At 59.7% G+C, this 57,671-nt stretch carries 44 protein-coding genes (1 of these 44 running past the window's edge); 19 read left to right on the top strand and 25 right to left on the bottom strand.

The genetic code is table 11. The features are described 5' to 3' along the window. On the bottom strand, positions 1 to 366 hold the 5' portion of the coding sequence (locus tag U9R61_RS18600) for a hypothetical protein (RefSeq protein ID WP_322490311.1). It extends 351 nt beyond the left edge of the window; only the first 366 of its 717 coding nucleotides appear in the window; its start codon is at positions 364 to 366; its stop codon lies off the left edge, out of view. 644 nt (positions 367 to 1,010) lie between these two features. On the opposite strand from U9R61_RS18600, the gene U9R61_RS18595 reads away from it, so the two are divergent. Further along, on the top strand, positions 1,011 to 4,160 hold the full coding sequence (locus tag U9R61_RS18595; protein ID WP_322490310.1) for a S8 family peptidase: 3,150 nt from the start codon (positions 1,011 to 1,013) through the stop codon (positions 4,158 to 4,160). Positions 4,161 to 4,295: 135 nt separating this feature from the next. On the opposite strand, the gene U9R61_RS18590 is transcribed toward U9R61_RS18595, so the two are convergent. The 5 genes from U9R61_RS18590 to U9R61_RS18570 all read right to left on the bottom strand — a co-directional run bounded on the left by U9R61_RS18590 (position 4,296) and on the right by U9R61_RS18570 (position 8,409). Continuing rightward, positions 4,296 to 4,436 carry a hypothetical protein gene (locus U9R61_RS18590; protein ID WP_322490309.1) on the bottom strand — a complete coding sequence of 47 codons (141 nt, stop codon included), beginning with the start codon at positions 4,434 to 4,436 and terminating at the stop codon, positions 4,296 to 4,298. Between the two features lie 227 nt (positions 4,437 to 4,663). Continuing rightward, positions 4,664 to 5,044, bottom strand: coding sequence for a hypothetical protein (locus U9R61_RS18585; RefSeq protein WP_322490308.1), 381 nt, complete (start codon positions 5,042 to 5,044; stop codon positions 4,664 to 4,666). After that, positions 5,028 to 5,384 carry a hypothetical protein gene (locus tag U9R61_RS18580; RefSeq protein ID WP_322490307.1) on the bottom strand — a complete coding sequence of 119 codons (357 nt, stop codon included), beginning with the start codon at positions 5,382 to 5,384 and terminating at the stop codon, positions 5,028 to 5,030. The genes U9R61_RS18585 and U9R61_RS18580 overlap by 17 nt, the downstream gene beginning before the upstream one ends. A 79-nt stretch (positions 5,385 to 5,463) precedes the next feature. Continuing rightward, positions 5,464 to 5,814: a PIN domain-containing protein gene (locus tag U9R61_RS18575; RefSeq protein ID WP_322490306.1), complete on the bottom strand. Its 351-nt coding sequence runs from the start codon at positions 5,812 to 5,814 to the stop codon at positions 5,464 to 5,466. Positions 5,815 to 5,988: 174 nt separating this feature from the next. Further along, positions 5,989 to 8,409: a hypothetical protein gene (locus U9R61_RS18570; protein ID WP_322490305.1), complete on the bottom strand. Its 2,421-nt coding sequence runs from the start codon at positions 8,407 to 8,409 to the stop codon at positions 5,989 to 5,991. Between the two features lie 60 nt (positions 8,410 to 8,469). Between U9R61_RS18570 and U9R61_RS18565 the strand changes: the two genes are divergently transcribed. The 3 genes from U9R61_RS18565 to U9R61_RS18555 are packed head-to-tail and all read left to right on the top strand — an operon-like array spanning position 8,470 to position 12,076. After that, complete coding sequence (locus tag U9R61_RS18565) at positions 8,470 to 9,630, top strand: aminotransferase class I/II-fold pyridoxal phosphate-dependent enzyme (protein ID WP_322490304.1); 1,161 nt, start codon at positions 8,470 to 8,472, stop codon at positions 9,628 to 9,630. A gap of 56 nt (positions 9,631 to 9,686) precedes the next feature. Further along, positions 9,687 to 10,004, top strand: coding sequence for a hypothetical protein (locus U9R61_RS18560; protein ID WP_322490303.1), 318 nt, complete (start codon positions 9,687 to 9,689; stop codon positions 10,002 to 10,004). Then, on the top strand, positions 10,001 to 12,076 hold the full coding sequence (locus U9R61_RS18555) for a hypothetical protein (protein ID WP_322490302.1): 2,076 nt from the start codon (positions 10,001 to 10,003) through the stop codon (positions 12,074 to 12,076). The genes U9R61_RS18560 and U9R61_RS18555 overlap by 4 nt, the downstream gene beginning before the upstream one ends. Positions 12,077 to 12,101: 25 nt before the next feature. Here U9R61_RS18555 and U9R61_RS18550 read toward each other — a convergent pair whose 3' ends face one another. Beyond that, entirely contained in the window at positions 12,102 to 13,001 is a 900-nt protein-coding gene (locus U9R61_RS18550; protein ID WP_322490301.1) for a hypothetical protein, read from the bottom strand. Next, positions 12,998 to 15,283: a hypothetical protein gene (locus U9R61_RS18545; RefSeq protein WP_322490300.1), complete on the bottom strand. Its 2,286-nt coding sequence runs from the start codon at positions 15,281 to 15,283 to the stop codon at positions 12,998 to 13,000. Before U9R61_RS18545 ends, U9R61_RS18550 begins: the two co-directional genes overlap by 4 nt. Before the next feature lie 176 nt (positions 15,284 to 15,459). Between U9R61_RS18545 and U9R61_RS18540 the strand changes: the two genes are divergently transcribed. After that, complete coding sequence (locus tag U9R61_RS18540; protein WP_322490299.1) at positions 15,460 to 16,935, top strand: LuxR C-terminal-related transcriptional regulator; 1,476 nt, start codon at positions 15,460 to 15,462, stop codon at positions 16,933 to 16,935. Between the two features lie 96 nt (positions 16,936 to 17,031). Here the strand turns inward: U9R61_RS18540 and U9R61_RS18535 are convergent, their stop codons facing one another. The 4 genes from U9R61_RS18535 to U9R61_RS18520 form a co-directional block, all read right to left on the bottom strand. Then, positions 17,032 to 18,225: a glycosyltransferase family 4 protein gene (locus U9R61_RS18535; protein ID WP_322490298.1), complete on the bottom strand. Its 1,194-nt coding sequence runs from the start codon at positions 18,223 to 18,225 to the stop codon at positions 17,032 to 17,034. 1 nt (position 18,226) lies between these two features. Next, on the bottom strand, positions 18,227 to 19,387 hold the full coding sequence (locus tag U9R61_RS18530) for a glycosyltransferase (RefSeq protein WP_322490297.1): 1,161 nt from the start codon (positions 19,385 to 19,387) through the stop codon (positions 18,227 to 18,229). Beyond that, a complete protein-coding gene (locus U9R61_RS18525) occupies positions 19,387 to 21,423 on the bottom strand; it encodes a DUF6541 family protein (protein ID WP_322490296.1) in 2,037 nt (678 codons plus the stop codon). Before U9R61_RS18525 ends, U9R61_RS18530 begins: the two co-directional genes overlap by 1 nt. Positions 21,424 to 21,705: 282 nt before the next feature. Beyond that, on the bottom strand, positions 21,706 to 22,455 hold the full coding sequence (locus tag U9R61_RS18520) for a hypothetical protein (RefSeq protein ID WP_322490295.1): 750 nt from the start codon (positions 22,453 to 22,455) through the stop codon (positions 21,706 to 21,708). Positions 22,456 to 22,619: 164 nt separating this feature from the next. On the opposite strand from U9R61_RS18520, the gene U9R61_RS18515 reads away from it, so the two are divergent. After that, on the top strand, positions 22,620 to 23,675 hold the full coding sequence (locus U9R61_RS18515) for a homoserine dehydrogenase (RefSeq protein ID WP_322490294.1): 1,056 nt from the start codon (positions 22,620 to 22,622) through the stop codon (positions 23,673 to 23,675). Positions 23,676 to 23,756: 81 nt separating this feature from the next. Here U9R61_RS18515 and U9R61_RS18510 read toward each other — a convergent pair whose 3' ends face one another. Then, positions 23,757 to 26,501 carry a LuxR C-terminal-related transcriptional regulator gene (locus tag U9R61_RS18510; RefSeq protein WP_322490293.1) on the bottom strand — a complete coding sequence of 915 codons (2,745 nt, stop codon included), beginning with the start codon at positions 26,499 to 26,501 and terminating at the stop codon, positions 23,757 to 23,759. A 307-nt stretch (positions 26,502 to 26,808) separates the two neighbouring features. Here U9R61_RS18510 and U9R61_RS18505 point away from each other — a divergent pair, with 307 nt between their 5' ends. The 4 genes from U9R61_RS18505 (at position 26,809) to U9R61_RS18490 (ending at position 32,279) form a co-directional block, all read left to right on the top strand. Continuing rightward, a complete protein-coding gene (locus U9R61_RS18505; RefSeq protein WP_322490292.1) occupies positions 26,809 to 27,975 on the top strand; it encodes a sugar-binding protein in 1,167 nt (388 codons plus the stop codon). A gap of 304 nt (positions 27,976 to 28,279) precedes the next feature. Further along, on the top strand, positions 28,280 to 29,803 hold the full coding sequence (locus U9R61_RS18500) for an ATP-binding cassette domain-containing protein (protein ID WP_322490291.1): 1,524 nt from the start codon (positions 28,280 to 28,282) through the stop codon (positions 29,801 to 29,803). A 28-nt stretch (positions 29,804 to 29,831) separates the two neighbouring features. Then, entirely contained in the window at positions 29,832 to 31,031 is a 1,200-nt protein-coding gene (locus U9R61_RS18495; protein ID WP_322490290.1) for a sugar ABC transporter permease, read from the top strand. Positions 31,032 to 31,220: 189 nt separating this feature from the next. Beyond that, complete coding sequence (locus U9R61_RS18490; protein WP_322490289.1) at positions 31,221 to 32,279, top strand: response regulator transcription factor; 1,059 nt, start codon at positions 31,221 to 31,223, stop codon at positions 32,277 to 32,279. Positions 32,280 to 32,422: 143 nt separating this feature from the next. On the opposite strand, the gene U9R61_RS18485 is transcribed toward U9R61_RS18490, so the two are convergent. Further along, complete coding sequence (locus tag U9R61_RS18485; protein ID WP_322490288.1) at positions 32,423 to 34,012, bottom strand: ATP-binding cassette domain-containing protein; 1,590 nt, start codon at positions 34,010 to 34,012, stop codon at positions 32,423 to 32,425. Between the two features lie 94 nt (positions 34,013 to 34,106). On the opposite strand from U9R61_RS18485, the gene U9R61_RS18480 reads away from it, so the two are divergent. Beyond that, positions 34,107 to 34,787: a PIN domain-containing protein gene (locus tag U9R61_RS18480; RefSeq protein ID WP_322490287.1), complete on the top strand. Its 681-nt coding sequence runs from the start codon at positions 34,107 to 34,109 to the stop codon at positions 34,785 to 34,787. Here U9R61_RS18480 and holB read toward each other — a convergent pair whose 3' ends face one another. Continuing rightward, complete coding sequence (holB, locus tag U9R61_RS18475) at positions 34,788 to 35,810, bottom strand: DNA polymerase III subunit delta' (RefSeq protein WP_322490286.1); 1,023 nt, start codon at positions 35,808 to 35,810, stop codon at positions 34,788 to 34,790. A gap of 67 nt (positions 35,811 to 35,877) precedes the next feature. Next, positions 35,878 to 37,293, bottom strand: coding sequence for a beta-ketoacyl-ACP synthase II (fabF, locus tag U9R61_RS18470; protein WP_322490285.1), 1,416 nt, complete (start codon positions 37,291 to 37,293; stop codon positions 35,878 to 35,880). Between the two features lie 115 nt (positions 37,294 to 37,408). Between fabF and hisC the strand changes: the two genes are divergently transcribed. The 5 genes from hisC to U9R61_RS18445 all read left to right on the top strand — a co-directional run bounded on the left by hisC (position 37,409) and on the right by U9R61_RS18445 (position 41,531). Then, on the top strand, positions 37,409 to 38,515 hold the full coding sequence (gene hisC / locus U9R61_RS18465; RefSeq protein ID WP_322490284.1) for a histidinol-phosphate transaminase: 1,107 nt from the start codon (positions 37,409 to 37,411) through the stop codon (positions 38,513 to 38,515). Further along, complete coding sequence (locus tag U9R61_RS18460) at positions 38,512 to 39,297, top strand: inositol monophosphatase family protein (RefSeq protein ID WP_322490283.1); 786 nt, start codon at positions 38,512 to 38,514, stop codon at positions 39,295 to 39,297. The genes hisC and U9R61_RS18460 overlap by 4 nt, the downstream gene beginning before the upstream one ends. Beyond that, positions 39,294 to 39,620, top strand: a complete 327-nt coding sequence (locus tag U9R61_RS18455; RefSeq protein WP_322490282.1) for a nucleoside triphosphate pyrophosphohydrolase family protein — start codon at positions 39,294 to 39,296, stop codon at positions 39,618 to 39,620. The genes U9R61_RS18460 and U9R61_RS18455 overlap by 4 nt, the downstream gene beginning before the upstream one ends. After that, positions 39,592 to 40,209 (top strand): imidazoleglycerol-phosphate dehydratase HisB, encoded by a 618-nt coding sequence (gene hisB / locus U9R61_RS18450; RefSeq protein WP_322490281.1) that lies wholly within the window; start codon positions 39,592 to 39,594, stop codon positions 40,207 to 40,209. Before U9R61_RS18455 ends, hisB begins: the two co-directional genes overlap by 29 nt. Before the next feature lie 335 nt (positions 40,210 to 40,544). Continuing rightward, on the top strand, positions 40,545 to 41,531 hold the full coding sequence (locus U9R61_RS18445; protein ID WP_322490280.1) for a PrsW family intramembrane metalloprotease: 987 nt from the start codon (positions 40,545 to 40,547) through the stop codon (positions 41,529 to 41,531). Between the two features lie 2 nt (positions 41,532 to 41,533). On the opposite strand, the gene U9R61_RS18440 is transcribed toward U9R61_RS18445, so the two are convergent. Then, the gene (locus U9R61_RS18440) at positions 41,534 to 42,100 is read right to left on the bottom strand and encodes a hypothetical protein (RefSeq protein WP_322490279.1); all 567 of its coding nucleotides are present in this window, start codon (positions 42,098 to 42,100) and stop codon (positions 41,534 to 41,536) included. A 235-nt stretch (positions 42,101 to 42,335) separates the two neighbouring features. Here U9R61_RS18440 and U9R61_RS18435 point away from each other — a divergent pair, with 235 nt between their 5' ends. After that, positions 42,336 to 42,788: a zinc-ribbon domain-containing protein gene (locus U9R61_RS18435; RefSeq protein ID WP_322490278.1), complete on the top strand. Its 453-nt coding sequence runs from the start codon at positions 42,336 to 42,338 to the stop codon at positions 42,786 to 42,788. A gap of 653 nt (positions 42,789 to 43,441) precedes the next feature. On the opposite strand, the gene U9R61_RS18430 is transcribed toward U9R61_RS18435, so the two are convergent. The 4 genes from U9R61_RS18430 to U9R61_RS18415 form a co-directional block, all read right to left on the bottom strand. After that, positions 43,442 to 43,888: a hypothetical protein gene (locus tag U9R61_RS18430; protein WP_322490277.1), complete on the bottom strand. Its 447-nt coding sequence runs from the start codon at positions 43,886 to 43,888 to the stop codon at positions 43,442 to 43,444. After that, positions 43,831 to 44,136 carry a hypothetical protein gene (locus U9R61_RS18425; protein WP_322490276.1) on the bottom strand — a complete coding sequence of 102 codons (306 nt, stop codon included), beginning with the start codon at positions 44,134 to 44,136 and terminating at the stop codon, positions 43,831 to 43,833. The genes U9R61_RS18430 and U9R61_RS18425 overlap by 58 nt, the downstream gene beginning before the upstream one ends. Before the next feature lie 229 nt (positions 44,137 to 44,365). Continuing rightward, a complete protein-coding gene (locus tag U9R61_RS18420) occupies positions 44,366 to 44,608 on the bottom strand; it encodes a hypothetical protein (RefSeq protein WP_322490275.1) in 243 nt (80 codons plus the stop codon). Positions 44,609 to 44,873: 265 nt separating this feature from the next. Continuing rightward, positions 44,874 to 45,677 carry a [LysW]-aminoadipate kinase gene (locus U9R61_RS18415; protein ID WP_322490274.1) on the bottom strand — a complete coding sequence of 268 codons (804 nt, stop codon included), beginning with the start codon at positions 45,675 to 45,677 and terminating at the stop codon, positions 44,874 to 44,876. A gap of 121 nt (positions 45,678 to 45,798) precedes the next feature. On the opposite strand from U9R61_RS18415, the gene U9R61_RS18410 reads away from it, so the two are divergent. Beyond that, positions 45,799 to 46,902 (top strand): N-acetylmuramoyl-L-alanine amidase, encoded by a 1,104-nt coding sequence (locus U9R61_RS18410; RefSeq protein WP_322490273.1) that lies wholly within the window; start codon positions 45,799 to 45,801, stop codon positions 46,900 to 46,902. 48 nt (positions 46,903 to 46,950) lie between these two features. On the opposite strand, the gene U9R61_RS18405 is transcribed toward U9R61_RS18410, so the two are convergent. Genes U9R61_RS18405 through U9R61_RS18395 form a run of 3 tightly spaced genes read right to left on the bottom strand, consistent with a single transcriptional unit; the run spans position 46,951 to position 53,347 of the window. Next, complete coding sequence (locus U9R61_RS18405; RefSeq protein WP_322490272.1) at positions 46,951 to 49,596, bottom strand: C25 family cysteine peptidase; 2,646 nt, start codon at positions 49,594 to 49,596, stop codon at positions 46,951 to 46,953. Between the two features lie 13 nt (positions 49,597 to 49,609). Beyond that, entirely contained in the window at positions 49,610 to 50,728 is a 1,119-nt protein-coding gene (locus tag U9R61_RS18400) for a DUF11 domain-containing protein (RefSeq protein ID WP_322490271.1), read from the bottom strand. 15 nt (positions 50,729 to 50,743) lie between these two features. Next, a complete protein-coding gene (locus U9R61_RS18395; protein ID WP_322490270.1) occupies positions 50,744 to 53,347 on the bottom strand; it encodes a hypothetical protein in 2,604 nt (867 codons plus the stop codon). A 242-nt stretch (positions 53,348 to 53,589) separates the two neighbouring features. Here U9R61_RS18395 and U9R61_RS18390 point away from each other — a divergent pair, with 242 nt between their 5' ends. Further along, positions 53,590 to 54,351 carry an alpha/beta hydrolase gene (locus tag U9R61_RS18390; RefSeq protein ID WP_322490269.1) on the top strand — a complete coding sequence of 254 codons (762 nt, stop codon included), beginning with the start codon at positions 53,590 to 53,592 and terminating at the stop codon, positions 54,349 to 54,351. A 106-nt stretch (positions 54,352 to 54,457) separates the two neighbouring features. Here U9R61_RS18390 and U9R61_RS18385 read toward each other — a convergent pair whose 3' ends face one another. Next, complete coding sequence (locus U9R61_RS18385; RefSeq protein ID WP_322490268.1) at positions 54,458 to 57,106, bottom strand: HYR domain-containing protein; 2,649 nt, start codon at positions 57,104 to 57,106, stop codon at positions 54,458 to 54,460. Positions 57,107 to 57,671 lie beyond the last annotated feature (565 nt).

Raw genomic sequence — 57,671 nt, 5'->3', positions numbered from 1 at the left:
TGCCGGTGTGCGCCGGCCTACCAACACATCCTGCCCATGGTACGCAGCCAGCAACCGCTCAATCGCCAAAGCTGACGGCGGCGCCGCAGCGTCGATCGCGAGCACGAGATCACCGCCGATCAAGCCACACGCATCGCGGAGCAGGTATGACGAGCGGCGCGGCTGCATGTGGTATGTGGCATGCACCAGCGGACGGGCCGCGGCAACCCGCGCGGCAGCCGCTGCTGCAGCAGGGCCGGCAGCGATAATAATCTCGTGATCAGTGCTGTAGCGCGCTGCCGCCACGGTAACAGCCGATACCGCCTGTTCGAGCCGGGCGCCATCATCTGCATAAATGACGACTGACAAGATATTGATAACAAACACGGGGAACCTCCGCAACGAAATCATGCTGGTAGCAGTATAGCACAAAGCTTGTACCATAACCGGCGTATGGCAACCTGTTTGCAGCAAGCGGCTTGGCGTTCGCCAACCACCTCAGTAGCTGCCCGGCGCGATTGCCAAGATGAACAAGCTGTCATTTAGTTTGTTGAAAAATGAACGATTTGTAAACAGTCTGCTACGCAAATTCGCTTGACAGATACGTTTAGCAGCTTTAATCTTCTTCTTGCCAACGACTTCATACCTCAGCCCATCAAGCCAGCGTCGTCATTGCTGAGTTTGGCCTAGAGCAATGTCTACTCTTGCTGGTTGGTGTGCGCCATTCTTGCCTTAGCTCCGCCTGCGCCCCACCCATTTGGCCGGCTGCCTTTTTGCACACTGAACGGTGACATGCGATGAAGCACACAGACGTCTGTAGCATCCTCGCATCACTGCGGCTATCGACCCAGCATACTGGCGTAAGGATGGTTGTCAGCGTCTTGCAACATGCCTGACCGTCAGCACTCGTGTCGCTTGCCAGTGCAGCGGTCGAGAAAGGAGGGATGCGTTTGTAGCGATTTCAATGACGAAATGGCCGCACAAACCCCTTTTTGGTTGCGATGTTGTCCTGTTTGCGAACTGAGGAGTTTATGAAACTCATAACCAAACGCCATCTCGTTGCAATCGCCATCAGCGTAGCGTTGACGATTGCGCTGGTTGCACCATCAGCGGCGCAGCCGCCCCGCCCAACTCCTAATCTTGATGTGCTCCGGCTAGAAGAACCGCTTACCATTGATCGCGCACCCACCCCACTCTCACCTAGCCTGATCGGCGCCACCGGACGCCAAGAGGTTGTTATTCGCCTGAGCGAGAACCCCACCGCGCGCGTACCGCAGGGTGCGGCGCAGGCTGCCCAACTCAACCGCATCAACCAGCAACACGAGCGGGTGCTGGCCCGTTTGCGGGCAATTGACCCGACGATGACCGAGCTGGCCCGACTGCGGGTAGCGCTCAACGCGGTAGTCGTCGAGGTCGATGGCGCGGCGTTGCCGGCGCTGGCCCGTGATGTCGAAGTCGTGCGGATTAATCCGGTTGTGAATTACGAGCGCGACACCCAACCACCGATGGAGACGGTGCCCTACATTGGTGCGAGCCCGGCGGTGCAGGCTGCCGGCTACCGCGGCAAAGACGTGCGGGTGGCCGTGCTCGATAGCGGTATCGATTACACCCACGCCGCTTTTGGCGGCCCCGGTACGCTCGCGGCGTATCAGGCTGCGTATGGCACCAGCCCTGCCGATCCGCGCAATACGACGCTGGATGGTCTCTTCCCAACCGATCGGGTCAAGGGTGGCTACGACTTTGTCGGCGAAGTGTGGCCCAACGGTTCGCTCATGCCCGATCCCGACCCGATTGACTGTGGCGTGCTTGGCCTGAGCAGCGGCACCTGCGCCGGCGGTCACGGCACCCACGTTGCTGATATCATCGGCGGCGAGCAGGGTGTAGCGCCGGAAGTCGATCTGTTCGCGGTCAAGGTCTGCTCGGCGGTGTCGTCGTCGTGCAGCGGTGTGGCCATTCTGCAAGGGCTCGACTGGGTGGCTGACCCGAACGGCGATGGCGTCACCGATGACCGCATGCACATCGTGAATATGTCGCTGGGTGCGTCGTATGGCCAGAACTATGACGACGACTCGGCGATCGCGGTTGACAATTTGCAGCCGCTGGGCATTTTGGTGGTGGCTTCGGCTGGCAACAGCGCCGACCGGCCCTACATCACCGGCACCCCTGCCGGCGCGCGCACGGCCCTCTCGGTAGCGCAGACGGCAGTGCCGAGCGATGCGTCGTATCCGATTACCGTGCTGAGTACCACCGTCTTCGGTGTTGCCCAGCCATGGGCGCCGATCCCGAACACGGCGGTCAGCGGCACCTTGGTCTACTTCCCGGCGCCGGGCAATAACCTCGGTTGTACGCCCTACCCACCCGGTTCATTGACCGGCCAAATCCTGCTGGTTGACCGCGGCAGCTGCGCCATCAGCATCAAAGGCTCGAACGGTGCGGACGCCGGCGCAGCCGCAGTGATCGTGGCCAACAACGTAGCCGGCGCAGTGCCGCCTACCTTCAGCTTCGGCGGCGGCAACCCCACCGTGCCGGTACTGTCGATTACGCAGGTCGCCGGTAATGCGCTGAAAGCCCGGGTGGGCAACCCGGTCACGATTAATTTCGCTACTCCGGCCAGTAACGCTGGCAGCGTCGTCGGCACCTCGTCACGCGGGCCGACGATGGGTCAGATGACCTATGGGAACCAGATCATGTACGGCCAAATCATCAAGCCGGAAATCGGCGCTCCCGGCGCATCGATTTCGGCGGTGGCCGGCAGCGGCACTGGCGTGGAGCCGTTTGGCGGCACGTCGGGCGCGGCCCCGATGGTGGCTGGCGCGGCGGCCCTGCTCTACAATGCGGTTGATTGGAGCCTCTCGCCGTGGGAGTTGAAGGCGCGCTTGATCAATACTGCTGAGACCAACATCTTCAACGGCCCGCCGGTCTTCCTCGGCCCGGCGCTGGCACCGATTACCCGCATCGGCGGCGGCGAGGTGCGCATCAACCGCGCGATCGAGGCGCAGGCCAGCGCGTGGGAACTCAGCAACGGCACGGCCACCATCTCGTTTGGCTTGGTTGAGGCCACCCGCAACCCGACTACGCTTCGCCGCACAATCGTGGTGCGCAACTACGGCAACACGCCGCTCACCTACACCATCACGCCAACCTTCCGCTTCGCCAACGACGCGGCCAGTGGCGCAGTGACGCCGAGCACCTCGGTGAGCACGATTACCGTGCCGCCGCGCAGCCGACGCACCTTCACCCTCACGCTGAGCATTGATCCGACCAAACTGCCGGCATGGACGCTGAATTCGGGCACCAATGGCGGTAACGGCGCGGCGCTGACCGCCGTCGAGTACGATGGTTATCTGGTGCTTGATGCCCCCGGCACGGCTAACGACCTGACTATGCCGTGGCATGTGCTGCCGCGCGCTTCCGGCAACGTCCGCGCTCCGGCTTCGGTGCGAGCCACCACCAGCAGGCCGGCCACTGCCCAACTGACCAACACCGGCGCTAATCCGGTGACGATTGATCCGTTCACGCTGATTGGCAGCAACGACACCGTGACTGCCTCGCCGGGGGCTGGCGTGCAGATGCCGCCGATGGATCTGCGCTACGTCGGCGTGCGAGCTTTCGACATCCCCGGTTTCTGCCCGGGGAATACGCCAGTGATCCAGTTTGCGATCACAACCCACCAGACCATCACCCATTCCAACTATCCGGTGGAGATCGACCTGCTCTTCGACACCAACCGCGACGGCGCCCCGGACTACGTTGGCTACACGGCGGAAGTGGGAACCTTTGCCAGCGATGGCCGCAACGCCTTCTTTGTCGGCCCGCTGAGCGGTCCCTATAACGCCTTCTTCTTCACCAGCCACGCTACCAACAGCACCAACACTGTGGTTACGTTGTGCGGCAGCCAGATCGGGGTCACTACACTGGGCCAGCAGATCAACGTCGCTGCTTACACCTACGACAACTACTTCACTGGCTTCGAGCTGAGCAAGATCGAAGGCATGAGCACAGTGCTCGGCGCGCCGCGCTTCGACATCGACACGGGCAGCGGAGTGGTGCCGGCCAACGGTACGCTCAACACCACCATCTACCGCTTCAACGCCCCGGCTGATGTGACCGACTCCGGCATTCTGTTGCAGTACTCCTTCGCGCCGGGTGGTCGCGAAGCCAGCGCGATTATTGTCCGTTAGCCGATAACGGCTTGATCGAAGCACGCACGGCAGGCGATGGGACCTGCCGTGTGTGTTTTTTGAGCAGAGCGGGAGATCAGCAGTATACCACCGTACCGTAGCATCCCAGTAGTGGGCCGAACACGGTGCAGATGTTCATTGCGTCCAGTCGTCGACCGGCAAGCCCGGCACGTGGCTGAATTCGCGCACATTGTTGGTAACGAGGATGACGCAGCGACAAGCGATCAACAACGACCCATTGCCGGCAACGATGCTGCGAGATCGGTAGCGAGCCACCTACCAGACTGCCATTGCGCGGGGGCGCAGCCCCCGCAGCAATCTCCCACTTGCGTGCAGACCCATGGCTGGCAGTCATCCCTCTCGCTCTAGCAGGGGATTGCTTCGCCGCGCGGCGCGCAATGACAACCGAGGGGCGGCGACGCGCAAGAACAACACATAACAACGGCCCGGCGAGCAAACTGCCGGGCCGTTGAAGTAGGTGCTAAAGTTGTTACGAGGAGAGTCTATATATCAATATACAAAATGCTATCCCATGGAATAAAAGTGATCGACTTTGTACCAGTGTACACCAAACCACAGGCAGTGTCTTCATCAAGGATGTAATTAGGTAGGCTCACAGTGATACCGTCCACATTGCGCTCACCCGGACGATAACAGACTACAATACGTGACTCCTGAGATCCTGCCTTACTACCATAGAGCGTTCCGGCCTGCGCGGGTGTACCTAATCCTGCGCCGCTGCTATCGGCTGAAGCAGGCTTTGATGACCGGCGATACACTCTCGCATCTTCCGGTATCCTGCCAATAATTTCCGACAACGCCGCCATTGATGCAGGGACAAGCCAACGCTTGATAAGCACCCGCCAATTATTGCCCATGCTCACCCCAAACCTCCTTATTCTCTTTGCCGCAACCGGACACCGACATAATACACGACTTTTTTTCTGTCAAGGTTTGGCGGGGCAAAGAAAGGGGAGAGATCAGCGCGCCGGCTCGTCTGCTGCGCCGGTCTGCGGGGGGGGGGTGAGAGGGACGCATCCGGGCAATGTCGTTTACAATCTGATCGAGCGTCTTGCCGACGAAAAGGGCTTCACGCTCGACGGTATAGTCGCCTAAACCGGTGGTAAATTGTTTGAGGAAGCGCACAGTATCCACGATCCCTAACTCACGGTACAGTAGCTCCATCGCCTGCCGGTTAATCTCGATGAAAGGTTTTACTGTCATAACAATAACAATGGGTCCAGTTTCTGAATGAGCTCAATGGGGGTACAACGTTGACAGTCAGATCAACAATCCGCTGCGCTTAACGCCGCAAACGATCATCACAGGTGCAGATATAGTCTGCCTTCCCTGCTTCAGCGAGCGCCACATGCAAGGAATCACGCGGTTTCAAGCTATAAGCGAGAAATTGCAGCGCCCGATCATGCACTGCTTCAGTTAGCGCAATCGTTTCGGTTGCGCGCGCAAGCACGCTAGAGCCGTATTTCCGGCGCAACAAGAGGGGATTTTGGTCGTTTTCATAGTGCAGCGCATCTGAACTTACCAATGTGAGATGACCAGCTTCACCCAACGAGATGAGACCAAGCACCGCCTCTGCTTCGATCTGAATGCGCACATGACTCGGCGTATCAAGCGGGCGTTGAACAGCGCACATGTCTAGATATACTCTTATCATATCACCACTCTCATGGATTTTCAGTGAGCATGCAAGGCCTTGGACCAATGGCAGTTCCTGATCCCGAATCCGTGTTCACCGCAAAGGGTGGCACACAGTACTCTTGTTGCCTTCGGCAAGCCAGCGAACCGTCAAAGACTGGAAAAGGGGCTATCACTCCCCACCCGGCCAGCGGTAGCGCACCCCCGGCGGCAAACGCAGCGTCTCATCGCCGAGCCGGCCAAGGCCAAAGGTCGCGCCATCGGCGCTGCGCTCCAGCCGGGCATAGTCCGTCCACTGCACGATCCAGCCGTTGCGGAGGATGTCGCCGCTGAGCGGTTGGCCGAGGCTGGTCAGTAGCTCTGCCGGCACGGTATAGCCGGGACAGAGGGTATCAGCCAGGGTGCCATCAGCGCATTGCGCGCTGCGATTCGTTTCAGCGAGATACAGCTCTCTACCCAACGGGCGGAGGCGGATGGCACTGCTGTGTGCTTCGAGACACACCCGTTCAAAGCATTGCAACCATCCCCATCCAAACGGCACCGCCGGCGTGAGCGGCCAGCCGGCCCGTTCGACTGCGCCGAGTTCGGCCCACGCTTGCATCAAGCGCGCCGGCACGAAGTAACCAGTTTCGGCGAAGAAGGCGCCGCCTTGCGCTTCGACCGCCAGCGTGGTCACCGGTTGCGGCGCAATCAGGTCGTTCCCGGCCCGATCGCGCAACCCGACGGCCAGTTGGTACGTGCCGGGCAGCAGTTCGAGCGGCAACGCGATCGGTTGCATGTGTTCGATGGAAGCGGCGGTTGGCCAGCGCGCCGGCGGCAGTGCTCCGTAGAGCAAGGGTAGCTCGCTGTGGGCAGCGACGCGATTGCCGGCAAAGAGCACCCGTACCACGACCGTCAGGTCGTCTGCCGGGTTCTGATCGATCCGCTGCCACTGCAAGCTGAGCGTGAGGAGTTGGCCCGGTTCGTAGGCGACACCGAGCGGTGAGGCCAGTTGCACCCCGGTCAGTTGCACTCCGCCTGCCGCCACCGGCTGCAATGGCGTCTGAGCCGGCCCGGTCGCCACCGGACGGTAGCGGTCGATCACGCCGAGCGAACCATCTTGGGCGTAGCGATGGCGAATGATCGCGATCATCTCTGGGGTCAGCCAGTTGCCGAGGTAGTCGAGCAAGACGAGCGGCAACTTGCCATTGGCTAGCTCAAGCAGGATGGCGGTCTGATCGGCGAGCCCTTGATCGAGCAACTGGCGAAACTCGAACACCGGTATGCGAGCGGTGACGCCAGCCCCACTGGCGAGACCGGGCAAGTCGGTGAAGATGACCGGCCCGGCAGTGCGTGCTTCGCGCGCTAACTCCGTACCGGTGCGCGTCAATGCCGCCAACACGTCGGCTTCACGCCGGGCGTCGGCCCACAATCCATACTGACCAAAGGCCAAGCGGGGTGGGCTAGGCTCGATCAACCCTGCCGGACGCAGCCGGTTGGTGTCCCACAACGGCGGATAGTAGAGCAGACTGAAGATCAGCAGGCTGCTCATCGCAAGTGACCGGACGGACAGACGTTGGTTCACAGCGGCGAGCGTGCTCCATCCCAAACCGCACAGCCAAATCAGACCGGCGTACCACTCGAAGAAGTAGTTGGCATACGCACCGACCTTGCCCACGCCAATGGCACCGAGGGTACCGGCCAATGTATAGGTGAGAGCCGGGAGGAGCATCTTCCGTCGTTCGGTGCGCCACACAATCGCTCCACCGATCAGGGCGGCGATAGCGAGAAGCCAACGCAGCGTCAGTTGCTGCCGCCAGAAGCTGAGGGCTAAGTCTGCTTCCCAGCGGTTTGCGTTGGCGGCTATCACGTGGATCAGGAACCAGCCGTGGGTGGCCCAGGCGAGAGCTACTACGATGCCACCACCGGCCAGCGTTGTAGTCGCGAGAAACGTCAGTAAGGCATAGCGGGCATGCGGTTCAGGTTGGGAACGGAGCCGGATCCATCCGGCGAGCAGGAGCACACCGGCAGCCAGCGGCCCGGCGATCAGCGATGGCTTGGTCAAGAGGCAGCCAACCGCCAACCCACCGGCCAACGCTCCCCGCCAGACTGGGGGCAGGCGCTCGTGGCCGGCCACCCACACGGCCCACAACCCCAGTGCCACACCGAGCAGATCCACCCGCATCAGCGGCATCCACTCGCGCACTACCGGTACTGCCAGCCAAAGCAGCGCCAGCCAAACCCCGCGCCTCCCGATCAGCGCCGCCAGCGCCGCGGCGCTCGCCAGCGCCCCAAACAGCGCCACTAGCCTCCCCGCTGCCAGCGGCGCGCCGGTGAACCACGACATCCCGGCGCTCAGCAAGAGGTAAAGCGGCGGATAATTGACAATCAAAAATGGCTCTTGCGCTGGATCAGCATACAAACGCCAGATCGGTTCACCGCCGGCCAAGCGGCTCACCTGCGCCAACAGCGGCCCCTCGCCGTAATCAAGCGGGAAAGGAAAAGCGAGCAGCAATCGAACGTGCTCGGCGGCATACCACAGATAGAGCGCCAGCAAACCGGCCAACGCCCCAAGCATCACCCAACACAACCAACGTAAGACAGCATGTCTCATGGTAAGATAGAGCTCGCTGAGCAATGGCGCTCAGCCACGATACCACTAAGGAGAGCCTCTATGACCAGCCAGCGCATTGCGCGGCGCATCCGCGCCGTTCCGCCATCGGGCATTCGCCGCTTCTTTGATATTGCCGCCACCATGCCCAACGTGATCTCACTCGGTGTCGGCGAGCCTGATTTTATCACGCCGGAGCACATTCGCGCCGCCGGCCAAGCTTCAATTGACCGTACCACCGCCTACACCTCTAACTCTGGCCTGCTCGAACTGCGCATCGCGCTCGCCGAGCACCTCAACCACCGCTACGGCGTGCAGTACGATCCCGAAACCGAGCTGCTGATCACCGTCGGCGTTAGCGAAGCGATGCTCGGCGCAGCGCTAGCCCTGCTCGACCCCGGCGACGAAGTGTTGATGCCAGAGCCATGCTTTGTCTCTTACCCGGCATGCGTCACCTTCGCCGATGCGCACGTCGTCTACGTGCCGACCAGTGTCGCCGACGGCTTTCAAGTGACCGGTGCAGCACTAGAAGCAGCGGTCACACCACGCACCAAAGCGATCCTGATCGGCTATCCCAACAACCCAACCGGCGCGGTGCTGAGCCGCGAACGGCTGTTGGAGGTAGCGGCGGTGGCCGAACGCCACGACCTGATCGTCATCTCAGATGAGATCTACGACCGGCTGGTCTACGGCGTCGAGCACACTTGTTTCGCGGCGCTGCCCGGCATGCGCGAGCGCACCGTGCTGCTCGGCGGCTTCTCGAAAGCCTATGCTATGACCGGCTGGCGGCTAGGCTGGCTCGCCGCTCCTGCTGAAATCACCGCCGCGGTGCGTAAATTCCACCAGTATGCAATTATGTCAGCCCCGACCATGAGCCAGTACGCCGGCCTTGAAGCCATTTTGCACGGCGAAAAGGCAGTGCAGGAGATGGTGCGCGAATACGACCGCCGCCGCAAGGTGATCGTGTCTGGTCTCAACAGCATCGGCCTGCCCACCTTCGAGCCGCAAGGCGCTTTTTACGCCTTCCCGCAGATCAGCCATCTCGGTCTGAGCAGCGAAGCCTTCTGCGAGCAGTTGCTGCACAACGAGCAGGTGGCTGTCGTGCCGGGAGACGCCTTCGGGCCAAGCGGAGCCGGTTACGTGCGCGCCTGTTACGCCACCGCGATGCACAAGATCGAAGAGGCATTAGAACGGATCGAGCGATTCGTCCGCCGGATTGGGTAGGGACGTAGCATCGCTATGTCCCTACCGGCGGGGTGATACACACATCGAGGTACATTATGCCATCGCGCAACAACGAGACCGCCACCGAACTACGTTGCTCGCTCACTGGACGGCCACTCACACCGGAAGAGGCCTATTGGGCGCCGCCGCTAATCACTGCCCGCGATTTGATCACGACCTTCTTCAAAACCCTGTTCACTAACCCGGCGGCGCTAGGGGCTATCTTTCTCAGCGAATTGCCCGACGTACCCTACGCCCCTGAAGCGCGCCCACTGCTGGCCCGTCGCCGTTCGCAAGAACAGGCCAAGCTGCTGGCGTTGTTGCTGGTGATTGCGATCGTGGTTGTTGGGTTGATCTTCTGGCTGGTACAGTGAACGAGCGCAACGTTCGTCCAGCGCCAACGCTATCCGATCCCGCCACGCAGCGACCGCTCGTCACCCTCAGCGCGGGCCGGCGCTGGTTGCTGAGCGGATTGCTGCTGGCGGCGCTGGTGGCTTTGCTCCCTGCCGGACGGGTGTTGTTAGCGACCGGTTTGTGGCTGATCGCGCCGGGATACCTGCTCGAACGCAGCTTGCCCGGCCCGCGCCCGCCATGGCTGTTGCGGGTTGCGCTCTGGGTTGGCATGAGCCTAAGCCTTGTGCCGCTTGGGTACCTCTGGGTCACGGCGGTGGGCGGCTCACTACCGGCGCCGGTGCTGATTGTTGGCGCCATCTTGCTGGCACTGGTGGCAAGCTGGGCAGCATGGCACGACCTTGCCGGCGTGCAGGGCCGGCCATCCGCCGCGACGTGGCTGCTGGCGATCGTGCTGGCGATCGGCGCGTGGCTGCGGGCCGAACAGATCGCCGAACTCGCCCTACCAGCGTGGGTCGATTCGGTGCATCACGCCCTAATGGTGCGCGTCGCTGCTGAAACTGGACGCGCGCCGTGGACACTCACCCCCTACCTGCCGGTGGTCGAGATGCCCTACCACTGGGGTTATCACGTGGTGATCGCGACGGCTTGGCATCTGAGCGGCGGTGCATTGCCCGACGTAATACTTTGGAGCGGGCAGTTACTCAACTGGTGGCAGAATGTGGCTGCCGCCGCGCTAGCCCTGCTCTGGTGGCGGCGGCCCAGCGCAGCGGTGGTGGCTGCCGCCATCGTTGGCTGCATCTCGTGGATGCCGGCGTATTATGTGTCGTGGGGCCGCTACACCCAACTGACCGGCCTGTTGCTGTTGACAGCCTTAGCCATTGCGTGGCAACAGTGGCTTGACAGTACCCGCCGCCGCGAACGCGCCGGTTGGCTGGCGCTAGCGGCGCTGATCGCCGCCGGGTTGAGCCTCGTTCACATGCGCATCTTTGTCTTTGGCGGTGCGCTGCTGGCAGCGCAGAGCATTGTATGGAGCTTGCGCCAATCGCGGCACACCATCATCGCGCACGCAGCGCAGGCGCTGCTGGCCGGTATCGCTGCGGTGGCATTAGCTGCGCCATGGTGGTGGTTGCTGCTGCGCCGGGTGCTTGTTCCAGCAGCGGTTGGTGAACAAAGCCTCACCACTGGCGGTTCGTATGCCCAGCTTAACTACGACCTGATGTGGATCGGCCCAAACGAATGGCTAGTAGCGCTGGCCTTGATCGGCGGCGCCATCGGCGTGGCCCGCCGGCAAGCGGCTGCTGCGGTGCTCCTGCTCTGGGTGGGTGATTTGGCGGTGTTGACCAACCCGTGGCTGGTCAGCTATCTCGCGCCGCCGGTGGGTCTTGCCCTTCTGCTTTACAGCCTCACGCAGCGCAAATGGCTGTGGAGCGGCGTTGGCATGCTCTTGTTGGCGATCAACCCGGCGACAGTACGTCTGCCCTTTCTCTGGCTATTGCCGGTGGACATCGCCGCGATCAGTCTCTTCCTCCCCCTTAGCAGCTTGATCGGCGGCGGGGTGGCGTTGATCTGGCCGGCCCAACGGCGCTGGCAGCAGATTGGCGGCACGGCGGTATTACTAGGTCTGGCCTTGTGGGGAGCCAACCAACAACGCGCCATCGTCAACCCTGTTACCGTCTTAGCGACGGCCACCGACCGGGAAGCGATCGCGTGGGTGGCTGACCACACCCCGCCCACGGCCCGCTTCTTGATCAACGCTGCACCGTGGCTACCGGGAGTCGCCCGTGGCAACGATGGCGGCTGGTGGATCATGCCGCTCACCGGGAGGTGGACGAGTACGCCGTCGGCGCTGTTTACGTATGGCGATGCAGCGTCAGTCCAAGCTACGCGCCAACGCAGCCAACAGATCATCGACTTCGGCGAGGGGAAAGCAATCGATCTTGATCGTTTGATTGCTGCCGAGCGGATCGACTACATCTACACCTCACCCAACGGCCCGCTGCGCCCTGAACTCTTTGCTCACCGGCTCGGCTATGAAGTGGCATTTGCCGAAGGGGGTGTGGTGATCTATCGGGTGACACCTGATCGGAGATGACAAGCCGGAGCGCGCGCTGTGACCTCTACGGAAACGCCACACTCCACCACTCACGCCCCATTCCTAACGCCACCAGATAGATCGCGCACACAATGCTGAAGAGCGTATCAAACCGCTGCCAACGGCGCGGCTGCGGGCGAACGGCAAAGCTCGCGATACCGATCAACACCAAGATGAGCAACCCGCTCCCGGTGATATAGAGCCGGTAGAGCGGCGTTGACCGATCAACCAGCCCGTGGGTCAACCGCAGCAAGTTCTGCAAATCAGCGGCAATCGGCCCATCGGGGGGGAAAGCCGGCGCCAGCGGCGCCAGCAACGCCGCGAACGGATTGAACGCAACAGCGACGATAACCGGTGAGGTAGGTGGCGTATCCCTGACCGCGATCAACACCCCAGCGACTAACCACATCACTAGCACACTATACACCAAGAACAACGCTGCCGGCGGATTGCGCATCACCGTCACCAAACACACACCATACGCACCACTAAGCAACGCCGTCACGACAATCACGGCAAATGCCCACCCGATCTCAGGCAAGCTCAGACTGCCAAAGATCGGCAGCAAACTAAAGAAGGGCAAGGTGAGAACGATGGCAAGAATTATCACGGCCCACACCACCAGCAAGCGAGCCAGCAAGACCGTCAGGTTCATCTTTGACTGTACACCAACCGTATAAGCACTCACTGCCAACAGGGGGGAAAGCAGCATCACCCATCCCTGTAACGCCAAACAGAGACTCGTGGCAAAGAGACGGCCAATTTGCGCATTCAAGAGCGGCAAGGCAGCCAGAGTCGTCATTCCTGCCAGTTGTCCCGTTCCCTGCGCAGTCAGCAACATCACCAGCACGGTGCTGATGAAGAGCAGCACAATGCGGCGCCGCCGGATCAGCCGCTGCCACTCTTCGCGTAACACCGCCCTCATGGCAACACTCCCTGCACCCCACCCGTCGCGACGACGCAACCCAGTCGATCTAGCCCGCCGCTAAGCCGGAGCCGCACCTCGCCGAGGCGCAGATACGGTTCAGCATCAGTTATCGTCATAGTTGAAAGAGGACTGAAGGCGACGGCGTCCCACGCCCCAGTTATCCAATTGTAAGCGCGAAGGGCGAGGTTCACATTGTTCGTGGCGTCCGCTGGCCTGAGCCGTAGCTGTATGGCGCTAGCCTGTAGCGACGACAGATCAGGCGGCAAGCGCAGACGGATCTCGGCTGTCTCACCGCTCAACGGCACACCTTGGCCATTGAGGCATGGCGATGCTTCAGAGCCGGCAGGATCGAGGCGCAACCATCCCACCGGCAGAGAAAGTTCACCCTGCCCCCGGATCGGCGGTCGCATGACCAAGAGCGTTTCAACCGACCCAATCGTTGGTTGGACCGGCAACGTTGGATCGCGATCTAACCATCCTAGCACAAACGGCCCCGGATCAAAGCGCGTGGGTAACGCTGCCACCGCTGCATCGACCAAGGCGGCCCGGATTTGTGCTGCCTGCTCCATTTCGCCATCAATCAGCAAGCCATTATCCTGCAAATCTTTGATCACTAATTGACTGAGAGACAGACCAGCAGCAGCAGGCGTAAACAGCGCCGGCCAGCGCGCGACCGAGCGCGCGCCGGGGCGCAGTGTGCCAAAAAACAACAACTGATCTCCATACACGACGAAAACATCGCGTAGGGTATACTGGCTATCATTCTGCATGTCAACCCGCAACCGCCCTTGATCAACCACCAACGTCGATCGCACTGCCGGCGCAGGAATGATTGCCGTTGTCCACAAAGCCTGCGTTTGCCAAGGCGCTAACTGCCGCTCTAGCTGCGTCGTCATCTGCGCCAAGCTCTCACTGCCGCCCGCCGGCGAACCATCACTGCCAGTAATGATGAATGGGCGGGCAATTACCGGATCAGTAAACACCATCGTTTCCGTTCGCGGCATCGCCGAGAGCATCACGCTAATCGTCTGCGCTTGCGCCCGTTGACCATCGATCACCTCGATCAAGGTCATCCGTAAAGCGCTATACGCCGGGGCCGCATTCACGTTGGCCCACCACAACCCTACGCCGGTGCTAATGAGGGCAATAATCAGTAAGCTAACCGCCGGCACAACACGCCGCCAACGCCAAAACCCTAGCGCCAGCAACAGCATCGCAACCGCATACCACGTGAGCGCCGTCAAACCTTGGGCAAACGCCGGAATAGCAATCTGCGGCAACGCACCAAGCGCCGGTGTGAGTGTTTGTAACTGCCAAGGCGTCATTTGGGCACTCGCGCCGCCCGGCGTTGATACAAACAACGCCGGCTGCGCTAGCGCCGTCCAGAATTGCTCACGACCGGCCCAATCGGCCAGCGCTTCCGGCGCAAACGCGAGTTGGGTTACGCGACCGCGACCAACCGCAAATTCCACCCACGCCGGCGCCGCCGGATCGCCGTGGTACTGCGCTCCGGTGACTGGCACCAGCTTCACGCCCAGCAATGGCGTATTCAACGATGATTTGCCAAGGACAACTACTGGTTCGCGATCAATGATCGCGGCGCCGGTGATCGTTGCTGCGTGCAACGCTGGCGGCAGTGCTGTTTGCAACGTAATAGTGGCTGGACCGCCGCCGATAATGAGATGGCCGCCATTGTAGACCCACGCTAACAGCGCGGTCTGTTGCGCCGCCGGCAATGGCGCATCCAGATCAAACATGGCTAACACGCTCAGGTTGCTCAGACCAAGGTGATGATCCGGCAGATTGGCTACCTGTAAGCTGCCGGCAGCAAACAGATCACTTATTACCGGTGAGGCGCCTACTACTGCTCGCATCCGTTCTACCGGTCGCAGCAGCAGCCCCACCTCTTGCCGCTCAACGATGACACCATCGATGGCGAGCGTAACAAACACGGCGCGCGTCGGCTGGACCAGAAAGACGTACAGCCACAGCGATTGTTGCGTTTGCGCAGCTAACCGCAACGTGCGCGCATACTGGATCGCACTGTCCGCTGGCGTCGCCGTCACCGTCACCGTCGCTGCCGATAGCCCTTGATTGCGCAGTGTCACCCGCAACGGGAGCCACTGGCCTACGACGTATTGCCCAGCAAAGGGGGTGTCTAGTTCGAGCGAAACTATCGGTTGCGCCATCGCTACGCGAAATGACGCGATCTGCACGGCCAATAAACAGACCGATATCAGACTGAGCAGAACTGTGAGACGCAACCGGCGTACAATCATAATGGCAAGTCTGAAACGCGAGAATGATATTGCCTCATTATACGAGAAGGCTTGCACGCCGTCACAGCATTCAAACCGCCGATGCGCAATCAACGCCGTACCTTCCCACTCGCACTGTGGCGCTGATGCATGTGTTATGATCAACGCAAAGCGGCGAAGTTATCACTCATGCCATTATGACGAACGAAAGCCCAATCAGCGAACGCGAGCGCGAAATTCTGCGCCTAGTTGCAACCGGCGCTACCAACCAACAGATCGCAATCGCATTGAATATTAGTGTCAACACTGTCAAGGTCCATCTTCGCAATATCTTCGCCAAGATCGGCGTCGAATCGCGGACTGAGGCCACGGTGTATGCTATCCGCACCGGGATCGTAACGGTGAGCGAGGCAGGGCTGGCGCCTACCGATGAAGCGGTATCGTCACTCGAACCAGCGCCGTTTATCACGCCTCAACCAGAGGATCGTGACCAGATACCAGACCCTACGAGTGAGCCAGCCCCAGAAGCACCGGTCATTACGCCAGCAACGCTCGCAGAATCGGCGCCGCCTGCGTCCTTACCCCCACAAGCGCCTGTACCACCTCTTCCTAGCGCCGGGCAAGACGTACCAGCAATGATAACAGTGCAAACTCCTGCTTCCCGGTACACTACCCGCATCCTCCCTTGGCTGATTGGACTTGCCACCGTGTTAGTTATTATCATTACGCTCTTTGTCGCTAATGCCCGTCCGATCAGCAACATATCGCCAACCGCCAACTCAACGATTTCATCACTGCTTAACCCCGAACAACGCTGGTTTATCCGTCAGCCGCTCAGCGATCCGCGTGATGACTTCGCTCTCACCGGCTATGACCTTGAACGCCGGCTGTATGTGATCGGCGGGCAGCGCGATGGAAGCACCGTTGCTACAGTCGATCGTTACGATCCTGAGACAAACCGCTGGGTGACGTTGACCGATAAACCAACCGCTGTGAGCCACGCACGCGCCATTACGTTGCGAGGCTTGATCTTCGTCCCCGGTGGTGAAGATAGCGCCGGTGCCGTGATCGACCGGCTCGAAATCTATGACCCGCGCGAACAACGCTGGTATACCGGCGCAGCCTTGCCGGCGCCACGCAGCCGCTATACGCTAGCGGCATGGGAAGGACAGTTATACCTGATTGGCGGCTGGGATGGCACATCGATCCGTAATGAAGTGTTTATCTACGACCCCATCCTTGATCGGTGGGAAACAGGGCCAGCCTTGCCCCAACCACGTCGCAATGCCGGCACAGCCATCGCCAGCGGTCGCCTGTATATTATCGGTGGCGAAGGCGTCAACGGTCCGCTGCGCGAGAGTGCGCGGCTCGAACCAAGCACTGATCCCAACCGGCGTTGGATTGCCATCGCGCCGCTGCCGCAACCGATTACCCGTCCCGCTACCATTGCCCTATCAAGCACCCTGCTCGTATTTGATGGTGAGCGCCGCGAAGGGCTGACTTACGATATTGCCGCCGATGCATGGAGCCGCACACCGCTGCCCCCCGAGGCCCAAGTCTTTCCCGAGGCCGTGTTGCTCGATGCCAGCATCTATTTTGTTGGCAATCGTCAAGCACAAGGGAGGTTGAGCGAATATCGCGCCCTCTACGTAATTTTCATTCCCGGCCAGTAAGGCCAGCTAGCAAACTGCCCTAATGGATGTACTATGGAGTGCGGCAGTCAAACTGCCGCACTCCATGCTTTATGCCCCACAAAGTTTTACTACGATCTACACCGCCTCATAAATCGCCATCCACTGCTCGGCCAGCCGATCCCAGTCATACCGCCGGGCATGCGCCGCCGCTGCCGCCGCCATAGCAGCGCGGCGCGCCGGATCGTTCAGCAGTTCATCAATGGCCACCGCCAAAGCCACCGCGTCATCGGGTGGCACTACTACCCCTGCTGCGCCAAAAGCTAACATCTCAGCCCGATCACCCACATCACCGGTGATGACCGGCACCCCCAACGCCAAACTCTCGATAATCTTCAGCGGCGAGCGGGCCAGCGCGACCGCGTCATTGCGCACAGGGTCAACACTGACATCGGCGAGCGCCAACAACGCGCGCACCATAGAATACGGGACATGGCCGGTAAAAATGACCCGATCACGCCACGGTTGCTGGGCCGTATACGCTTGGAGCAATGGCAAATCTTCACCGCCGCCGATCAGCAACAGGACAGCACTGGGATGCCGCTCAGCGACCTGCCCAAACGCCGCGAACAGCAAATCAACTGGATGGTTATGCAACGCCAGCGTGCCGGCATAGGCGATTACTGGCCGGCCGGCCACCCCCAACGCCGCCGCCAATGCCGCGCGAATCGCCAATGGCGGTGCAGTAAAATGACGGCTATCCACTCCATTCGGCACAATCACGCACGGTTGCCCGGCGCGCGCCATCCGCTCGGCTAAATAACGGGTATTCACGGTCAAACCAACCGCGATACGCGGCAGCAGCCACTGCCAGAAGGCAAACATCGCTCGTTGCCAACCGGCGGTCACACGATTGGCAGTCACTTCATCGTCGTCACAATCAACAAAAAAGGATGTTCGGCGCAACAGGCATACCGCAATAATTGCCGCCATGCCATTAATCGGCTGCGGTTTGCCCAGATGGTAGTAATCTGCCGGCGAACAGAGTACTCCCCAGATCAGACCTAACGTCGAACGGATCACCACCCACAGCAAGGCGAGCGGGCTGAAACGCACCGTGGTGTTGCCGGTTTTGCGGGCATGCATCTGACCCACATACCAGACCTCGACCCCATCGGCGACGAAGCGACGTTGGTAGCAGGTAGCGAAATCGGGATGCAGGGCCAACAGACGCACGTGCCACCCACGCCGAACCAGACCGCGCGCGATATTGAAATACCGCCGGCCCGACGGTCGGTCAATACCCATTGGGAGGAGAAACACGATCCGCACGCTAGGTTGTTCCCTGCAACTCACGCGCGAGATTGGCGATAATCTGAACCAACCGCGGCCAAGACTCGGCTCGTTCGGCGGCCGCTGTTCGCAGGTTCGCCGTAAAGCGCGGCCCTAAATCCTCGTGAAAATAGCGAATGATTGCCTTCGCCAGCGCATTGGCATCTTGCGGTGGCACGATCAAGCCGTTCACCCCATCTTGCACAACCTCAGGCAACCCACCGACATGGGTAGTGATGACCGGTTTGCTCGCACCGAACGCTAACTGCACGACACCGCTCTGAGTTGCGGAAATATAAGGTAAAACTACTACATCAGCCGTGGCGAAGATCGCAGGAATCTCTTCATTTACCACGTAGCGATTCACGAATGTAATATACTGCGCAACATCAAACTCTTCGGCATAGCGCTGATAATAGGCTAACGATCCCCAAATCTCCCCAACGACTACCAAATGGACATCAAGATGTTTACGCACTTTGGCCAGCGCTTGGATTAAATATTCAAGACCTTTGTATGGCCGCACAAAGCCAAAAAAGAGCAAAACCCGTCGTTGCTCGGGAATGCCCCATTGTGTGCGCAAGTGTGCGATGGTTGCCGTCGGTGTCTCGGTCAAGATCGGTTCGTAGGTTGGATGGAAGGCCTTGACGATCCGGACATCCGGTGCCAATGCTCGTGCCCGATAGTAATCGGGATCGCTATGGACAATGAGCGCGTCGGCACGCCGCAAGACGGTGGATGTCAAACGCCGGTCAATGACGCCACCACCATCATGCGGCAACACGTTATGGCAAATCATCGCGATCTTGGTCGCCGGCGGGCGTTTGAGCAGACTGGAAATCACCGTGAGGCTCGGTGTCCAGTAAGGAACCCACCATTGCAGCAACAGCAGATCGGGCCGGTCGACCCGAACGCGTCGCACTAACCGCCACCATGTGAGCGGATTTATTGGATCGAGGATGTACTCACACTCCACCCGTAACGGGTTCGTGCTCGGATCGCGGTCACTCCGACCGGGAAAGAGGAGAGCCGGATATTGGCGGGTAAAGGAATAGAAGAACGTGGTATGGCCGGCGGCGCGCAAATAACGCACCAGCAGTGTCGTATAATGGGCGATCCCGCCACGAAACGGATAGGTTGGGCCAACAACTGCCAGACGCACTAGCGAATTCTCCAAATACTCACGCCGTCTTGGCGGTAGATTAATTCGTAAAACGGCGCTGCATCAATCTGCACCGGATCAAGATACTCTCCGGGTGGATTGGCCGCTGGGCCATCGTAGAGATAACTAAACCCTAACGCGCGTAACTCTGTCGCCGCCTCGGCGCTACCGATAGGGTAGCGCTGGATCGCCTGATGTTGTTCGGCAATCAGGCGCAGCATATTTGGCGGATCAGTTGCTTCAAACCCCACTGCCATTGGCAGAAGATTGGTGCGACGCTCGGTGAGAAAGGTTAACCACCACCCGCCATCATTGCCGGCGTACACATACCCGCCGTAGGCGGGGAATCCGTTCACGAAAATGGCAGCATTCGGTGGTAGGTTGTCGCGGATCCACTTGGCAGCCTTTAGGTCGGCGGGTGTGGCCAATTGATAGTATGGATCCACCATCGTTGCCTGTATGTGCGCGCCCCAGCCAACCATCACCAAGCCAACCGCAAGGTGAATAGTGATCATCGTTGTGCTCATCCACCGTTGCGTCTGGCGCGTCAGCATCGCCACCAACCGCATCAACGCCAGTAGACCGGCGCCGGCTGCCGGTGCAATGACCAGATAGGCGCCAATCAAGACGGCAAAGGTGGTAATCAAGCCTTGCCCGGTTAAGCCGAGCAATTGCGGGTTCGCCGCAAGCCACGCCAGCCCGGCCCATAACGCCAGTACCAGCCCCCCACTCTGTCGCCGCCACAGCAGACTGGCGAGACCGATAGCCGTCAGCGGGAAGAGACCGTATTGGAATGCGGCGCCAATCATTTCCAACGCGATGGGATTGCGCGTCTCAACATCGGTAGTGATAATGGTTGCCGCCATGCGCGTGATCTGGCCCTGCTGCACACGCCATAACCACGGCCACGCTAGGAACGCCGCCCCCAACGCGCCCAAGACGCCAACGCCGCCCAACCGCCCCAATGTCCGCCAGCCCGCCAGCCCTGATCGACCCAACGCTACGAGTGTATACGTCACGACAAAGCAGATTGCTAGGATTGCCACCCGATAGTGACTGAACGCTAATCCGGCGCTCGCAATGCTGACCAGCGCTAACGGCGCTGCCAAGGATCGCCACGAACGCCGCGGCTGCAATGCGCCATCGATCAATCCCATCCAAGCGAGTACCGCTGCCGGCAAAACGGTCTGGCCTGCCAGTTGGGTATACCGGCCCCAGTTGACGTAGTAAGCTGGATAAAGGCTGAGGAAACCTACTACCACTGCCGCCCACAAGCCGGTCAGACGAGAGTTGGTCAATCGCGCCGTCAACAGGTAGATCAATGGCGCTGCCAAGCCGCTCATCACTTGTCCGACCAATACCACTGCTTGCGTCGCCGGGATGCCGGCCAGCCAGTGCCACCATGCCGCCATTGCATGAAACGCGTAGTGATAGGTAAAGGTCACTGCCGGCGCGTATGGCTGCCACGATCGAAACAGACCGCCATAATCGATCAACAATTGGGTGATGACGGTGTGATGGTATGAGTCGCCAAACAACCCAACCGGGATATCACGTACGGCAAAAAAACGCACTGCTAAGGCCGCCAAGGTCAACAGTGCTAGCACCAACCCGATCAGAACCCGTTGACCAACCGGTTTTGAACGTAGCTGTGACTGCGGCCAAAATGCTAACACAGCACAAATGATCAGCGTCAGCCACGCCGAGAAGCTGCTCCAGCGCCAGCCGATCGGCTCGCTCACCAACAACAAGAATGGGATGACTGCACAACTCAGGCTTGCTGCATACGCTAACCGCTCAAACCAGAGCAATGGGCCGGGATGCAGCCAACGCAAGACGGCGAGACCGGGAAGGGTAAAGAGGAGCGCACCGCTCAGTACCGCCAGCAGTGAGGTTATCAATGACCACGGCCCCCACCAGAGCAATCCCGGCACAGCCATGCTGATGATCGCCGCCAGCCAAATCGCAGCTAACCAGATTGCTGAACGGGGAAGCGCGCGTTGATCTACAACCATCATCGTCTCAATATGTTTCATGTCTCGTTCCGTGCCACATAGGCCGGTTTATTGTAGCATGCTTGCCGCCGCCGCAAACAAGAGTGCTGCCGCCTCGATCGTCGCCTTACCCTAGAGCAAGAACGAGAGGGAATGGCAAAACGATGCCCGCCTCCTTTGCAATCTAGGAGGCAGAAACGTGGCGTGGCGGCAGCAATCTAAGGCTGGAGAAACTAACTTCATCGCTCGTTGGACACTGATCGAGCGACCGGCTCAACAAAAAAGCCTGCGGCAGCATTGCTGCCGCAGGCCCAGCCCATTTCCTTACGCATTAAACTTCGACCAGAAGATGTGCTCGTACTCTCGCGCTGCCTGATCAACCTTTTCCTTCGACATTAAACGCATTCGTACCAACAACTCGCCAATACTGAGTCGTTTGCCTTGCTGATCGAGCCGAATCTGCTCGGCCAGCACATCTTCTAATTGGGCAGCGGTAATGTAGCCCCGCTCCACCAAATACTCCCCCAACACCTGCGGCGCTGTGCGCGCCCGGCTGCGCTCTTGCTGCTGAATGATCAATGCCTTGGCTAACTTTGATGGTGTAATTAGTCCTCGTCTGAGCAGCAACTGGCCAATCCGCCGATCCGATTTCAGCAGACTCTCCCGCCGCTGTTCAGAAAGCACCTCTTGGAGTTCAGCTTCCGTAATGGCGCCAATCGAGACTAAAATGTCACCGATCAAGCGCGGTTTCGGTTGTTCGTGAAAATAATGAGTCTTAACATCAGACAATAAGCGCATCGTGCGAATTTCATTCAACCGCTGCTGGGCAAAAACATCATCCGGCTGAACCGCCAATCGTGCTTCGAGATACGCAATCTGCAACTCTTCGTCATCAGGAGCCAAGATGGCTGCCCGCTCAAGGCAATCTTTCCGCTGGCGAGCGTCTTGTACCAATTTGCTTAAGGCGACCCAAGCGTCGCGGCATTGATTCCCCTCAAGCAAATGCTTGCGAATACTCGCCATATCATGGCTATGCTGCGCAACAAACGGGCATGGAATGGGACATTGTTTCATAACTAGACCTTCGTTCCCTTGGCAGCCGAATTGCTGCTGCCATACCGTGTTGGGTTACTCTCTTGAATCAAACGATCATTCTTGAATCAAACGATCATTGCATAGCATTATCGAGTATGATCTAATAGTATATACGCCATTGGTACTGTTGCCTAGGAGTACTTATGTCCTACCTCATTGATGCCATGCTCACCGGTCTCGGCAATATTGGCCGCACATTCCTCGAAATGCTGGTTGCCGATCCCGACCGGCTGCCGCGCCGGTATGGCTTTCATCTGCGCATTGTCGGCGTCACCGACTCGAGCGGCGTGGCGTTTGATCCCGACGGTCTCGATCTCCCGGCTATTATTGATGTGAAACGGCGCAAGTTGGGTATAGCGGCCTTGCCGTCGTTTCGCCCTAATCTCGATGTGATCACGCTGGCCGAAACGGCTGCGTATGATCTGTTGCTTGAAGCCACCCCGACTAACCTCCGCGATGGTCAGCCCGGTCTCGATCTGGTGCGAGCGGCGTTGCGCCGCGGCAAGCCAGCGGTGTTGGCCAGTAAAGGGCCGTTGGTACTGGCGTTTGCCGAACTCGCTGCGTTGAGCGATTGGGCCGACGACCTTTCGCCCCGCAGCCCGCGCCCGGCCTTGCGTTTCTCTGGCGCAGTAGGAGGTGCTTTGCCAACCATCAATTTTGGCCGGCGCGATTTGGCCGGCGCCCAGATCGAACGCGCCGAGCTGGTCGTTAACGGTACCACACAGGTCATTCTTGAACAGATGGCCGCCGGCGCCGATTTTGCCACCGCACTGGCCGAAGCCCAACGGCAGGGTATCGTCGAACCCGATCCCTCGCTCGATGTCGATGGCTGGGACGCCGCCAACAAGCTGGTGATCTTCGCCAACGCGGTGCTTAACCAACCAACAACACTAGCCGATGTGACGGTGCGCGGGATTCGTGACGTTACCGCTGCCGAACTGGCCGCGGCATACCAGGCTGGCGGTCGCATCTCGCTGGTCGCCCGCGCCGAGCGCCAGCCTGATGGGCGCTACGCCTTATCGGTAGCCCCCGCTGTCCTTGGCCCCGAACACCCTCTCGCCCGGCTGGCCCACGGCGAAATGGGTTTCGTGATCTATAGCGATAGCGCTGGGCGCTCAACGATCAGCAGCCTCGAAGATGGCCCGCTAGGGACGTGCCAAGCCATGCTGCGCGATTTGATCGAGATCGTGCGCCGCTAAGCGCATTGGGACAAGGATTACCACGGATCGAACGGTTTTATCCCGTTCTTGAGCACATGATTCAGATACGCTCCTTAACTACTACGGAATCAACCCTAACCGCCTCCCGCGCGCCACTGCTTGCGTGCGCGAGGCGACGCCCAACTTGCTGAAAATACTGTTGATGTGCGATTTGACCGTACTGACCGCGATCACCAACGTCGCCGCAATCTCGTGGTTGCTCCGCCCTTCCGCCATCAGGCGCAACACATCTATCTCACGCTGGCTGAGAGGGTCAGGCAACGCCGTAGCAGGCGCCAGCGTACTCGCCGGCATTGTCGGCACTACCTCATCGTCGTCAAACAACGAGAGCAGATATTCGCCATAAGGCGATAGCAGTTGGCGCGCTGCCAACTGAGACAGCAAGAGTCGTAACGGCGCGCCGGCTTGGAGAAACGGCGCCACGATCCGCTCGCTTGTCGCGAGATCAAGTGCGGTCAACATCGCCTCACTGCCGTCGTCACCGGCAGTCGCCAAGGCCAATCCGCGCAACAAGGCGGCATCAAGCGGCGCCAACGCCTGCCAGATCTCGCCGTTTGGCTGCTGGGCCAACTCAGCCGCCAATGACCGCAAGGCTTCCCCGTTACTGGTTGCGCGCGCACTGGCTAGCCGCCATTCATAGCCTGCCCTAGTAATATGCTCGCGGGCATAGAATGCCGCCACCGGCATATAGCGAAACTCCACCGGCTTGAGCAAGCAATCGTCGAGCAGTTGGCCAGCGGTGTCAAGTTCACCCCGCTCGATCAATATCTGCGCTTCAAGCCCATCCAACACTGCTAGCACCCACCCAACGTTGCGCTGGCGAGCTAAAAAGCGCGCCTGCCGGATCACCCGCAACGCGCCGTCGGCATCGCTGCGCGCGCGCGCAATGCGGGCCGTCACAATCAAGAGGTTGAGGTAACTCGTGGTTTGGCCCGATTTAATCGCGCTCTCGGCTTCGGCCAAGGCCGGCAACGCGCCGGCAAATTCGTGCCGTAACCCGTGCAGATCGGCCAACGCTATAAACGGCAAACCGATGCCGGGTTGGGTGCGACTGCGATTGCGCCGTAACATCTGGTTCATCGTATCGCGACAGGTGCTAATCGCTGCACCAAGCGAACCGCGCAACGCCAGTGTATAGGCGTAATCAACTGTCGCCATCGCCGAAATGTAGGGCAACCCGGCGTTAAACCCGTTGATGCTCGCCTCACTGAAGGCTTGCTCGGCGCGCACAAGATCACGTTGGGCAATGTACGCATAGCCCAAATCCTTCGCCACGCGCATGCGCAAGGCCTGATTATCAGCCTGTAACCACGCTAAGGCCTGCTTCCCTTCGTGAATGACCTGCTCGGTATCCCCTTGTAACAACGCCAACCGCACCCGCACCGCGCTCAATTCACCGCGCAGATTGGCAATCAACCCAATTGGCGTCGCCGCACCGCTCGCCACCCCCGCGAGCGCCCGCTCAGCGACCGCAATCCAGTGGGCCGCATCTTCAACTTGATAATCAGCCGTCGCCAGCCAAGCGCGCAATAATGCCAAGCGTGGATGGCTTTCAAACGCCGCTTCCGGAATTTCCGGCAGCCAGCGCCGGAGGGTCGCTTCCCCTACTTGCGAAATAAACGCCAAACCAATCGGCTCCAGCATCGCCACCACATCATCGATCGCCTGCGCGCGCAAGGCATGGTTGACGGCTTGCGTCAGCATGCCATGGGCCGCATACCATGCCCCTGCCCGCCGGTGGAGCATGGCGACATGCTCGGCGCTGCTGCCTGCCTCGAGCCGATCCCGCAAGACATCGGCAAACAGGTGATGGTACCGGTACCACACCCGCTCGGCATCTAGCGGGAAGAGAAAGAGGTTGTTGCGCTCAATTTCGGCCAACACCAACTGGCTGTACGACTGGTTGCTCTTGCTTGGCGCACTTTGTTCGTATACGCCGATCACGGCATCGCAGAGTGGCCCGCACAACCGGTCAAGGATCGAGGTTTGCAAGAGAAATTGTTGCAGATGCATCGGCAACCAGCTAAACACATCCTCGATCAAGTAATCGGCGACATACCGGTTGCTAGCAATCAATTCATCAACCACTTCGCTCTGATTCGGTCGACTCCGTAAGGCAAGCGCGGCGAGATGTAAACCAGCCGGCCAACCTTCTGTACTTTCGAGCAGAGCCACAATCTGATCACGGCTCAATGGTAATTCCATCACTTCCAACAAAAAGGTAGCCGCCTCTTCTGGATTAAAGGCCAGATCAAAACTGTGCAATTCGGCTAAATGCCCGCGCGCTCGCCACCGCGCAAGCGGCAACGGCGGATCGCTGCGGGTGGCAATAATCAATCGGCACCGAGGAGGTAGGTGATCGACCAAGAAGGCGATCGCGTGATGAATCTGCCCATCACTGATCAGATGATAGTCGTCAAAAATGATGACCGTTGGACCAGCGACTTCCGCGAGATCGTTCAATATTTCGGCAAACCACTGCTCGGCGTCAAGATCAACTTCTGCGCTGATCAAGGCCCGCAACCGCTCACGACGCTCCAATGGGATGTTCGTTAATGCCTCCAGCAGATAAGCAAATAATCGCCGGATATCATTGTCGGTCGCATCAAGGCTTAACCAGCCAATGTGCGACCACTCTTTACGCCCTTCCTGCATCCATTCAACTAAGAGCGAGGTTTTGCCATACCCCGCAGGCGCATTGATCAAGACCAACCTGCTGTGTAAGGCATTGCGGAGCTGTTCATAGACCCGTGGCCGGGTAAGGAGCGAGGGTCGCACTTCGGGCGGCTGTAATTTGGTGCGCATCAAGGGTATCATGCGCCATCTCCAAGACGTGACGTGGTTGGTTGGTATATTGCTGTGATATCTAGTCTACCATAGCCGCTGGTAGATTGGCAGATTACTAGGGGAAAACCCCTAATGCTTGAGTAGGAGTAACTCCCTAGTGTCTTTCAGGGTAGCCGGGATAGGCAAAGCCGGCGCAGCATGGTTCAATAGCGCCATCAGGATGTCGGTTGCTATGCGCACAAGGAGGTGTATCCGGCAGCGAATGTTCCCTGCATGAAGCCTTGTTCGTAATGGTGTAGCTTTGTCGTGTTCAAGGAGGACTGTGATGTCGAAGAAGACTCTGTGGTTCGTGTTGTCGTTGTTGACGGCGTTTACTTTCCTGTTGAGCGCCTGTGGCAGCACCGGTGGCAACACCGGCGGTAGCACCGGTGGCAACACCGGCGGCAGCACCGGTGGCACTACTGGCGGTAGCCAGCAACTCGCGGTCGGAATCGTCCTTCCCACTAAAGATGAACCCCGCTGGATCCAAGACGAGACCCGCTTCCGCGAGGCGTTGCAGCAGGCTGGCTATCAGGTTGAAATCCTCTTCAGCCAAGGCTCGTCGGCCAAAGAGAAAGAGAATGTCGAGGCGCTGCTCGCCAAGGGCATTAAAGTGCTGATCATCTGCCCCCACGATGGCACTGCCGCCGCTGCGGCTGCCGCCGCTGCCCGCGCTGCCGGCGTGAAGGTCATTTCCTACGACCGCCTCATCCGTGAGACTGATGCCGTTGATTACTATGTCACCTTTGACAGCATCGCCGTGGGTGCGCAGCAGGCCCAGTATCTGGTTGATAACGCCAGCGGCAGCGGTAATCCGCTCTACCTCTATGCCGGCGCCGCCTCTGACAACAATGCCTTCCTCTTCTTTGAAGGCGCGTGGAAGGTGCTCCAACCCAAGATCGCCGATGGCACCTTCGTGATTAAGAATTCGAGCGAGGCTGTCGCGTTGCAGAACAAGCTCGACCTCACCCGCGACGAGATGGCCAAGATCCTCGGCCAGATTACCACTAACTGGGATTTCAACACCGCCAAGAATCTTGCCGAGGCCAACCTGACCGCTGCTAGCGCCGCCGATAAGGGCAAGGTCTACATCCTCGCCCCCAACGATGGCACGGCCCGCGCCATCGCTGATGCCTTCGCCGCCGATAAGGATGTGACCCAATACTTCGTGACCGGCCAAGATGCCGAGAAGGCGTCGGTGCAGTACATCATCGATGGCCGCCAGTCGATGACCGTCTTCAAAGATGTGCGCACGCTGGTGAAGGATGCGATCAGCGCTGCGGTCGCTCTGCTTGAGAACAAGCAACCCGACTCGCGCGGTTCCTACAACAACGGTAAGATCGACGTGCCCGCCATCCAGTCGCCGGTCGTGACCGTCACCCGCGACAACGTGCGCGCCGCTCTGATCGACTCCGGCTACTACAGCGCCAGCGACTTCACCAACCTGCCGTAAGTCGTGTGTGACGATGCGTCCCTCCTAACCTCCCTGCTCAGGGGAGGTTGGGAGGGACAAGCAGAACGAGTTCACGACCGCGGAAACAGTACGGCGCCCTCAGACCGAAATGGCCACATCCCGGTCTGAGCCAAATGCAGTGCGAGTGCTATGATGCATGTGATTGAAAGCAGCAGCTAAACTGCCGCACACCATCCCAAAGCAGCAATAATTGAGTGTTTGTCGCCACTAATACGTGTTCAAGAACGTTCATAGCGCCCTATTCTCAACTCCCGGCATATCCACATGATGAGGCGGTGCGTGTATGGAACCCCCTATTCTCGAAATGCGCCAGATCACCAAGGAATTCCCCGGCGTGCGCGCGCTCGATAACGTCACGTTTAGCGTCAAGCGGGGCGAGATCCACTGTCTGGTCGGTGAAAATGGCGCCGGGAAATCAACCCTGATGAAGGTGCTGAGCGGTGTCTATCCGTATGGCTCCTACAGCGGCGAGATTCTGATCGATGGCCAGCCTCAACGCTTCTTTGGCATCGCCGATAGCGAACGGGTCGGCATTGGTATTATCTATCAAGAATTGGCCCTCGTGCCCGAATTGACCGTCTACGAAAATATCTTTCTCGGCCACGAAATTCGTCACAACGGTGTGATCGATTGGAACGAGACCATCCGCCGCGCCGACGAGATGTTGCGCAAAGTGCGCTTGAACGTCAATCCCGCCGCGAAAATCCGCGATCTCGGCGTCGGCAAACAACAACTGGTCGAAATTGCCAAGGCGCTCAGCCGTGAAGTCAAGATTCTCATTCTCGACGAACCCACCGCCGCTCTCAACGAGAACGATAGCGAGAATTTATTGCATCTGCTGCGGGAATTGCGCGATCATGGCGTGACCTGCATTCTGATTTCGCACAAGCTGAAAGAGGTGTTGTCGGTCGCCGATACCGTAACCGTCCTTCGCGACGGCAAGACCGTCTGCACCCTCGATGCCCACCAAGGCGAGGTGAGCGAACAGGCACTCATCCGCAATATGGTTGGGCGCGAGATTACCAATATTTATCCCTCGCGCAACCATCAGATCAGCAATGAGGTCATGCTTGAACTTCGCAATTGGACGGTCTATTCGCCTGAGTTGGGCCGCCACCTGCTGCGCGATGTCAATCTACAGGTACATAAAGGTGAGATTGTCGGACTGGCCGGCCTGATGGGCGCCGGACGCACGGAGTTGGCCCTCAGTCTGTTCGGCAATGCGCCGGGTTACCGGATCAGCGGCGAGCTGTGGCTGAAGGGCCGCAAGCGCACATTCCGCCACCCCCGCGAAGCGATCGCCACCGGTTTGGCGTATGTTTCCGAAGATCGCAAAGCCAAAGGGCTGGTCTTGATCCAAGATGTGCGCCAAAATATTACCCTCGCCAACCTGCATGCGTTAGCCAAGAATGGCGTCATTGATCGCAATGCCGAGATTCAAGTCGCCGAAGGCTATCGCAAGTCGCTCAACATCAAAACACCGACTATTGAACAACAAGTCGTCAACCTAAGCGGCGGCAACCAACAGAAAGTGTGTCTCGGCAAATGGCTGTTTGTGCGGCCCGATGTGCTCATTCTGGATGAACCGACCCGCGGGATCGATGTCGGTGCGAAATACGAGATCTACCAGTTGATGAACCGGCTGGTCGAAGAGGGAATGAGCATCATTATGATCTCGTCGGAACTGCCCGAAGTGCTCGGCATGAGCGACCGGATTTATGTCGTCTCCGGCGGGAGGATCAAAGGTGAACTGCCGGTTGCGGCAGCGACGCAAGAAAAGATTATGGAGCTAGCGGTTGACTACTAACCGAATACGCAGCGCGGCGGAGGAGACCATGACGACTCAAGCAGCATTTGTCACGAACTTACAGCGGGCATTGGGGCAGAATATTCGCCAATACGGCATGTTCATCGCCCTCTTCGTGATTATGATCATCTTTTCGATCACGACCAACGGCATCTTTATCTCGTCGCGCAACCTGAGCAATCTCATCAACCAGACCGGCTACATTGCTGTACTGGCGGTCGGAATGACGTTAGTGATCGTGATTCGCCATATTGACCTCTCGGTTGGCTTTTTGGCCGGCTTCCTCGGCGCAGTGGCCGCGATCGCTCTTCGCTTCTGGAATCTGCCAACGGTTGTAGTCGTGCCGATGGTGCTGGTTCTCGGCGGATTGGCCGGCTTGTTGACCGCGTTTCCGGTCGCCGAATTGAAGATTCCCTCGTTTGTCGCGTCACTGGCCGGCTGGCTCATTTATCGCGGCGCCTTGCAATTGGTCACTGCCGGCACCGGTACAATTATTATCGAAGACGAGACCTTTAACGCGATTGGCAACGGCTTTATTCCCGATGTAGCGTTTAGCATTGTGCCCGGCTACCACACCCTCACCCTCATCCTCGGCGTGCTCGCGATCGTTGCCTTCGTCATTAGCGAAATCCGCAGCCGTAACAAGAAGCTGGCCTACAATTTCGAGGTCTTGCCCGCCGATATGTTTGTGCTCAAGCTGGTCTGTATCTCAGCCTTGATCGGCTTGCTGGCGTGGATTATGGCCGGCTACAATGGCCTCTCGTGGACGATGGTGATTGTGTTGGTGGTGGTGGCGATTTACCACTTCATTACCACCCAAACCGTGCTGGGCCGGCATATTTATGCGGTCGGCGGCAACCCTGAAGCGGCTGAGCTGAGCGGCATCAGCGTCAAGCGCATTACCTATATCGTCTTCGCCTCAATGGGAGTACTCTCAGCCTTGTCGGGCATTTTGTTCGCCTCGCGGTTGCGCTCAGCCACCACCACTGCCGGTACCTTGTTTGAACTGGATGCGATTGCTGCGGCCTACATTGGCGGCGTGTCCGCCGCCGGCGGTGTCGGCAATGTGATCGGTTCGATCATCGGCGCGTTGGTCTACGTGTCGCTGACCAGCGGTATGAACCTGATGGGCATTGATATTGCCTACCAATACATCGTGCGCGGTTTGGTATTGGTCGCCGCCGTCGTGTTCGACGTGACTACCCGCCGCCGTGGCCGCGCCGGGTGATGGATGTTCGGTAAACATACCGGTAAAAATACAATCGTAGAGCCGCACAGCCGTGCGGCTCTACATGGCCCGCCCCCCGCGGCGTTCCGCCCCCCCTGCCCATTTGCCCCCAGCCGTCTCTTCGGCGATAATAATCCGTATCCCTTGGCGTCATCACGCCGGTACGTTAACCGTGGTGGGGAATGGGCGATGGGAACGACCCGTGTCGTATTGGCCGATGATCATGCAGTGGTGCGCGCCGGTTTGCGCACTGCGCTAGCCGGCTTGCCTGACTTTGAGGTGGTCGGTGAGGCGGCCACCGGCCCGCAACTATTCGCCACACTGGCCCAGCATCGCCCTGATCTGCTGGTGGTCGATGTGGCAATGCCAGACTTTGATCCAATTAACGCCATCCGCCAGATTCACGCCGATTATCCGGCCATGAAGATTGTAGTCGTCAGCGCCTACGATGATCAGTCGTATGTGGTCGGCCTGCTCGCCGCCGGTGTCAACGGCTACCACCTCAAAGATCAGCCGCTCAGCGATCTGCAATTAGCCGTGCAGCGAATTATGGCCGGCGGCAACTGGATCTCAAGCCCGCTCCTCAGCCGGCTCATCCAAGCGGTGCCGCAGTTGCCCCACCTGTCGCCGATCGTTCTCACCAAACGCCAGCGCGACCTCCTCCGCCTCATCGCCCAAGGCTATGACAACCGCCGCATGGCCTTAGAGATGGATCTGAGCGTCAAGACGATCGAGAATCACTTGACTGCCCTCTACCGCGCCATCCGCGTGAGCAGCCGGCTCGAAGCCTACCAGTTCACGTTGCGCCATCCCGAATTGCTGGCTGAATCGGGCCACGAAGCGGCCCAAAATCGTGAACCGCCAGCCGGCCCAGCCCCGCTGACGGTGCTCATCATTGACGATAACGAACGCTACCGCGCCCAACTCAAGCGTATGGTCGGCAAGGCCTGCGCCGAAGCCCAGCTCTACGAGGCCGAGGATTGCCACGAAGCGACCCGCTTGCTCCAGCAGATCACGCCTGATCTGGTGTTCATTGATGTGATCTTGAACGATGGCGATGGGATTCAATGCCTGCGCCGGGTGAAGAGTATTGCCCCCAACATACGGGCAATCTTGATCAGCGCCTACCCTGACCGCGAGTTTCGCCGGTTGGGGTTAGAAGCCGGCGCGCTAGCCTTTCTCGACAAAAAAGACCTCGATGCGGCCACTGTGCGGCAGGTGGTAGAGGATGCGTTGCGGCGGAAGTGATACAGTCCGCTAAAAAACATCCTAGGAAACAGTAGATTATAACCAGCCAAAACAACCAAATAACATCGTATCACCATCATACCTCTTTGCGTCTCTACGCCTTTGCGTGTTACCCTCTTTGCGTCTTTGCAATCTCTGCGCCATCACGCCACCCGCACCCCTTCCGCCGGAAACGGCGCCGGATTGGGAATCTCGATCTGCAATTCCAACCCGCCCCACACCGATGGCCCAATTTGTAACGTACCGCGCAAGAGCGATACTCGCTCGCTGATCCCGATCAAGCCAAAATGCTTCCGTTCCGCGAGTCGTTGCAGATCGGGCGGCGTCGCCATCCCCCTCCCATTATCGGCCAACCGCACCATCACCCCCGCCGCCGAGGTGCGCCGCACTTCAAGCCACACCCGCGTAGCGCCGGCGTGCTTGCGCACGTTGTTCAAGCCCTCTTGAACAATCCGGAACACCGCCAACTCAATCGTTTCCGGCCAACGTTCCAACGGCTCGGCCAGCAGCAACTCAACCTGAATCCCGGCCTGCTCACTCCACTGGCTCGCCAACGAACGCAACGCCGCCGCCAAGCCATGGCTATCAAGCGTAGGAGGGCGTAGATCGCTGCACATCTGGCGCAACATCGCCACCACCTCGCGTATCCCGTACCGGATGGTCTGCAACTCACTCAACGCTTCCTCCTGCTCAATCTCCTCTTCGACGTGTTCGAGCTGGTAGTTGAAACTGAGCAGGTCTTGAATCACCTGATCGTGCAATTCACGCGCCAACGCCTTCCGCTCGGCTTCGCGTTCGAGCATCAACCGGTGATGGGCCTCTTGCAACGCCTGATTGAGTTGATCGAGCGCCACCATCTGCTCTTGCAGCCGTTGCACCAATTCGCGATTGAGCGAGTCTTGCGCGGCAAGGTTATCTTGCAATTGAAGTTGCTGTTGCCGCAACTGTTCCGCTTGTTGCTGCGCCTGATAGTAATTTTCAAAGGCCCAAATCAGCGGCGTGACTCGCTCTTGCCGTACCGACCCTACCATCAGCTCGACGATCTCGCGTGGCGTCGTGCTGGCTGTGGCGCGCAACGCCGCTTGCCGGCCTTGGTACAGCACCAGCACCCGGTTGGTGATGGTAAAGATTAGATTGAGATCGTCACTGCTGAGGATAATACCGGCCTGCGCCGCCGCCAGCTCGCGCATGTGCTGCAAGACGGCCTGCTGGCGGGCAAAACTCAACGCCGAGAGCGCTTCATCGAGGATGAGCAGCCGCGTTGGTCGCACAAAAGCCCGGATCAGCGCCACCAATTGCCGCTCCTCTTCGGTCAAATCGCCGGCGCGCTGGTGGGCGAGGCTCGGCGGCAAACCAAACCGTTCCAGCCACTGGTACGCCGTGGTCGCCATCGCCGCCGGATCGAGCCGCCTTTTACCCCGTTCGCGCCCCAAAAAGATGTTATCCAGCACCGGCATCACGTCGACCAGCGCCGGCGCTTGTGGCACAAACTCGATCCCGCGCCGCTGCGCCGCTTGCGTTGCCCACCTCAAGGGCACATCAGCGACCTGTATCTCACCCGCTGTTGGCGGATAAATACCGGCTAGCGCCTGCAAGAGCACCGACTTGCCGGCGCTGCGCAAGCCTACCACCCCCAAGATGTCGCCGGGACGCAGGTCAAAACTGATCCCGCTGAGGATCGGCTTGGCGGCAAACACGATATGGAGCTCGCGCACGCTGAGCAAGGGTAGCATAGGATGTGGCTGTCGTTCTCACCCGGGTAATATTCTGGCAATTATGATCGTTATCATCCAAGTATAGCATTCATGCCAACAAGGAAACGTGTTCATGCAACTGGTAAACTACCTTTTTATGGACTACGAGAATGTCCAGCCCAATCTCACCGCTATCACAAATCTTCCTTTTGTGCGTGTCATTGCTTTTGTTGGTGCAAACCAGAAATTTATCCCATTCGAGTTTGCCGTTGCGATGCAGCGACTGGGCAACCGTGCGACGTACATGAAGATCGGCGCGAGCGGTGCGAATGCGCTCGATTTTCATATTGCGTTTTACCTCGGCATATTGGTGAAACGCGATCCAAACGCCTATTTTCACATTATCTCAAACGATACCGGCTTCGACCCGCTCATCCAGCATCTGCGCGAAAAGCGGTTGAAGGTGTATCGCTCGACTAGTATTGATGATCTGCCCTTCTTGCGCAAAGCCACCGCGGCCAACGATCAGCAATTAATCCCGGCGGACGCTGCCTCACCTGAGTCATCATCGCTTCTCGCTGTTAACGGTACGAAACCGTCATTAGACGAGCTGTGCGAGGTGATAATTGAACGCTTAAAACATCATACGCCATCACGCCCCAGCACGCTCGATAAGCTACGCAACCATCTGCCCTCGTTGACTAGACAACAGCTCACCGCCGCCGAAACCGAGGCGCTTGCGAAGATGCTGTTCGCCAAGCGCCTGATCTCGCTCGAAGAGGGCGCGTCACAACGGTTGCGGTATCACTTATAATCACTTGGCCCGCGGCAAGTGTAACACGAGATGCTCAAGCGCCAGTTGCGGGTTGACGTTTTCGCGCAGTTGTTGGGCGGCAGCAATGATTTGCTGCAAGAAGGCCAGCGCCGCCGCCGGAGTGACCCGCCGGGCCGTCGCCGCTAGTTCGGCCCGTCGGTCAACGTTCGTCACCGCCTCGTCACAACCGGAAGCGACATACACCACATCGCGCCACCAGCTCTGCCACAATTCCAGCCACACCAGCGCCGTCTCTTGCTCGCCAGCACGGTACTCTTTCGCCCGTTGCTCGGCCCACCGCAGACCCGCGCTCAAGTCTTGCTCGGCCAGCGCGATCAATTCCGCCAACTGCTCGCGCCGCGCTGCCTGCACTGCCGGATCGGCCAACACACTGATTGCCCACCCGACCCGGCCTCCGCTCCACGCCGCCAGCTCGGTGGCTAACTCTGGCGCCGCGCCGCGCGCTTGCAGCGCCGCTACCACTTGCTCGCGTGGCAGCGGGCGCAACCGCAGCACCCGGCAACGCGAGACGATCGTCGGCAAGAGTTCGCTGCTGTGGGCCACCAACAACAACGTCGCGTAATCAGGCGGCTCTTCCAGCGTCTTGAGCATCGCGTTGGCCGCCTCTTCGCTCAGCCGCTCGGCGTCGTGCAAGATCAACACCCGCCGCGCCGCTTCATAAGGCCGCAAAGCAATATCGCGCTGCCATTCCCGAATCGTCGCAATCTTCAACTCTTTCTGCCGCGCCGCCTCATCCGCCTTCGCCGCCGCGGCTTGCGTTGCCATTCCAGCCACTCGCACATCAGGATGGTTACCACGCTCGATCCGCCGGCACGTCCGGCATTGCAAACAAGGATCGCCCGTCTGCCGCTCGCAGTTCAACGCCTGCGCCATGCGCAACGCCACTAGCGATTTGCCGATCCCCGGCGGCCCGGCAAACAAGTAGGCATGCGCCACCCGGTTTGACCGGATATTGCTGCGCAATTGTTCAGTTGCCCATTCGTGACCGTCAATATTCCACATGGCATTTGCTTGGCGAGAGCCGCACGGCAGTGCGGCTCTCCTGCTGCGTCAACCAACCGGTGTTGGATCATAGCAGCTTGCGGAAGGCGAGCACCGCATTCACTCCACCAAACCCAAACGAATTGCAAATCGCTACTTGCAACGCTGCCGGGCGAGCAACGTTCGGCACATAATCCAAATCACACTCCGGATCGGGATGTTCGAGGTTGATCGTTGGCGGAATCAGACCGTGGTGCAGGGCGAGGATCGTTGCCGCCGCTTCGACCGCACCCGCCGCGCCGGTCAGATGGCCGATCATCGACTTGATCGAGCTGATTGGCACGCTGTAGGCATATTCGCCAAACACATGCTTGATTGCCCGCGTCTCGGCGATGTCGCCAGCCGGTGTGCTGGTGGCATGGGCGTTGATGTAGTCAACTTGCTGCGGCGCTAGCCGGGCATGCTGCAAAGCCCGCCGCATCGCCAACGCTGCCCCTTCGCCATCGGGATCGGGTGCGGTCACATGATAGGCATCCGCCGAGACCCCATACCCGATTAGCTCGGCGAGGATCGGCGCGCCACGCCGCTGCGCGCTGCTCAGCCGTTCCAACACCAGCACCGCCGCGCCTTCCCCAGGCACAAACCCGTCGCGCAGTGCGTCAAACGGGCGCGAGGCTCGCTCTGGCATATCGTTGCTGCGTGTGCTCAGTGCCCGCAACACGCAGAAGGCCCCCAAACTCAGCGCCGTGATCGGCGCTTCGGCCCCGCCGGCCAGCATCACCTCAGCATCGCCACGCCGGATCACTTCCGCCGCCTCGCCGATCGCCTGTGCCCCTGCCGCGCAAGCAGTGCAGATTGATGTCGTGTAGCCGCGCAACCCAAGCTGAATCGCGACTTGACTCGAAGGCATATTGGGCAGTGCCGCTGGAATAAAGAACGGACTGATCTTCATGCCCCCACGCTGGACAAGCGTTGTCGCCGCTTGTTCAACATCAGGCATTGACGTTGTGCCGCTCGCGATCAAGACGCCAATCTCATCGCGGGCCATCCGTTCCAGTGGCAACTGGGCATGCTCGACCGCCATCCGCGCTGCCGCCACCGCCATTTGGCTAGCCCGCGACATCCGCCGCGCCTCTTTCGCATCCATAAATGCCTGCGGCTGAAAGTCGTTGGCTTGGCCGGCGAGCTGGCATGGATACCCGCTCGGATCGAAAGAGGTGATCCGCCCGATTGCGCTCCGTCCCGCCGCTAATCCGGCCCAAAACGGCTTGACGCCAACCCCAAACGGCGAGATGACTCCCATCCCGGTGACGACAATGCGCTGATCAGGCGGCTGCTGATCGTGCGCTACTGTCTGCGGTTCCACTGCCGGTTCGTCGGCCAGCACCTCGGCCAGCAGCGCCTCGATCTGCGCTTCAATTGCTTCATCTGGCACATGCTCGCGCACCAGACCGAGCAGCTCGGCCCGCAACGCTGCGCGCCGATCCAGTGCTCGCGGGGTCATGGCGTCCCTCCCTCAATGCAAGTATTCAGGGTTTGAATTATACCACGCAGCCGCCGCGCCTGTGGTATCATACTCGCCGAAGACGAGTTCAGAATATTCACCAAAAGCAATCATTATGATGCCCGTTTTGCCCGGCCTTATCCGTCCTGAGATTGCCAATCTCGAAGCATACACCCCGATTGTGCCGCTCGAAGTGCTCGCTGAGCGCCTTGGCTTGCCAATTGAGCGGATTGTCAAGCTTGACGCGAACGAAAATCCGTATGGCCCCGCGCCGGCGGCATTAGCGGCGTTACAGCATACCGCCACCTACCATATCTATCCTGACCCTGAACACACCGCGCTGCGTGCGGCGCTGGCCGGCTACACGGGCCGCCCCTCCGAGGAGATTCTCTGCGGGGCCGGCGCCGATGAGCTGATCGATTTGGTGTTGCGCTTGATCATCAACCCCAGCGATGCGATCATTGACTGCCCTCCCACCTTCGGTATGTACCGCTTTGATGCCGGGATCTGCGGCGGGCGGGTGATCACCGTTCCCCGCCGGTCTGATTTTAGCCTCGATCTGCCGGCGATCGAGCGGGCGGCTGCCCAAGGCGCCAAGGCGATTTTCCTTACTGCCCCCAACAACCCTACCGGCAACCCACTGCCGCGCGCCGATCTGTTGCGCATCCTCGAATTGCCGCTGCTAGTGGTGGTTGATGAGGCGTATGTCGAGTTTGCCGAACCGGGTCGCTTGCCGGTTGGCGCGAGCGATTTGCTCGACCATTACCCCAATCTGGCGATTTTGCGCACCTTTAGCAAGTGGGCCGGCTTGGCCGGTTTGCGGGTTGGCTATGGCCTCTTCCCGCGCTGGCTGATCGAGCAGCTCTGGAAGATTAAGCAGCCGTATAACGTCTCGGTGGCTGCCCAAGCTGCTGCGATCGCTTCGCTCGAAGCGGTCGCCGAATTGCACCAGCGCGTCCAAGCCATCGTCGCCGAACGCGAACGGCTCTTTGCCCATTTGCAAACCTTCCCTTTCCTGACCCCCTTCCCCAGCGCCGCTAACTTTATCCTCTGCGGGGTTGAAGGGCGCGATGCCCGCGAACTCAAGCTCGCACTCGAACGGCGCGGCGTGCTGGTGCGCCACTACTGCACTCCGTTGCTCGATGGCTATATCCGCATCAGCGTTGGCGCCCCCGCCCACACTGATGCCCTCCTCACTACCCTCGCCGAGGTGTCGCAATGACTGCATCGCTCGAACCCATGCTGGTGTTTGCCCGCCAGCTCGCTCACGAAGCCGGTCAGATCACGCTGCGCTATTTCCAGCAGGGTGTCACGATTGAACGCAAAGCCGACGAATCACCGGTGACGATTGCCGACCGCGAGGCCGAACGCTATCTGCGCGCTGCGATTACCGCCGCGTACCCCGATCACGCGGTGCTCGGCGAAGAAGATGGTCTGAGCGGGAGCGAACACGCCACCTTCCGCTGGGTGCTCGACCCCATCGACGGCACCAAGAGCTTTGTCCGCGGCGTGCCGTTGTACGGCGTCCTGATCGGCCTGCTCCGCGACGGCGAGCCGGTGCTCGGCGTAATCCATATCCCTGCCCTCGGCGAAATGGTCTCGGCAGCGCAGGGTTTAGGGTGTACGTGGAATGGCCAGCCGTGCTGCGTTTCCAATGTCTCGTCGCTGCGCGAGAGTCTGGTCGTCGGCACGATTGCCCACGGCTACGAGCAGTATGGCCGTGCCGAAGCCTTCCAGCGTATCGTGCGCCGCGCCGGTCTGTTCCGCACGTGGGGCGATTGCTACGGCTATGTGCTGGTAGCCACCGGTCGCGCCGAAGTTGCGCTCGATCCGCAGATGAACGTGTGGGATGCCGCCGCACTCTTGCCGGTTCTGGTCGAGGCCGACGGCGCCTATACCGATTGGCAAGGCGCGCCGACGATCTATAATCACGAAGGCATTGGCAGTAACCGCCACGTCTTGCCCGAATTATTAGCGTTGATCACTGGCGAGGAACACGCATGAACGCTGACGAATATCAGCGCTTGGCCATGCGCACCTTGGCCGCCGGCCTGTCACCCCAAGAGCGGCTTACCAACGCTGCGCTTGGTCTCAATGGCGAAGCCGGCGAGTTTGCCGATACGGTGAAAAAGCACCTCTTCCACGGCCACCCGCTCGACCGCGAGGCCCTCATTAAAGAGTTGGGCGATGTGTTGTGGTACGTGGCGCTGGCCTGCGATACCCTTGATATATCGCTCGGCGCAGTGATGGCGGCCAATATCGAGAAGTTGCGCCGCCGCTACCCAGAAGGATTCAGCAGTGAGCGAAGCCAACAGCGCAGTGAGTGAAATCCGGCACGCTACCGTCGATCGCGTCACCGGCGAGACCAGCATTTCGCTGACCCTGACGATCGATGGCAGCGGGCAGGCTGATGTCCAGACCGGAATCGGGTTTCTTGATCACATGCTCACCTTATGGGCGCGCCACGGCCTGTTTGACCTTACCGTCCGCGCTCACGGCGATCTCCACGTTGACGAGCACCATACCGCCGAAGATGTGGGCATCTGTTTGGGCCGCGCTATCGATCAGGCCCTCGGCGCGCGCGCCGGCATCGTCCGCACGGCCCATAGCTTCGTGCCGATGGATGAAGCGCTGGCATTGGTGGCGATCGATCTCGGCGGCAGGCCCTACTGCGTGGTGCAGGCCGAGTTTGTCACGCCCCGCGTAGGCCAGCTCGGCACCGACCTGATCGCACACCTCTTCGAGAGCATCGCCTTTCATGGCCGTTTCAACCTGCACGCCCAAGTGTTGTACGGGCGCAATGACCACCACAAGATCGAGGCGCTGTTCAAAGCCTGTGGGCGTGCGCTCGATGCCGCCACCCGCATCGAGCCGCGCCTCGGCGGTGCAGTGCCGAGCACGAAAGGGGTCTTGTAAGGGTTCAATCAGTGATGGGTTGGGTAACACCCTCATGTTAGTTCCTTCCCCAACCCCTCGCCTGCCGGAAGGTTCAAGGGTGGATAGAACACGTGAATGCAGATGTGGTTGAGGGCGTTGCGATGCGCTGATGTACCCTCACCCCCAGCCCCGCTCCTACTGGCGCAGGAGAGGGGAGCGCAGAACCAGACTTTGAGGCATCGCACTGCGAACAACGGTTGGACGCGACCAGATGCTCTGTCCGCCCCTACATGCTGGAAGGAAGGGGGTTGGCGGTGAGAGATGCCACCCTGCTCGGCCCACACCACCACATAACCTGCCCTTGAGGAGTCGCTATGATCGGGTTCGTTGCCGCTGCCATACTGAGCTTCGTGCCGGCCTTCATCTATGCCAGTATCGCCTATTGGCTCGACCGGTTTGAAAAAGAGCCGCGCCGCTTGCTGTTCGGCGCGTTTCTGTGGGGCGCGTTCGTCGCTACCTTGGGCGCGATTGTCTGGACGGGCATAGCCCAAGCGTCGTTAGCGACCTTTATCGGTGAAGCCTCGGCAGAAGTGGCCGGCGCCACCTTGCTTGCGCCGCTCGTCGAAGAGAGCCTCAAGGGGATTGCTGTCGTGATCATTATGCTCGCCTTCCCCGAAGAGTTCGACTCGCGCCTCGATGGCATACTTTATGCGGCGATTACGGCGCTCGGCTTTGCCGCCACCGAAAACCTGCTTTACCTCTACTTTTTCGGCTATACCGAAGATGGGTTTGGCGGTCTCATCGCGCTCTTTGTGCTGAGAGTGATTTTAGGCGGCTGGGGCCACGCCGTCTACACCGCATGGATTGGCTTAGGGTTAGCGATGTCCCGCCTACACCCCAACCGAATCGTGCGCATCATCTCGCCCTTTGCCGGCTGGCTGCTCGCCATCTGCCTCCACGCCCTGCACAATACTATGGCGGTCTTTTTGGCTGGCGAATTCGGCTTAACCGGCCTTGGTCTCACGCTGCTGGTTGACTGGTCAACGTGGGTCGTCGTTTTGGGGTTAGTGATCTGGGAAATCCGGCGCGAACAGCATCACATTGCCGCCTACTTGGCCGAAGAGGTCACTGCCGGCATCATCTCGCCGGCGCATTACGCCGCAGCCAAATCGTTCAGCGGCCAACTTCGCAATCGGACGCGCAGCGTCGCTGCCCGCCGCTTCTACGAAGCGTGCGCTGAACTGGCCCACAAGAAACACCACCTTGCCACCGGTGTCGGCAACCAGCGCAACACTATCGCCCGCATCAATCAACTGCGCCGTGAAATTGCGCAACTCGCGCCCGAAGTGCCGGCAGTGTAAAACTACCCTCGCAAGTGTTCAGCGATCCGGTGGCGCGTGCGCCGGTACGAGCGATGGCACAATTCCAGCAAGAGGCGCTGCTCGGCTTGCACCCGCCGCCGCTCTTCCTCACACTGTTCAGTCCGGGTAATCGCCGCTTGCAACTCGGCCGACATCGTTGCCAGCTCGGCCAACGCCTGCTCAGCAAAAGGTGGTTGCGGATGCATCAGACCGAGCACTGCGGCCAGCCGGCGCAAACTGTTGAGCAGATCATTCGCCGTCAGCGCCCCCGCCGCCGAGTCGGGTTCAAACAGGTGCAGGTATGGCTCATCAGCGCCAACCACCTCGATCACCTGCCGGCGCACTTGGGCATATAAGCGCTGTGCCCGCACCTCACACTCCCACCGCACCGCTAATGCTGCCCGCCACGCCGCTAGCGCTGCCGCGCTCTGCTCTTGCTGTTCAGCCAAGACTGCTTGGAGCTGGGTATGATGCACCAGCTCTTCTTCGGCAAACGGCAACCGATGGCGCAATTGATCGAGCAGCGTGATGATCTGGTTGAGGGGATCGATGGGTGGGGTTTGAAGCATAATTGCTGTCACGGCAGACCTCACGGCGTTCAGGACGATGGCTACGTCACTGCTATCGTAGAGCAATGCTGCGCCCGCCGTCTATAGTACAACGGGTTGATTTTACCCTAGGACTACGACATAGCATCGTTGCTCTGCGTTGCATCCAGATAACGGTCGTGATCGTCAAACCGGTAAGAGCGTTGCGCCGCATGCTACAATAAAGCCAGCGCGAAACGATGGAAAGGAGAGAGTAATGGGGTTGCTCGATCAACTGAGTAAAACCATTTCGCAAGTCGGCGATCGGGCCAAATTCGAGGCCGAGAAGTTTCAGAAGACGACCCGCTTGCAAGGCGAGATTAACGATCTGCGCCGTCAGATCGATCAGAAGCTGATGGAGCTAGGCCAACGCGCCTATGATCTGCAACGGGCCGGCCAGATCCATGCCCCCACCCTCGCCGAGCTAGCGGCTGCGCTTGACCAGCTTCGCGCCATGCTGGTTGCCCGCGAAGAAGAACTCAAACAGGCGCAGAATGAGGTCTATATCGAACCAACCTCAGTCACTCCGCCGCCAGCGCCTACCGTGCAATCAGTACCGATCAGCGAAGCTCCGCCAACCGCTGCCGGCCCCAAGACGTGCCCGCAGTGCAGGTTTCAGATGCCGACCACCGCGATCTTCTGCCCAAGTTGCGGTGCCCGCGTAGGCTAGGATGGGGCAGACAGCACATGTGATTGCGGACAACTGTTGATCGCTGTACAATGCCTCAACGCTTAGCTTTCCGCTCCCTCTCCCGCGCCAATATGAGCGGGACAAGGGGTGAAGGTTGCCCCTCCCCCAGCGGGGGAGGGGTCGGGGGTGGGGGCCACATGCCAGTGGGAGCGGGGCGGAGGGCGTGGGTTGCTCCTCTCCCAGCGGGGGAGGGGTCGGGGGTGGGGCCACATGCCAGTGGGAGCGGGGCTAGGGGTGAGTGCTTTTTTACCGCAGAGAACGCGGAGGATGATCACCATCCCAAAAACCTTTGCATCCTCTGCGCCCGTGCGTTTTATCCCTCTGCGTTCTTGGCGCCCTTCGCGCCTTTGCGTTCACATCCTTTGCGCCTTTGTCCTCTCTGCGCCTTTGGCGTTGGCCCTCACCCCCAGCCCCAGTTCCCATCGTCAGGTAGGAGAGGAGGAGCCGCGTGGTTGGCGGGAAAGGCACAATTGCGCGAAACCCCGAGCGCCCCCGCCCCGCTCCCGCGCCAATATGAACGGGACTGGAGGTGAGGATTGCATTGCCCTCCCGCTGGGGTTGAGGGGCGGATAGAACATATGAGCGCTCCGTTTCTCCATCTCATCAGGATGCAGTATCTCAACAATGCTGCGTTAGCGAATCCTAGTACCAGCAGGTGCATGCCGTGCGCGGGCTTCCGCAGACCATGGCACCCGATCCAACCCCACCAGATCCCAGCAGATCAGGGTGCGTTCATTCCGCCCCAGCCGCTGCCAGCAGGCTTCCCGTCCCCAACGGAACAGCCGATGGCCGCCTATCCCACTGCGGCGGCTCCTGACCCGCTTCGGCGGCGGCGCTCCATGGGTTGCGGCATGCGTCCCCACGGCCAAGGTGATCAGCGTCGCCATCGCCACTCCCAGCACGAGGCATTCCTGATGGGCGCGGTCGCGACCTGACTGGCTTCCCACCGCCATCCGCTCGACTGCCAGTCCCGGAACAACGCTGCAATCGCTGCCCGCTGCCGATAGAGTGCGAACAGCTCCTAGCTCACCGGCAGCCTGCACACCATCAGCAGCGGTTGCTGCTGCACCGTTCCCCACCGCGCCACAATCCTCGCGGGACGCCATCCAGCAGCTTTCAACACCTGCCCAGCCCCTTTCCAGCGCTCGCTAGCGGAACGGATCGGCATGCGGATCGGGTGAATCCGTCCGTGGCGATCCTGCCAGCGGGGCTGGCCTTGCACCCGAACCACCCCATCCCACCCGTGGGCCGCGACGTGGTCGGTGAAGGCGGGACAACCAACCGCACGGTCGGCCACCACCACGACGGCAGCGTTCGGTGGCAGCACGTGCGCCACGGATCGCGCAGGTGCGCCAGCGTTCCCAATCCGCGACCAACGGGCGGGTCGGTCGCGGCCAGCAGATCCATGCGTGCGGAATGGCCCGTCCACGATCCCAGCGTGCGGACGTCCATACCCGCAGATGGGCTGCTTGGGCGGTTTCATCGATGAGCACGACCCAGCGATGCGCTCGACTCCGCCGCAACTGCGCACGCACCACCGGCGCATCGCTCCGTTCTCACGGCAGCAGCGGATCGTTCAGGATCCGCCGCAGCCGGCGTTCGTGACTGGCTGCGCACGTCGTCTGGGGCGTCAGGTATGCTTGGGTGCTTACCATCCGGCGCAGCACGAGCGAGCAATGGAGGAGGATGCTCATAGTCAGAAACACCAACCGTTGGCGCGGACGGTGCGGCATGAGAACGCTACTGTGACGGAACAACGAGGCGACAGCTCGGGTAAAATGGCGTATCGTGGTACGCATGCGGTGGCATCCTTGGTAGATGGTGGGTAGCAATACCAGCCTGGTGGTTGTGCTCCATTCCGATACGGTGGACGTAGCATATGCCGGAACACATGTTCTGTCCGCCCTTGAAGCCACTGGGGGGAGGGAGCGATGGTTCCCGCACTCCCGGCCCCGCTCCCACTGGCGTGGGAGGGGGGGTGTAGAATTGGTTTTTTGGAATGCGGCGGTCATACTGCCGCATTCCAGAAGCGCGCGGCAGTGAGACTGCCGCACTCCGCAAGGGTCAAGCGATATGGGTGCCGCCGCCGGCCAATGCATGGCTAATGCAGGCGGGAATCCGGGCATCGGCGAGAATAACGCGCTGCACCCCGCCGGCCAACGCCTCTTGCGCGCCAAGGAGTTTTTTCTTCATCCGCCCGGCGGCATAATCCATATTGGCTTCGAGCTCGGTGCGCGGGATGTGGGTAATCAGGGACGATTCATCGGGGAAGTTGCGCAGCAAGCCGGGCACATTCGAGAGCAGGATCAGCGTCTGCGCGCCGAGCGCGGCGGCGATAGCGGCAGCGGCGCGATCGCCATCGACATTGACCGCTTCGCCGGCGGTGGAACAGGCAATCGGCGCTACCACCGGCAGATAGCCGGCATCGAGCAGCATGCGCAAGAGCGGCGCATTCACCTGCTCGACCATCCCAGTCCAATCATCGCGCAAGATCATCTGGCGACCCTGCTCGATTACTCTAATGGTTGATTTCCGTTTGCCTTCCAGCAATCGGCCATCGAGACCGCTCAGACCCAACGCCATCACCCGGCGCATCTGTAACCGTTCAACCAATTGCTTGTTGATCAGACCGGCAGTTGCCATCAGAAAGATTTCGAGCGTGCGCCGGTCGGTATAACGGCTGGTATGGCCGCCCGGCGAGGTGACAAACCGGGGTGGATGGCCGAGCGCCTCGGCCAAGCGATTAGTCTGATCCGAGCCGCCGTGAACGAGCACTAGCCGCTCGCCGGCTTGCCAGCGTGCAGCTACATCGTCACAGAGCGCGTCGTAGTCGTTGCCGGCGCTGCCGCCCACCTTCACCACTAACATAGCAGCTTCCTCCTTATTGCCGCAGGCATCGCATGGAAAGCATAGCGCGGATACGCCGCAGTACCGGATTTCTCAGCAATTTCTCTACCAACTATCGCCGCAGAAATGGTATGATGCGCGTATGCGACTGATAACTTGCCTTATTCTACTTCACTTCTTCATCCTAGCTGCGTGTGTACCCGCACCAGTAGAAACGACAGAACGAGAGGCCGTTAGCGCGCCTACTGCGACGCCATTGCCGCTGCCTTCGCCGGCCCAGCCGCCGTCACCAACGGCAACACCAGCGCGAGTGGCGCAAGCCGTGCCGCTGCCGGTGAGTGATACGATAGCGGAAGCAGTGCTGCTAGCGCCAACCGCAACCCCAAGCGCGCCACCAACCCCGACGCCGCGCCCGCCCGGCACACCACCGCGCGTGGGCATCCAGATCGGGCACTTGCGCTCGCACGAACTGCCTGAGGAACAGGCCCACCTGCGCACCTCGACGGGAGCGCGCTGGAATGGAATTACCGAAGCTCAGGTGAATGAAGCAATTGCGGTGCGTGTCCGCGACATACTGGTCGCGGCGGGAGTGGACGTTGATCTGCTGCCGGCCACCGTACCGCCAGCGTATGACGCCGATGCGTTCGTAGCGATCCATGCCGATGGTTCAGCAGAAGGAGCGCGGGGATGGAAGATCGCCACACCGTGGCGGGCATCGGCAGCGAGCCGCGCGTTGCTGGACGCAGTCGCCGCAACCTATGGAGCTATTACTGGCCTGCCAGAGGATCGGAACGGCATCACCGTGAACATGCGTGGCTATTACGCCTTTAATTACCGTCGCCACAACCACGCGATCGCCCGCACCACGCCGGCCATCATTGTCGAAACGGGATTTCTGACCAATGCTGCCGACCGCGAGATTATTGTGGCCCGGACCGATCTGGCGGCGCGCGGGATCGCCGAAGGCATTCTGCGCTACCTCAAACAGCGCGATCCGAACGATGGTGCAGCATTGTTGCCACCCGAATGGCCCATCCTCTACACTAGCGCTGAGACGGCAGTGCGGGCCGGGCCAGCCGAGACGGCGCGGCTGGTGGTACGTGTACCGGCAGACAGCCGCGTCTTTGTCTTCAATCGCGAAGGTGCTTGGTATGAGGCACTCGTACGGGCCGGCGATGCGCGGTATGTGGGGTGGGTACAGGTCGATCAGACTCGACCAGCGACGGCCAACGATTCCCTTCCCTAGCGCCGCCGCCCGCCGAACCACCGGCAACGAACCCGTAACACACGCGCCTTACCGCAGCACAACCGGCACATTCACTTGATACAATGGACGGACAGCGATAGGCGTAAGCGGATCACCCAGCAACAAGAACGTGTACAGCGACTCACGCGACTCGCCGCTGGCGGCAAGATTAGCATAACCGGCAGCGACAAACTGGCCGAGCGGCGACCGTGGTTCGGCAGCCCACAGCGCGGTGATGAAACCGAGTAACAACTGGCGATGCCCGTAAGCCACGCCAAACCCGCTCGAACTCCACGTGGCAATCGCGCCGCCGGCAGAGTTCAGTACTATCGCTTCGTCAATTGTCGTGCCACGGAATGACGGATGCTGGAACGCGCCGGTGAGGCAGGTCATGCTCAGCACCACCGGCAGGGCCGGCGCGTTGCGCAGATCGGTCGCGGTATCCACATTGAGCAGAAACGGATCGGTAATCCCAACTTGGGTAAAGGCCCACTGAAACTGCAACCCATGCCCGGCGTAGACGAACAAACCTGCACCTTGGTTGAAGGCGGCAAAGGCTTGCTCACGGGCCGCTACCGCATCAGCCACCCGCCCGGCTGACCCCGCCGGATCGTAATAGACGCGGGTGGCGCTGGTTTGGGCCGGCTGGAGCGCAATCGCCTCATTAAGCAACGCGGCAAAATCGCCGGCAGTATCGGGGTTATCAGCCAAATAGACCGCATGGCGCTGCCACGCGCCACTGCTCTGCTCATACGCGAGCAGCTTGGCGAGCAGCGCGCGCAATTCGTCTGCGGTCTTAACCGGCAGACGTCCGATCCACAGATCAGGCTGGAAGAGGCTCTCGGCTAGCGGATCTTCGCCATCCAGTTGGGCAAGACAGGTCTCGCAGGCCGTTTCACCCAGCCATGGATCGACCACAGCCAAATAGGGCGGGATCAGGCTTGGCCAGCCGTGACCGAGATAATTACGCGGATCAGAACTGCCATCACCGACCAAGATAACCGCCTCCGGCTTGGTAGACCACGTTGCCGTCGCATAGCGCAGAAACTGGCGAATCGCGTTCGGATCCGGCTCGCCGCCGCTCCAACCGGCAAAGATATCCTCCACCGCCAGTGCAACCGGCGCCCACCCCTGCGCTTGCCGGCGGGCCAGCAGCGGATCGAGCGCCGTCAGAAAAGCGCGTGGGGCAATGTAGATAGCACGAGCATTGCGCGGCGTGGCTACATCAACCGGCTGATGGCGGGCAACTGCCGGAGTATGGAGCGTCGCCGTACCAGTAATCAGATAGCGGCGCGGCGCCGGCGCATCATCGGCAAACGCTGATCCGTTGAAGGTCAGGCGCACCGGCTGCTGCGGACTGGTGATATCGTAGACGGCTACGCCAGCAGCAGCGCCAGCCAACGGATAGGCGAAACGACCGGCTTGGCCTTGAACGATCGCTCCCTGCGTAGAAAAGGTCGCTTGCACCGGCGCATCAAAGAAGATGCGATCAAGATAGACGCGATCGATCCCAGCCACCGGATCGAGGGTGAGGGTGAGAGCGCTCGCCGGCGCCGGTAAGGTGACGGTGGCGCGATGCATGCCTGAGCCGCTCCACGTGATGGTGGCACTCCAGCCGCCGGCAGTAGCGAGGTGAAGCCGGTGGTTGCCACTATGCTTGACCAGTGTCGCCAATTCAAGCGTAACCGTCATCGGGCCGCCGGGGGCGAACGGCAAAGGAGCGGCCAGCGTTATCGTAGCACTAACCGGAGCACCAGCCACGATATTGAGCTGGCGGCTAAAGAAGCGATCGCCATCGAAACCGGCCAATGCCGACTCGTAGATGGTTGGCAGACCGGACGGCCAGACACCGGCAACGTGAATGGCAGCCGGCTGATCGCCGGCTTGCGGCTGCGCAGCGCGCGTCGCCATGAGCGCGGTAACGGTTGGTTCAATGGTCAGCCAATAGCGGTCGGTCGCCGACCAACGATCGCCGGCGGAAGGCGCGTAGAAACGAAGGGCCGTCACCGTTGCGCCACTCGTGACCGCCTCCAATGGGAAGGTCAGACCGGCCCGTTGGAGACGCAAGCGATTAGGCGGCACCACATTCAGATCAAGACCGAGCGCGCGCAAAGCATCGGCGCTAATCTGCTGAATACCTTCGGCAGCGACATCAATCGTCCATGCATCGCGCGCAGCGAGCGGATCAGGCGCGGGCACGCTGGCGAGCTGAACCGAGGAGCCGGTCACCGACGTGAGCGACGCACCGGCGATAAAGGCAGTAAGGCTGAGTGCCAAACGCGGTTGATCGCCGGCCAGATAGTGAGGAGCAATCTCGTAGAGCGCCGAGCGAACCCCGCGATGGAACCCTTCGCCAACCAAGCGGAGCGGCGCCGAAGGTGGAGCGGGAACAAACGCCGGTAACGGCAAACGGAGTTCGCCATCAACTTCCAGCGCCGGCAGTGACGGCGACGGCAACGGTTCAGCCAATAGCTGATCACGCAACGCGCGGATGAGCGGCGTTGCCGGCGCACCATCAGCTAGGTAGAGCAGAAACCGCTGCGGTTCACGAGCACTGGTCAATTGCCAGCGCACCTCGACCCCACCGGGAACTGGTTGCAACAGCAAGCCGGCAACCGGCTGCGCCAGCGTTACCGGCGCAGCCGAGGCAAGCAAAGCGGCAAAGGCGAGAAAGAAGAGCAGAAAACGCCGCATCTGAGTACAATTCCTAACGATACGAGCGCCGTTGCAACAACGTGCCCAAGCCAATGATGACCAGCGCTAACCCGATCAAACTCAGGAACGGACGAACCGGATTGCCAGCGGTTTGCGGTAAGGACGATGGCGGTGAACCGAGGGTCGCGCTACTGGTATTGTTATCAGTGGTAATCTCGCGATCGCTCGTGCTCACACTAGCAGTATTGACATTATTCGGCGCAACGAGCGGTGCCACCACTTGGGCTGTCACCTGTACGATAATTGTCTCGCCGGGAGCGAGTGATGGCGCAGTGACCGTTACCTGATTGCCGCTAGCACTGGCAGTACCAGTAGTGGTCGTCACACCGAGCAGGCGCAGTGATGCCGGCAACGTATCAGTAAGGGTAATATCGGTTGCCGGCGCGCCGCCGATATTCCCGATAGTCAGGGTATAGACCACTTGATCACTAATACGCGCCACCGCCGGCGATACTGACTTAGCCAGGGTCAGATCGGGCACCGGCGGCAGCACCGTTGTGCTGCTGGTATTGTTGTCAGTGGTAATCTCGGTTGTACCCGAGCGCGCCACCGCCACGTTGCGATTATCCGGCGGCAACGGTTCGACCACCACTTCAGCGCGAATCGTAATTGTCACTACCTCACCCGGCGCCACTACCGGCACTACCACCGTCACACGATTACCGGCGGTTTGGGCAGCGCCACTGGAAACGCCCGCATCGATCAGGCGTAAAAAGGCCGGCAATGGATCATCGATCGTCACATCAATCGCAGGCGCGCCACCGATATTGTTCAGAGTGAGCGTATAAACCACCTGATCACCAACCCGCACTACTGATGGTGCGACTGTCTTATTGAGCACCAAATCGGGTTGGGAGCCGGGAGACTCAGGCGGCAAGGCAGGTGTTGGCGTATCCGTTGGCGGAACCACGGGCGTGCCCGTTGGTGTGTTGGTTGGCGGAACCACGGGCGTATTCGTCGGCGTACGAGTTGGCGGTTCGGCAGTACTCGTTTCGGTAATATTCAACGGCGGTGTAGCGCCGACCATCACCGGCGGCGACGACAGCAATGCTATGAGTAAGAAAGCCCCTCCTAGCACGATTAGCAACAATCGCCAGACGACGTGTCTCATGATGGTATTACTCCCTCATCGCCCAATCAGCGGAATGAAGTATTGGTGCTGTTGACTTATCGTACCACGAGATTGTAACGGGCCATACTCATGTTGCGCCCCATTGGTCTCGATTTCCACCAACCAGTAGGAATAATCAAACCCAGCCGGCGCGCTACGGTCAATCACACTGTAGCTAGCGCCGTTGCCCGCACTGCCACGGGCAGGTATCACTGCTAACAACGACGCTTTATCGCGCCCGCTGGTTGAGCGATAAATCATAAAGACACTCGTGTTCACCTCAACGCCAGTTGTCCAGCGAATTTCCCAACCACCCGTAACCGGAAGCAGCCGGAACTCGGTCAACTCAATCGCCGTGGGTGGGGCTTCGGGTGGCGGTGTGCGCAGTCGGGTCGGGTCATCAGGCGTGGTGGTGGTGGGATCATCGCTCGAGGTAGTTGGCGTATTGTCGCCGCTCGCCGTTGCCTGATTCACGATTTCGGTAACATTATTCGGCAACGGCGTATTCACCTGCACCCGGAAAGTGATGGTGAGATTGGCATTCACATCCAGCGACGAGAGCGTCACTTGCACGGCAGTATCACCAGCACTATTGCCCTGCGTCACGACTGCCGGCGGTGTCGCGGTCACGCTGCCGATCACGAGGGTCGTGTTGGTATCAGGCGTATCAAACACCACGATCTGCCGGGCTACCGCCGGGCCAGTATTGGTCAAGATCAAGGTATACTCGATCACATCACCGGCGCCGGCCAAGCCATCGTTATTCCCATCAACGAAGATCGCGGCGCTCTTGGTAAGGCGCACGGTAGCATTATCAGGAATGACCGTTGAATCAGACGCCGACACTGGCGGCAAGTTCTGGCCGGCACTGTCGGTGTAATTCAGCGTCGCTGTATTGGTCAGCGTCGCCGGCCCGCTCGCCGTCACCAGCACCGTCGCGCTGACGCTGCCGCTCGCCCCCGCCGCGACCGGATCAGTCAGCGTAAACGTCACCACCCCGCTACTTGCGCTGCACGTCCCAGCCAATGTGCCAAGTGCGCAGCTCTGATAGCTCACGCCGGCCGGCAGCGTATCGGTCAACGTCACATTGCGCGCCTCTCCCACCCCAGTATTGGTAAACACCAGCGTATAGGTCAGCGTCTGCCCCGGCGCCGTCACCGTCGAACCATCCGTCTTGCTCAGGGCCATCAAAGGTTGGGGCGGAATCGTATTCGTATCAGAAGCCGACACTGGCGGATACTGGTTGCCCAATTGATCACGATAGTTCAACGTAGCAGTATTCGTGATCGAACCGGTAGCGCCGACATTGACCTGCACCGTCACGAGCACGGTGCCGCTAGCGCCAGCAGCGAGCGGATCAGTCAGTGTAAATGTCACCACGCCACCACTTGCGCTGCACGAACCATTCAACCCATTCATACTACATCCGACGAACGTCGTCTGGGATGGGATGGCATCGGTAATCACCACGTTGAAGGCCGCACCGGGACGTGCATTTGGCGGCACGCGCGTCAGATTGGATTGATTGGAAAACTGAATTTGGTAGGTCAGGGTCTGGCCGGGAGCCGTGACTGAAACACCATCATCCTTAGCGATGGTCATATCAGGCTCAGGCGGCAATTCGATGAAGGAGAGAAGGTTTGTTTGACCCTCTTGAATAAATTGGTTATTGCGATTAATGCAGGTTACAATCCGCCACCAACCCGGTTCTGGATTGGTAATCGTATCACCGCCACGAACAGTCGCGACGCCATTATTCCACACCGCATTGCTGGAAAGTGTTCCCGCAATGCCACCAGTCAAGGCATTCGGATCGTAGGCGGCGCTGGGGGCATAATACCGAACGCGTGTTTGCCCGTCCATATCAAAGTTATTGAACGTGACACTGGCTTGGCCGGGTGTAATATACTGGCGCAAGGTGAGACATTGGACGGTGGTATTGTCATGTTGATACGAGGTGCTAGCCAACCCAATCAGCAATTCATCGCCGGTACCTTCAATTCCGTCAGGGTTGTCATAATTAGCCGGAGGAAGGGTTGCGGGATTGTTATCATCATCAGTGCCGAAACGCAACCGCCAGCTATTATCGGCATTGCCGCCGGTTTGGGTGCGCAAAATATACGCGCCACACGTCACCGGTGCCGCAATCGTGTACAACCGTGTCCATTGCGGCCCAATCGTGTTAGGATTATACGTCTGTTGGATCAACGAACCAGCCGCCCCCGGCGCTGGTTGGGTCGGCGGATTAAGCGGCGTGCCTACCGCATAGACTTCAAATGTAGTCGTGTATGAGGCGTTGATCGTTCCGCCAAATTCATCAGTGACACCGCTGCCCGCAGTGCCGTTCAGATCAGGATGAAACAGATCAATATGCACAGGAATGTTGGGATTCCAGTTGCAGGGCACATGGAGGGTAATGTAGTGGTAGCCATTGCCACCGGCTAGGTTGGTATACCAATCACCGATAGACAAGGATCGGGTTGGACTGGAGGTTTGGATGTAGAACGACGAACCGGCAGGCGGCAATTCAACGGCGCTGGCAATGCGGTACGATAGCACAGGCAGAGCTAATGTAACCGCCCAGATGAGCAGCAACACGATGGTGATGCGACGTTGCATAGTGATCTCTCCCTTACCGTGCCCCGAAGAGTGTGTGATCTGGGGGAAGGCTCGACAAAGCATAAACGTAAATACTGACCAAATTATAGTATAGATTGGCTACATTGCCAATACTTTTTGAGCTATATTTAGTCAGGACTAGAGTACTACCAAAAATTAACTTTTACATTATTACATAACTGTAATGTCTCAAACATTCCTACAATTTTCAGCAACAATTTCAGTGATGCGGAGTAACAACAGTGCCAACAATTGCCACACGCTACGGACCACTTCACTATCTCATTGCCGGTCACGGCACGCCGTTTGTGTTAATCCATGGCAACACCTATAGCGCCGCAACGCAAGTGCGTCTCGCGCAGCGTTTCGCCGATGAATTTACTGTCTATTCATTTGACTTGCTCGGCCACGGCGGATCGGCGCGTCCGCCGGATCTCTTCACCACACGCTATTTTGCGATGCAGGGTGAAGCAGTTGCTGATGCGCTAGCTGGTCTGTTTCATGCGCCAGTCCCCGTCTTTGGTATGAGCGCAGGCGGGATTAGCGCGCTCAATGCGGTTTGCATTCGACCTGATCTGATTGCCGCTCTCATCCTTGATGGAGTCTTTGCCCGCGTGACGGCAGCGACCTACCAAGCACACCGCAATGCGACCGCGAGTATGTCACCGAGCTGGCACCGGTATATGGCCAGCCAACATGGCGCTGACTGGTGGCCGATTCTCAATGCCGGCGTCGAGTCGGTGATCGAGCACTTGGCGGCGCAAGAGACGTTAGTGACGCCGTGTCTTGATCAGATTAAGGTTCCAACCATCATCTTTCACGGCGGGAAGGATCCGTTCGTACCTGACGAACAGGCTCGCGCAGTTGCGGTTGGCATTCGCGGCGCGCGCATTGTGTATGAACCAGAGGCGGGCCATTTAATTGCGTGGCGCAATCCTGATGCGTTTCGAACGCGGGTCGAGCGATTTTTGGCTGAACACAGGCTGCTGGCGCCAAAGGCCTAACGCAAAAGTGTACACGGAGGGGTACTGCACACCGTTCCCGGTGGAGGGCGGCAAGATACAGTGTACTGTATCCCTGCCGCCTTCCGCCTACTGGCTTGCGAAAACGCTAGCGCACGACCATCGGCATAAAGAGACTATAGCGTGGCACGACTGGTGGCGCACCGGACGGCGTGATCGTCACCGTAAAGCTACCGCTGGCCGTATTGCCGGCGGCGTCGATCGCGGCACAGGTCACGGTCGTCTCGCCGAGCGGGAAGAGACTGCCGCTTGCCGGCGCGCACGTTACCGGCACGCTTCCTGACACCGCATCGGCGGCGCTGGCCGCGAACGTCACCGTTGCCCCACCGGGGCCGGTCGCCTCGCGGGTCAGGTTGTCGGGCAATGTCAGAGTGGGGGCCGTCGTGTCCACGACTGTCACCGTAAAGCTGCCGCTGGCCGTATTGCCGGCGGCGTCGGTCGCGGTGCAGGTCACGGTCGTCTCGCCGAGCGGGAAGAGACTGCCGCTTGCCGGCGCGCACGTTATCGGCACGCTTCCTGACACCGCATCGGCGGCGCTGGCCGCGAAATTGACAATAGCGCCATCAGGGCCAGTCGCTGCGACTGTTTGATCGGCGAGCAGATCGAGCACTGGCGTCGTGGTATCAATCGTGAATGTAATAACCACATCGCTTCCCAGTGCAATGCCGCTCACGCTGGTCAGATTGGCGCAGGCAATCAGGGTGTATTGGTCATCGGGCAAGGGTTGGGCGGTTGGAATGATCGTAGTGGTAGCGCCATTGACAAGCACTTGGTTGATCAAACTGCCGGAAGCGCTCGCACAAGCGGCAGCGGCACCGGTCACGAGGCGATAATTGGCCGGATTATCGCCATTGCGCAGCAATTCGGCAAAGGTGAGACTCAGATCGTTGATCGGGCTATTGACAAGATCGCCATTATTTAATAACACGACCGCAGACCCATCACTGCGTACAACCGATTGCACCGTTGGCGGCACAAAGCTGAGGCGGCGGCCAAAGACTTCAAACTGGCGATCAGCGGCGACGCCGTTAAGATAGCTGGCCCAGACCGTCATAAAGCGACCGGCGCCAGTAGCAGCGACACGCGGCGAAACGCGATGCCAGTTGACCGGATTGAAGGTGGTCGAGCTGGCAATTTCTGCTTCACCAGCCGGCAGCGGGCGAGCTAAGCCGCTTGTGCTGGCTTGAAATGCGTTTGGCGCAAGCGCTGGCGTGCTGCCGATCAGGAAGTTGCCGCCGCCAACTTGGGCCAACGGCGCGCTGCCATCGGTATCGGCATTAAAACGCTGGCCATAGATCTCGAAGCGATCGTTTACAGCAGGATCGCCACGCCAAACCACCAGCCACTCACGGTTGAAGGCATCATACGCCACATCGACATCGAGGCCCTTGAAGCGATTATCAACGCCATTGGAGCTAAAACTGACCCGCTGCCCGCTGACGCTCGTACCGGCGCCGGTGGGTTGCCGGAGACTGGCATACACCTCTTCAAAGCCATTGGTGTTGTCGCCAAACCATACCACTAGATACTGATTGCGGTCAGGATTGTGGGCAACAGCCGGACGATAGGCATCACAATTGGCATTCGTGCAACCTGTCGTCTCACCAACTTGGCTGATCCGGTGGTCGTCGCGATAGTTACTGCCGATACCGGGCAAGAGGTGGGCCTGCGTGCCATCGGCAGCCAGCACTTGCCCGTAAATCTCGAACTCGCCATCTTCGACGCCGCTGGAGTTATTATCGGCTGACCAGACCACAAACCATTGATTATCGACGCTATTGTAGGCAATCGCTGGCGTCACCGCATCGTAGTTGGGACGATCAGCAGCCACGCTGGCATCAAAGCCGGCCCGGCTGATCAGAAAGTCGTTGGAACCAATCTGGCCGATAAAGCGACGAGTTGGATGAGGATCGAGCGAGAAACGCTGGCAGCGGATCTCAAACTCACCCCCTTGCTCGGCAAAGGGTTGCGAGAGAAAGCCATTTGCTCGATCATCCGACCAGCAGATCAAAAACTCACCGTTCTGGCTATTGTAGGCCACATCAGGCGAAAAGGCGTCCCAATCCGGATTCCGACCACTGAAATTCGTGCGATAGAACAAGACGTTAATTTCCGAGATGCGATCATCTTTCGGATTACCGCACTCATCACGGATCAAGAGATTGCCATCAGCCGCCACCACCTGCACATAAATCTCGAACGCGCCGCCGGCGCGATAACCGGCCCGACCAGCACTCGGGTCATTACAATCGATCAGGGGATTCGTATTGTCAGCCGTCCACGTCACCAAAAAAACATTATCACGGGCGCTGTAGCTTACTGCCGGGCTATATGCATCAAACGGATCGGTAGACAGATCATTGCCATTGCGGCTAATGCGGAAAGCGGTGCCGCTCACTTCCGCACCGGAAGCAGCAGGAGCCACCAAAGTGCCGGTAGCGGCATCGACAAACTGACCATAAATCTCGAACTCATTCGTACCGCCGCCAGCGCGCTGGCGAGCATACACCACAAGGTACTGATTCGTCACCGGGTTGTAGGCCACATCCGGCTCGAACGCATCAAAGGCTGGCGCAGTAAAACTGATGCGCTCATCATTATTGCCAACCACGCTATTGAGCGTAATACCGGCTGCCGCTTCCGGTGCAATCAGAGTACGAGCACTGCTCATAACCGGCATACTACCCATCACCAAGCCGATTGCCAACACAGCAACCACAAACCGCCATAAACGCATAGCTGCTCCTTATGTTCAATTGTGCTATTGGGAAACAAACGACGGGTGAGCGCGATGATGATGGGGGAGAGAAGGCTCAACTATGAGCATAGCAGGTGAGAATGTGCCAGCAATGAATAAATCAGCACCTCGAAGGTGACAAGAAAGTTAGGTAGCGGGCAGACGAGGTTAGCCGCAGCATGCGACAGATGCATGTCGGTCCGCTGCTCGCCGGCAGAGAGCGTTAACAACGCATAAGCAACGCCAAACCGCTATGGGAGTTCACCCGCAACCGTTAGCGAAACCAGCGCTCACACGCTGATGCGGTCTGATAATCTTTTGCCAAAAGCTGATCGCAGCGCGCTGCGGACGTGGAATGACAAACGTACCACTGACACTCCCGCCCCTACAGGGGGCAGGGTTCTCGGTTTTTTAGCCCGCCCAACGGCAGCGCCTCCCCGAAGGCGGCCCCCCTGCTGCAAGCTTGTGAGCGCAGCGTTATGGTCACGGTGCAACCCACAACCGCACGACGAGCAGGAGTGCCACCGCGCGGCGAGCCGCTTCGGAACGCGCACACCACACGCAG

This window comes from Chloroflexus sp. (assembly GCF_034431535.1).
In the GTDB taxonomy this organism is placed as follows: Bacteria; Chloroflexota; Chloroflexia; order Chloroflexales; family Chloroflexaceae; genus Chloroflexus.
Note: the sequence above shows the minus strand (reverse complement) of the source record. Positions and strands in the feature narration are given on the sequence as shown.

What these genes read in the sequence shown, in the direction of transcription:
- U9R61_RS18595 (WP_322490310.1), top strand. Translation starts at nt 1,011, where the DNA reads ATGAAACTCATAACCAAACGCCATCTCGTTGCAATCGCCATCAGCGTA.
- U9R61_RS18580 (WP_322490307.1), bottom strand. Translation starts at nt 5,384, where the DNA reads ATGACAGTAAAACCTTTCATCGAGATTAACCGGCAGGCGATGGAGCTA.
- U9R61_RS18575 (WP_322490306.1), bottom strand. Translation starts at nt 5,814, where the DNA reads ATGTGCGCTGTTCAACGCCCGCTTGATACGCCGAGTCATGTGCGCATT.
- U9R61_RS18570 (WP_322490305.1), bottom strand. Translation starts at nt 8,409, where the DNA reads ATGAGACATGCTGTCTTACGTTGGTTGTGTTGGGTGATGCTTGGGGCG.
- U9R61_RS18565 (WP_322490304.1), top strand. Translation starts at nt 8,470, where the DNA reads ATGACCAGCCAGCGCATTGCGCGGCGCATCCGCGCCGTTCCGCCATCG.
- U9R61_RS18560 (WP_322490303.1), top strand. Translation starts at nt 9,687, where the DNA reads ATGCCATCGCGCAACAACGAGACCGCCACCGAACTACGTTGCTCGCTC.
- U9R61_RS18550 (WP_322490301.1), bottom strand. Translation starts at nt 13,001, where the DNA reads ATGAGGGCGGTGTTACGCGAAGAGTGGCAGCGGCTGATCCGGCGGCGC.
- U9R61_RS18545 (WP_322490300.1), bottom strand. Translation starts at nt 15,283, where the DNA reads ATGATTGTACGCCGGTTGCGTCTCACAGTTCTGCTCAGTCTGATATCG.
- U9R61_RS18540 (WP_322490299.1), top strand. Translation starts at nt 15,460, where the DNA reads ATGACGAACGAAAGCCCAATCAGCGAACGCGAGCGCGAAATTCTGCGC.
- U9R61_RS18525 (WP_322490296.1), bottom strand. Translation starts at nt 21,423, where the DNA reads ATGAAACATATTGAGACGATGATGGTTGTAGATCAACGCGCGCTTCCC.
- U9R61_RS18520 (WP_322490295.1), bottom strand. Translation starts at nt 22,455, where the DNA reads ATGAAACAATGTCCCATTCCATGCCCGTTTGTTGCGCAGCATAGCCAT.
- U9R61_RS18515 (WP_322490294.1), top strand. Translation starts at nt 22,620, where the DNA reads ATGTCCTACCTCATTGATGCCATGCTCACCGGTCTCGGCAATATTGGC.
- U9R61_RS18510 (WP_322490293.1), bottom strand. Translation starts at nt 26,501, where the DNA reads ATGCGCACCAAATTACAGCCGCCCGAAGTGCGACCCTCGCTCCTTACC.
- U9R61_RS18505 (WP_322490292.1), top strand. Translation starts at nt 26,809, where the DNA reads ATGTCGAAGAAGACTCTGTGGTTCGTGTTGTCGTTGTTGACGGCGTTT.
- U9R61_RS18500 (WP_322490291.1), top strand. Translation starts at nt 28,280, where the DNA reads ATGGAACCCCCTATTCTCGAAATGCGCCAGATCACCAAGGAATTCCCC.
- U9R61_RS18495 (WP_322490290.1), top strand. Translation starts at nt 29,832, where the DNA reads ATGACGACTCAAGCAGCATTTGTCACGAACTTACAGCGGGCATTGGGG.
- U9R61_RS18490 (WP_322490289.1), top strand. Translation starts at nt 31,221, where the DNA reads ATGGGAACGACCCGTGTCGTATTGGCCGATGATCATGCAGTGGTGCGC.
- U9R61_RS18485 (WP_322490288.1), bottom strand. Translation starts at nt 34,012, where the DNA reads ATGCTACCCTTGCTCAGCGTGCGCGAGCTCCATATCGTGTTTGCCGCC.
- U9R61_RS18480 (WP_322490287.1), top strand. Translation starts at nt 34,107, where the DNA reads ATGCAACTGGTAAACTACCTTTTTATGGACTACGAGAATGTCCAGCCC.
- holB (WP_322490286.1), bottom strand. Translation starts at nt 35,810, where the DNA reads ATGTGGAATATTGACGGTCACGAATGGGCAACTGAACAATTGCGCAGC.
- fabF (WP_322490285.1), bottom strand. Translation starts at nt 37,293, where the DNA reads ATGACCCCGCGAGCACTGGATCGGCGCGCAGCGTTGCGGGCCGAGCTG.
- hisC (WP_322490284.1), top strand. Translation starts at nt 37,409, where the DNA reads ATGATGCCCGTTTTGCCCGGCCTTATCCGTCCTGAGATTGCCAATCTC.
- U9R61_RS18460 (WP_322490283.1), top strand. Translation starts at nt 38,512, where the DNA reads ATGACTGCATCGCTCGAACCCATGCTGGTGTTTGCCCGCCAGCTCGCT.
- U9R61_RS18455 (WP_322490282.1), top strand. Translation starts at nt 39,294, where the DNA reads ATGAACGCTGACGAATATCAGCGCTTGGCCATGCGCACCTTGGCCGCC.
- U9R61_RS18445 (WP_322490280.1), top strand. Translation starts at nt 40,545, where the DNA reads ATGATCGGGTTCGTTGCCGCTGCCATACTGAGCTTCGTGCCGGCCTTC.
- U9R61_RS18440 (WP_322490279.1), bottom strand. Translation starts at nt 42,100, where the DNA reads ATGCTTCAAACCCCACCCATCGATCCCCTCAACCAGATCATCACGCTG.
- U9R61_RS18435 (WP_322490278.1), top strand. Translation starts at nt 42,336, where the DNA reads ATGGGGTTGCTCGATCAACTGAGTAAAACCATTTCGCAAGTCGGCGAT.
- U9R61_RS18420 (WP_322490275.1), bottom strand. Translation starts at nt 44,608, where the DNA reads ATGCGTACCACGATACGCCATTTTACCCGAGCTGTCGCCTCGTTGTTC.
- U9R61_RS18415 (WP_322490274.1), bottom strand. Translation starts at nt 45,677, where the DNA reads ATGTTAGTGGTGAAGGTGGGCGGCAGCGCCGGCAACGACTACGACGCG.
- U9R61_RS18410 (WP_322490273.1), top strand. Translation starts at nt 45,799, where the DNA reads ATGCGACTGATAACTTGCCTTATTCTACTTCACTTCTTCATCCTAGCT.
- U9R61_RS18405 (WP_322490272.1), bottom strand. Translation starts at nt 49,596, where the DNA reads ATGCGGCGTTTTCTGCTCTTCTTTCTCGCCTTTGCCGCTTTGCTTGCC.
- U9R61_RS18400 (WP_322490271.1), bottom strand. Translation starts at nt 50,728, where the DNA reads ATGAGACACGTCGTCTGGCGATTGTTGCTAATCGTGCTAGGAGGGGCT.
- U9R61_RS18395 (WP_322490270.1), bottom strand. Translation starts at nt 53,347, where the DNA reads ATGCAACGTCGCATCACCATCGTGTTGCTGCTCATCTGGGCGGTTACA.
- U9R61_RS18385 (WP_322490268.1), bottom strand. Translation starts at nt 57,106, where the DNA reads ATGCGTTTATGGCGGTTTGTGGTTGCTGTGTTGGCAATCGGCTTGGTG.